The sequence below is a fragment of the Roseovarius sp. A46 genome, assembly GCF_004126395.1.
GTDB classification, from domain to species: Bacteria; Pseudomonadota; Alphaproteobacteria; order Rhodobacterales; family Rhodobacteraceae; genus Roseovarius; species Roseovarius nitratireducens.
This window is the reverse complement of the sequence record NZ_PVWS01000008.1, coordinates 54,994-110,765: the sequence shown is the minus strand read 5'-3', so window position 1 is coordinate 110,765 and position 55,772 is coordinate 54,994. Positions and strand designations below refer to the sequence as shown.

Below are 55,772 nucleotides of genomic sequence, written 5' to 3'. Positions count from 1 at the left end.
GCGCGATCCTCGCCGTCGGCGCGGGGCTGAAGAAGCCTGTGGTGGGCACGGACCTGCTCACGCAGATCGTCGAGAACCTCGAAAACCCGATGGTAATGCTCGCCTGAGGCGCGGCGCACAAAGAAGCGCGCCGCATTCATGCGCACGCACCCGCCTTTCGCCTGTTCGTCGATGTTGCATGCCCCCGGGACCCGACCCCTGCGGCAAACCTGTCGATTGCGCGGCGGTGCGTCAGGCGGTAAGGATACCTGACCAATTCCCGGAGTGCTGCCCATGCCCGTCATTACATGCATAGACGATTTCAAACCCCTCTACCGCCGCCGCGTACCGCGGATGTTCTACGATTACGCAGAATCGGGGAGCTGGACCGAGCAAACCTTTCGCGAAAACACCTCTGATTTCTCGCGTCTTCTGCTCAAACAGCGCGTCGCCATCGACATGACCGGGCGCAACCTCGCTTCGACCATGATCGGGCAGGACGTGTCGATGCCGGTGGCGCTCGCGCCGGTGGGGTTGACCGGGATGCAATGCGCCGATGGCGAGATCAAGGCGGCGCGCGCGGCGGAGAAATTCGGCGTGCCGTTCACGCTGTCGACCATGTCGATCTGTTCCATCGAGGATGTCGCCGCGCATACGACCAAACCCTTCTGGTTCCAAGTCTACACGCTCAAGGATGACGATTTCATGCAGCGCCTCTTTGACCGTGCGCGTGACGCGAAATGCTCGGCGGCGATGATCACGGTCGATCTGCAAATGCTTGGTCAGCGGCACAAGGATCTGAAAAACGGCCTGTCCGCACCACCCAAGCTGACGCCCGCGAGCGTGGCGAATATGATGACCAAGGTGCAGTGGGGCCTCGGCATGCTGGGGACCAAGCGGCGCAGCTTCGGCAACATCGTGGGCCATGCCAAGGGCGTGACCGATCCCTCGTCGCTCTCTGCATGGACGACAGAGGCGTTCGACCAGGCGCTCGACTGGGACCGCATCCGGCAATTCCGCAAAATGTGGGACGGCCCGCTCATCATCAAGGGGATCATGGATCCGCGCGACGCGGCGGAGGCGCTCAACGTGGGCGCGGACGCGATCATCGTGTCGAACCACGGTGGCCGGCAGCTTGACGGCGCGCTATCGTCCATCCGCGCCCTGCCCGCGATCATGGATGCCGTGGGCGACAAGATCGAGGTGCATCTCGACAGCGGCATCCGATCGGGCCAGGACGTGCTCAAGGCGCTCAGCCTGGGCGCGCGCGGCGCCTATATCGGGCGCGCCTTTACCTACGGGCTGGGGGCGATGGGTGAGGCGGGCGTGACCCGTGCGTTGGAGGTGATAGCCAAGGAGCTCGACACCTCGATGGGGCTGTGCGGGCGGCGTGACGTGCACGATCTGGACCGCGACGTGCTGATGATCCCGAAGGATTTTGCCGGGGACTGGGTGTGAGGCACGGCGAGGGTCACGACATGAGTGCTCGTGGAGTGGTGAAGCCCGGCACCGGGGCATTTTGCTCTTTTCAACGGGGCCGTGGTCGGCTATCAGCGCGGCTTCACGCGGGGTGACAGCCTTGGAGGCACCCCGCCTTTTGCCAAGGAGAGACAACATGGCTGGAGAAATTCCTGATCTTCACGCCCAGGAACGCACGGGGACAGGCAAGGGCGCCGCTCGTGCCGTGCGCCGCGCACACCTGGTTCCGGGGATCGTTTTCGGGGGCGACGTGGATCCATTGCCCATACAGATGCCCTATAACGAGCTGATCCGACGCCTCAAGAAGGGCCGGTTCAAGTCTACCCTGTTCAACCTCAAGGTCGATGGCCACGAGGACGTGCGCGTAATCTGCCGCGACGTGCAGCGCGACGTGGTCAAGGACCTGCCGACGCATGTCGATTTCATGCGCCTGCGCCGCACCACCAAGATCAACCTGTTCATCCATGTCGATTTCGAGGGCGAGGAAGAGTGCAAGGCGCTGCGCAAGGGCGGCGTGCTGACCATCGTGCGCCCGGAGATCGAGGTCGTGGTGACGGCGGGCGACATTCCCGAGAGAATCGTCGTGGACCTGACGAAGATGGAGAATATCGGCGATACGATGACCATCTCGATGGTCGATCTGCCCGCGGGCGCCAAGCCGACCATCGACCGCGATTTCGTGATCTGCAACATCTCCGCCCCCTCCGCGCTCAAGAGCCAGGAGGATGAAGAGGACGAGACCGAAGAAGTCGCAGCCGAAACCGAAGAAGAAGCCGAAGCCGAGGCCTGAGGCGCATCTCTGCAATTGCAGTGGAGAGACTAAACGGGCGGCACCTATGGTGCCGCCCGTTTTCGTGCGTGACCTGCTCGCGCCGGGCCAACATGATCTTGAGAATTATTCCAAAGCCGGACGGTGGCGGGGCGCGCGCGGCATGACTAGGTTGGGCGCGTCGCTCCACGTCGCTGTTAAGTCGAAATCCTGCACTGCCGCGCCCCCGGCGTGAATTAGACAGAGCCCACGGAAGGGGAATCGGTCATGGTTGATGTCACCATCGTTTACTGGCGCGACATTCCCGCGCAGGTCATCGTCGGCAAGGGTCGGCGCGGGTCCAAGGTGCAACTGCCCGAGCGTTTCGAGCAGGCCATCGACCGCGCGGCCATGAAGACGGGGGCGGCGGGGACGGACGACTATCTCGCCGAGTGGCGCAAGGGCGATGCCTACCCGGTGGAGGGCGATCCCGACGAGGTCGCGCAAAGCGAGGCCGCCCGGCTCGATGCCCTTTACGACACCGAGCGTCTCAGGGCGCTCATCGGCAATGATGGCTGGGCGTGAATGCGACCCGCATCGCTATGGGAGGCCGCGATGGCTCTTTTGAATTTCAGGAAGCGTGACACCGCGACCTCCGCAAAGCCGCCCGTGAACCGGCAGGTCGAGGCGTTTCTCGAGGGCTACTCGATCGAGGTGATGCCGCGCACCGCCGAGAAGGTCGAGAATTTCCGTGACCTTCTGCCAGAGGGCACGCGCGTCTACATCGCCCATATCGAGGGCACGCCCATCGAGGACATGGTCGCCACCGCACGCCGCGTGGCGCGCGAGGGTTATCCGGTGATGCCGCATTTCCCGGCGCGCATCATCAAAGACCAGGCAACGCTCGAGGACTGGATCGCCCGCTATCAGGGCGAGGCGGGCGTCGACCAGGCGCTGTTGCTCGCCGGTGGCGTGGAAAAACCACATGGCGATTTCCATTCCTCCATGCAGCTTCTGGAGGCGGGCGCGTTTGACCGCGCGGGTTTCAAGCGGCTGCATGTTGCGGGCCACCCCGAGGGCAACAAGGATATCGACCCCAATGGCAGCCGCAAGAACGTCGAGGAGGCGCTGCGCTGGAAGCAGAAATTCTCCGAGACCACCGATGCCGAAATGGCCATCGCGACGCAGTTCGCGTTCGACTCGAAGCCGATCATCGCCTGGGCCGATGCCCTGCGCGAAGCGGGCATCACCATGCCTATTCATATCGGCATCGCCGGACCCGCCAAACTTCAGACGCTGATCAAGTTCGCCATCGCCTGCGGCGTCGGTCCGTCCTTGAAAGTGCTTCAGAAACGCGCAATGGATGTCTCCAAGCTTCTGCTGCCCTACGAGCCGACAGAGGTTCTCGCCGCGCTGGCCGCCCACAAGGCCGCCGATCCCGATTGCCTGATCGAGCGCGTGCATTTCTTCCCGCTGGGCGGGATCAAGACCAACGCCCAATGGGTGATCGACAACGGCGGTGCCTCGGGCACCCCGGCTGCGCAACAAGGATAAGACATGACCCGCACCATCGTCGAGAGCAAGACCAGGACCGCCGTGATCGGCTTTGACGAGCCGTTCTGCGTCATTGGCGAACGCATCAACCCCACCGGCCGAAAGAAGCTCGCCGCCGAGCTGGAGGCGGGCGACTATTCCACCGTGGAATCCGACGCCGTGGCGCAGGCCGCAGCGGGCGCCACCGTGCTCGATATCAACGCGGGCGTGGTCTACAACTCCAACCCCAATCCCAACGAGACCGAGCCGCCGCTGATGACGGCCATCGTCGAGTTGGTGCAGGGGCTGGTCGATCTGCCGCTGTGCATCGACAGCTCTGTTCCCGCGGCGCTGGAAGCCGGGCTTCAGGCCGCGCACGGCCGCCCGCTCCTGAACTCGGTAACCGGCGAGGAAGAGCGGTTGGAATACGTGCTGCCGCTGGTCAAGAAATACAACGTTCCGGTTGTGGCCATTTCCAACGACGACACCGGCATTTCCGAGGATCCGGACGTGCGCTTTGCCGTCGCCAAGAAGATCGTCGAGCGCGCCGCTGATTTCGGCATCCCGGCTCATGACATCGTGGTCGATCCGCTGGTCATGCCGGTGGGCGCGATGGGCACCGCCGGGCGTCAGGTGTTCACGCTGGTGCGCCGCCTGCGCGAGGAACTGGGCGTAAACACCACCTGCGGCGCATCCAACATCTCTTTCGGGCTACCCAACCGGCACGGCATCAACAATGCCTTCCTGCCGATGGCGATCGAGGCGGGGATGACAAGCGCCATCATGAACCCGATCGCGCTGCCGGTGAAACAGGCCGAGATCGAGGCCAAGAAGGCCGAGGTCGCCGCGACCGGGCTCGTGATTCCCGAGGACATGGACGACGAGACCTTCTGCCAGCTCTTCGGTCTGGGATCGACCAAGGCGCGCGCAGGCAAGGAGATGGAGGCGATCCACGCCGCGAATTTCCTGATGGCCAACGACCCCCACGGCGGCAACTGGATCAAGTTCAACAAGGCCCCGCCGAAGCCCGGCGAAGAGGTGCGCTCGGGCGGCCGCGCAGGCAGCCGCAGCCGCCGCCGCAGGGCCTGAGCGCCACGCCACGCTGGCGCACGACTTCGCCAGCGTGGCGGCCCCGCAGCGCGTCCGCTCGGAATCGTCCGCGCTGGTGCAAACGGCGGACAGAGCTACGGGTGACTTGAAGACGCCCCCCACGCGCGGGGAGCGTTTGATACCACGGACCCTTGCGGATTGCTGGGATTCTTCGTGTAGGTTGAATAACCTAACGCAGAGCGGGACGGGCCAGGGTTTTACCCGCCCCCGGAAATTACTTGAGCCCCCATACGCGCGACCGGAGTCCTGACAGAAATCCGGTCGTCTTCCTCTTAGCAACACGCCTCCCGCCGCTTACTTCAGGATCGACGACCCGGCATAGCGCGCACTCTCGCCCAGCATCTCCTCGATACGAATGAGCTGGTTGTACTTCGCCAGCCGGTCCGACCGCGCGAGGCTGCCGGTCTTGATCTGCCCGCAATTGGTGGCCACGGCGAGGTCGGCGATGGTCGCGTCCTCGGTCTCGCCCGAGCGGTGCGACATCACGTTGGTCATGCACGCGCGATGCGCCATCTCGACCGCCTGCAGCGTCTCGGTCAGCGTGCCGATCTGGTTGACCTTGACCAGCATGGAATTGGCCGCGCCGCGTTCGATGCCCTCGGCCAGCCGCGCGGGGTTGGTCACGAACAGGTCATCGCCCACCAGTTGCACCTTGTCGCCGATGGCGTCGGTCAGCATTTTCCAGCCGTCCCAGTCGTCTTCGGCCATGCCGTCCTCGATCGAGATGATCGGATAGTCGGCGCAGAGCGACTGAAGATAGGCGACGTTCTCCTCGTTCGTGAGGCTCGCCCCCTCGCCCGCCATCTCGTACTTGCCGTCCTTGTAATACTCGGTCGCGGCGCAATCGAGGGCGAGGTGGATATCCTCGCCCGGGGTATAGCCCGCCTTCTCGATGGACCGCAGGATGAAATCCAGCGCATCGCGCGTGCCCGACAGCGCCGGGGCAAATCCGCCCTCGTCGCCCACCCCGGTGGCGAGCCCGGCAGCGTTCAGTTCCTTCTTGAGCGTGTGAAACACCTCTGCACCCATGCGCACCGCCTCGCGGATCGTGCCCGCGCTCACCGGCATGATCATGAATTCCTGGATGTCGATGGGGTTGTCGGCATGCTCGCCGCCATTGATGATGTTCATCATCGGCACGGGCAGCACCCGCGCCGAGGTGCCCCCCACGTAACGATAGAGGGGCTGTGCACTGTAGTCGGCGGCCGCCTTGGCACAGGCGAGCGAGACGCCGAGGATCGCGTTGGCGCCCAGCCGCCCCTTGTTGGCGGTGCCATCAAGCTCGATCATGGTTTCGTCCACGGCCACCTGCTCGGTCGCGTCCATGCCCAAGAGCGCCTCGGCGATCTCGCCATTGACGCTCGCGCAGGCCTCCAGCACACCCTTGCCGCCATAGCGCGCCGGATCCCCGTCGCGCTTCTCCACCGCCTCGTGCGCGCCGGTCGAGGCCCCCGAAGGCACCGCGGCGCGGCCCATGGTGCCGTCCTCCAGGATGACCTCGACCTCCACCGTCGGGTTGCCCCGGCTGTCGAGGATTTCGCGGGCGTGAATGTCGATGATGCTGCTCATGGCGTGTCTGTCCCGGAGTTGAATGAAACCTGCCCGCCCCATAGCAAGAAACCCCGCCAATGCAAACGCGGCGCGTGCAAGGCAGGGCTCCGGGGAGGGATAACTGGCATTGAGTGGACGTCGGGTGTGAAGCGACTAGCCGCGCGTGGAACCCCAGAGGGTCACGTTCTGTCCAGACCCCCGGCCATCCCCCGCTCAGGGGATGATACGGGTGTATTTCATGCCCTCGAGCGAAACGCCGGCCATCAGCCCCGCCTGTCCGAAGATCACCGCCACCACCGGCGCGGTGGAGGTCGTGGTCTCGGCACGCAGGTTCTCGCCCCGGTCGTTGAAGACATACTCGATATCGCCGCCCGCGGCCCAGCCTGACGACCGCCGGAACCTTTCCAGCGCCTCTTCGGTCATGAAAAACAGCACATGGGCGAATTGCTGCGCGCCGAATTGCAGCCCGACGCTGCCCTTGGTGGCCGAGTAGTAGTCCACCGTGACGTTGTCGATCCGGAGCGCCCCGCGGCCATAGCCGCCGCCCACGAATATCCCCCCCTCGGTCACCACCGGCATGACAAGAATGCCGGTCGCCTTGTCGGCCAGATCGCGCGTGCCGGGATAGTTGGAATACATGTGCGACAGCGTTGCGTTCACGCGCGCGTCAATCTTTGCGCCGCCAGAACTGCCCACCCCGTTGCCGCATGCGGCGAGAACCGGCATGCCTGCCAGCGCCCCAAGGGTGAATCCGCGTCTCGTGAGATTGCTCATGTGTTTGCCTGCCTCGATTGCGTCTGATTGCGCCCGGTCGTTTCGCCTAGCCGGACTCTTGCCACTCAATATAGTCGAGCCGGCCACCAATGTCACCAAGGATTGCGGTTCTGCGCAAGATACCGCGCAGATATCAGCAGGCCGCCATCAGCCGCGCGGCGGCGGGGGCAAAATAGCTCAGGATGCCGTCGCAACCCGCGCGCTTGAAACAGCCGAGGCTCTCCATCATCGCGCGCTCGCCGTCGATCCAGCCGTTGAGCGCGGCAGCGCGGATCATCGCGTACTCGCCCGACACCTGGTAGGCAAAAGTTGGTGCGCCAAAGCGCTCCTTCACCCGACGGCAGATGTCGAGATAGGGCAACCCCGGCTTGACCATCACCATGTCCGCCCCCTCGGCCAGGTCGCGCGCCACCATGCGCAGCGCCTCGTCACTGTTGGCCGGGTCCATCTGGTAGGTCTTCTTGTCGCCCTTGAGCGCGGCGGACGCCCCGACCGCATCGCGAAACGGGCCGTAGAAGGCCGAGGCGTACTTGGCGGCGTAGGACATGATCGCCACGTCCCAATGTCCCGCGGATTCCAGCGCCCCGCGCATCGCGCCCACGCGCCCATCCATCATGTCGGATGGCCCCAGGATGTCGGCCCCCGCCTCTGCCTGCGCCAGCGCCTGTTTCACCAGCGCCTCGACGGTAGCGTCGTTGACGATCCGTCCATCCACGACAAACCCGTCATGGCCGGTATCCGAATAGGGGTCGAGCGCCACGTCGGTCATCACCGCAATCTCCGGCACAGCGGCCTTGATGGCGCGGGTGGCGCGGTTGCTGAGGTTGTCGGGGTTCCACGCCTCGGCGCAATCGGCGGTGCGGTGCTCTGCCGATGTATAGGGAAACAGGCACATCGCCGGGATGCCGAGATCAGCCGCCTCGCGCGCGGCCTCCACCACCTTGTCGATCGAGCGGCGCATCACGCCGGGCATCGAGGCCACCGGCTCTTCCACCCCCTCGCCATCGCGCACGAAAACGGGCCAGATCAGGTCGGAAGGGCTGAGCGTGGTCTCGGCCACGAGGTCGCGCAGCGCGCCGCTCGCGCGCAGGCGCCGCGGGCGGTTTGCGGGATAGGGGGCCTGAACAGGGGTCATGGCGGGCTCTCCGCGGGCTTGGACATTCGGAACCCTGCCTCATTTGCACGGAAATTCCACCATCTCAAGGGTAGGAATTGCCGCGCACGAGCGCTAAGAGGGCGGGCAATACAGTGACAGAGGCGCGGCCTTGACCCTTCTTGACAATGTTTTCGAGTTGATCGACCTGCGCTCCTTCAGCAACCTCTGGTTCTGGATCGCGCTGGCGGTGACATGGTCGACCGTCAGCCATTGGGTCTTGGGCGTGCCCTGGGACATGGCGATCCGCGCACGGCGCGGTCAGGGCGAAACGGCGATGGAGGATTTCGAGGACATGGTGCGTATAAATACCGGGCGGCTGCTCTACGTGGCGAACCAGTCGGGCACGCTGCTCGCCGGGATCGCCGCCTTCGCGCTGTCCTCGCTGGCGATCCTCGGCTTCGTCTACGGCAACGAGTTCTCGCAGGCCGTCTTCATGCTGGCCTTCCCGCTCACCGGGGTGGGCTTGCTGTCGTTGCGCACCGCGCGCCGCATCCGCGACGAGGCACTGCGTGGCGAGGCCCTGATCGCACGTCTGTCGCGTCACCGCCTCTCGGTGCAGACGGTCGGCATGGTCTCGATCTTTGTCACCGCCATGTGGGGCATGTACCAGAACATGGCGATCGGCGCGCTCGGCTGACCGGCATGGGAGCGGCCAGCCATATCACCGTGGGCGGCGCGCCCGAGGGGTACGACGCGCGGCTCGTGCTGGGCGAGGTGTCGGCGCGCGAGGGTCCGGTGATCCATGTCGCACGCGACGACAAGCGGATGGCGGCGATGGCCGCGGCGCTCGCCTTCTTCGCCCCCGACATGCCGGTTATCCGCTTTCCCGGCTGGGATTGCCTGCCCTATGACCGTATCTCGCCCAATGCCGAGATTTCGGCGGCGCGGATGGCGACGCTGGCGGGGCTGGTACACGGAATGCCGCAGCGATTCGTGCTTCTGACCACGCTCAACGCCGCAACGCAGCGCCTCCCGGCGCGCGATGTCCTGCGCGAGAGCGCCTTCGCAGCGGAGGTGGGCGAGCGCATTGACGAAAAGGCGTTGCGCGACTTCCTCGTGCGCATGGGCTTCGTGCAGGCCCCCACCGTGACAGAGCCTGGCGATTACGCTCTGCGCGGCGGCATCATCGACATCTACCCGCCCGGCGAGGCGGGGCCGGTGCGGCTCGACCTCTTCGGCGACGTGCTCGACGGTGTGCGCCGTTTCGATCCCGCCTCGCAGCGCACCACCGAAAAGCTTGCCCGCGTCGAGCTTGCGCCCGTCTCCGAGGTGATCCTGGACGAGACCGCAATCCGCCGTTTCCGGCAGAATTACCGCATCGCCTTCGGCACAGGCGTGGCCGACGACCCACTCTATGAATCCGTCAGTGCAGGGCGCAAACCGGCCGGCGCCGAGCACTGGCTGCCGCTCTTCCACGAGCGGCTCGAGACGCTGTTCGACTACCTCCCCGATGCCGCCATCACCCTCGACGATCAGGCCGACGCCGCCCGCGCCGCGCGGTGGGAGGCGGTTCGGGACCAATACGAGGCGCGCTGCCACGCGGCCAGCCAAAAGGCGCGCGGCGAGGCGGTCTATCACCCGGTGCCACCCCAGGAGCTGTACCTCGACGACGACGCATGGCAAGACGCGACCGGCACACGGCGGGTGCTGCAGTTCTCGGCGCTGCCACGGCCCACGGGGCCGGGCGTAATCGACGCGGGCGGCCGCATCGGTCGCAACTTTGCCCCCGAACGGCAGCAGGAAAAAATAAACCTTTTCAGCGTCCTGAAAGACCATGTTGAGGCCAGGATGGAGGCCGGACCGGTGCTCGTCGCGTGCTGGTCCGAGGGCGCGCGCGAACGGATCGAGGGGCTTTTGGCCGACGAGGGCCTGATCGGCGCGACCGGTATCCGCGATGCGGGCGGGCTGGGGCGCCACGGGCTGCACCTCGCGGTCTGGCCGCTCGAACAGGGGTTTGAGGCGCCGTCGCTCACCGTGATCTCCGAACAGGACGTGCTGGGCGATCGGCTCATCCGCGGCGCTCGGCGCAAGCGGCGGGCCGAGAATTTCCTGACCGAGGCACAGGCGCTGTCGCAGGGCGACCTTGTCGTGCATGTGGATCACGGGATCGGCCGCTATCTGGGGCTTGAGGTGGTCACCGCAGCAGGCGCGGCACATGAATGCCTCGTGCTGGAATATGCCGAAGGATCAAGGCTCTACCTGCCTGTCGAGAATATCGAACTGCTGTCGCGCTACGGTCATGAAGAGGGGCTGCTCGACCGACTTGGCGGCGGCGCGTGGCAGGCCAAGAAGGCCAAACTCAAACAGCGCATCCGCGAGATGGCCGATCGGCTCATCCGCGTCGCCGCCGAACGTGAATTGCGCCGCGCCCCCGTCATCGCCGCCGAGCCCCACGCGTGGGAGGCCTTCGCGGCACGCTTCCCCTATCAGGAAACCGAGGACCAGCTTCGCGCCATCGAGGATGTGCTCTCCGATCTCGAGGCTGGGCGTCCGATGGACCGGCTCATCTGCGGCGACGTGGGCTTCGGCAAGACCGAGGTGGCGATGCGCGCGGCCTTTGCCGCCGCGATGGCGGGGCAGCAGGTCGCGGTGATCGCGCCCACCACCCTGCTCGCGCGCCAGCATTACAAGGAATTCGCCGAGCGGTTCCGCGGCTTTCCGCTGTCGGTCCACGCGTTGTCACGGTTCGTCTCGCAACGCGACGCCACCCGCACCCGCGAGGCGATGGCAAAGGGCACCGCCGATATCGTGGTGGGCACCCACGCTCTCCTCGCAAAAAGTGTGCGGTTCCAGAACCTCGGCCTGCTCATCATCGACGAGGAACAGCGCTTCGGCGTGGCGCACAAGGAACGGCTCAAGCAGATGCGCTCGGATGTGCATGTTCTGACGCTCACCGCCACCCCGATCCCGCGCACGCTGCAATTGTCGCTCTCGGGGGTTCGCGATCTGTCGATCATCGGCACGCCGCCGGTGGATCGCCTGTCGATCCGCACCTACGTGTCCGAGTTTGACACCGTCACCGTGCGCGAGGCGCTCTTGCGCGAGCATTACCGGGGCGGGCAGTCCTTCTTCGTGGTGCCCCGCATCAAGGATTTGCCCGAGATCGAGGATTTCCTCGCCAATCAGGTGCCCGAGGTTTCCTATGTCGTGGCCCACGGTCAGATGGCGGCTGGTGAACTGGACCAGCGGATGAACGCCTTTTACGACGGCAAGTACGACGTGCTGCTGGCCACCACCATCGTCGAATCCGGGCTGGACATCCCCACCGCCAACACCATGATCATCCACCGGGCCGACATGTTCGGGCTGGCGCAACTCTACCAGATCCGTGGCCGGGTGGGCCGTTCCAAGGCCCGCGCCTATGCCTACCTCACGACCAAGCCGCGCGTGCCGCTGACACCGGGGGCAGAGAAACGCCTGCGCGTGCTCAGCAGCCTCGACACGCTCGGCGCAGGCTTCACGCTGGCCTCGCAGGACCTCGACATCCGCGGCGCGGGCAATCTGTTGGGCGAGGAACAGTCGGGCCAGATGCGCGACGTCGGGTTCGAGCTTTATCAGTCCATGCTGGAAGAGGCGATCGCGCGCATCCGCTCGGGCGAGGCGACCGGCCTGCCCGACGACGACGGCCAATGGGCGCCGCAAATCAACCTTGGCGTGCCGGTCCTCATCCCCGAGGATTACGTGCCCGATCTCGACGTGCGTCTCGGCCTCTACCGCCGCCTCAGCGGGATGGAGAGCAAGGTCGATCTCGAAGGTTTCGCCGCCGAGATGATCGACCGCTTCGGCCCCCTGCCCCGCGAGGTCAACCTGCTCATGCTGGTCATGCGCATCAAGGCGATGTGCAAGCGCGCGGGCATCGCCAAGCTCGACGGCGGGCCCAAGGGTGCGACGATCCAGTTCCACAACGACAAGTTCGCCTCGCCGCAGGGGCTGGTGGAATTCATCCAGGACCAGAAGGGGCTGGCCAAGGTCCGCGACAACAAGATCGTCGTGCGCCGCGACTGGAAGGGCGAGGCCGACCGGGTCCGCGGCGCCTTCGCCATTGCCCGCGATCTCGCCGAAAAGGTGGTGGGCGAAAAGAAGAAGGCGAAACCGGACCGCCAGGCTGCGCGCGGCTAACCCGGTCGCGGCCATCTTCCCCCTAGCGCCCCCGCCCCCCATCGCCTAAGTTTGCCGCAGGGCGGCATGAGAGGATGCATGAGCGATACCGGGTTACAGAAACTGGCGTTCTTCCTGCTGGTGGCGCTCATCGCCTTCGTGGCGGTGGCGGGGGGCGTGTGATGGCGCAGCGCTACGGCGGCAGACACAGCCCCGACCAGAGCGACACCGCCCCGGCCCCGTCCCCACGCGGCGGCTATCGCGGCGCGCGGCGCACACGCGTCGGCGGTCGCGTCAACATGCTGTTCCTCGCGCCCCTGCCGCTGGCCTTTCGTGCCTTTTTCGGCGGTCCGGTCGAGATGGCGCTCAACCTCGTCGCCCTCGGGCTTCTGCTGCTGGCGGCCTGGCTCACCCGCGAGGGGCTGCGCGCCGAGGAAGCCTATGATGCGCGCCGCATCGCCCGTCGGCCCGCCATCCCGCGCAAGATTTTCGGCTCGGTGCTCACCGGCGCGGGGCTGGCCGTGGCCGCCCATGCCGCAAGCGGCAGCGTGGCCGAGCCCGCGATCTACGCTCTCGCAGGGATGGTGCTGCACCTGCTCGCCTTCGGCCCCGACCCACTGCGCGACAAGTCCGCCGAGGGCATCGACAGCTTTCAGAGCGACCGCGTGGCACGCGTGGTGGACCGGGCCGAGGACTACCTGCGCGCCATGACCCACGCCATCGCCGCAACCCGCGACCGCGACCTCGAGGCGCGGCTCGAACGGTTCCAGGTCACGGTGCGCGACATGCTGCGCACCGTCGAGGACGACCCGCGCGACCTTACGGCGGCACGCAAGTACCTCAGCGTCTACCTGATGGGCGCGCGCGACGCCTCGGCGAAATACGCCGATCTCGCCACCCGCGCCCCGAACGCAGAGGCACGCGAGAAATACCTCGTGCTGCTCTCTGACCTCGAACAGAATTTCACCGCCAAGACCCGCGCGCTCATGGCCGACAGCAGCACCGATCTCGATATCGAGATCGAGGTGCTACGCGACCGGCTCGAGCGCGAGGGCGTACATCTTGAGACCACAGAGACAGCTTAAGAGGATCCCCCATGTCAGACGCCACCCGCCGACAGGCCGAGGCCGTGCTCGCCGATATCGAGTCCGTGAGCCGCGCGGTGCTGCCCGAACCCACGGACGCCAATGCCATCGTTCCGCTGGAAAAGGCCGATGCAACCCAGAGCGCCGAGATCGCGCGCCGCATGGCCGAGATCGACATGGCCGACACGCAGTCCATCGTCTCCTTCGGCTCGGCGGCGCAGGCGGAATTGCAGGAAATCTCGCAATCCATGCTGCAGGGCGTGCGCAACAAGGACGTGGGCCCGGCGGGTGACTCCCTGCGCGGCATTGTCACCACGATCCGGGGTTTTTCCGTCTCCGAGCTGGACGTGCGCCGCGAGCGGTCCTGGTGGGAAAAATTGCTGGGCCGCGCCGCCCCGTTCGCCAAGTTCACCGCCCGCTACGAAGAGGTACAGGGCCAGATCGACCGCATCACCGAGAGCCTGCTTGGCCACGAGCATACCCTGCTGAAGGACATAAAGTCGCTCGACATGCTCTATGAGAAGACGCTCGCCTTCTACGACGAGCTGGCGCTCTACATTGCGGCGGGCGAGGCAAAGCTCAAGGAGCTGGACGACAAGGACATCCCGGCCAAGGAGGTCGAGATGGAGGCCGCGCCGGAAAACGACCAGGTGATGAAGGCACAGGAGCTGCGCGACCTGCGCGCCGCCCGCGACGACCTCGAACGCAGGGTGCACGACCTGAAACTCACGCGCCAGGTGACCATGCAATCGCTGCCCTCGATCCGGCTGGTGCAGGAAAACGACAAGTCGCTTGTCACCAAGATCAACTCCACCCTCGTCAACACCGTGCCGCTGTGGGAAACCCAACTGGCGCAAGCGGTCACCATACAACGCTCGGCCGAGGCCGCGGCGGCGGTGCGCGACGCCAACGACCTCACCAACGAGCTGCTGACCGCCAACGCCGCCAACCTGCGCGAGAGCAACAAGATGATCCGGCAGGAGATGGAGCGCGGCGTGTTCGACATCGAGGCGGTGAAACAGGCCAATGCCGATCTCATCGGCACCATCGAGGAAAGCCTCACCATCGCTGACGAGGGCAAGGCGAAACGCGCCCGTGCCGAGGAAGACCTCAAGAAAATGGAGGCCGAACTGCGCGACACGCTCGCCTCGGCCAAGTCACGGGGCGACGGGGTGGGCGACACCGCCGCAACCGCCGTGCCGAAGGGCTGAGGCGGCGATGACGGCGGGACAAGCGGTGCGCGTTCTCGCAGGGCTGGTGCTGGCGCTGGCGCTATCGGCCTGTGACATGCCGGTGCCTGATGCGCCCGCACCCTCCGCCCCGCGTCCGCCCGCCCAAGGCGACGACGGCCCGTCTGCCCGCAGCAAGGCGCTCGTCGCTCATTACGCGCGCATCGAGCGCGATCTCAAGGGTCGTGGCCTCCTGCGTGTCGATGGCGGCGGGCCCGACACGCCCTTTACCGACACCGATCTGATGCGCAATTTCGAGCGTATCGTATTCTTCGACGAATACGCGCCCGGTGCCGGATTTCGGTCGTCCTCGGGCCGCGCGGGGGGCCTGCGGAAATGGACGTCGCCGGTACGCATCGGGATGGAATTCGGCGCCTCGGTGCCCGAGGAACAGCGCGCGGCGGATCGCGCCACGCTCGACGACTATGCCGAACGGCTGGCAGACGCAGCGCGCCATCCGATCTCGATGGTGCGCCGCGGGGCCAACTTCCACGTTCTGGTCATGGGCGAGGACGACCACGCCGATGGTCTCGCCCGCGTCCGCCGCATCGCCCCCGATATCGACGCGGCAACCCTTGGCGTCTTTCGCGACATGCCGCGCAGCATCCATTGCCTCGTCGTGGCCTTCTCCGACCGCGGCAATCCCTATTCCTACGACCGCGCGATTGCATGGGTCCGCGCCGAGCACCCGCCACTCATGCGCGAATCGTGCTTCCACGAAGAGCTGGCGCAGGGGCTGGGCCTGGCTAATGACAGTCCCCGCGCGCGGCCCTCGATCTTCAACGACGATGACGAATTCGCGTGGCTGACCACCCATGACGAAATGCTGCTGCGCCTGCTGTACCATCCGGACCTATCCCCCGGCATGACCCCCGACGAAGCCCGCCCCATCCTCCGCCGCCTGCTGGACGAATGGCAGGCGGGGCCGGTGTGACCCGTTCGCAAAGGAGCCTTTCCATATGCCCATCTTCGATTTCCTCTCCGGCCAGTTCATCGACGTCATCCACTGGACCGACGACACGCGCGACACGATGGTCTGGCGGTTCGAGCGCGAGGGCCACGAGATCAAGTACGGCGCCAAGCTCACCGTGCGCGAGGGGCAGGCCGCCGTGTTCGTCCACGAGGGGCAGTTGGCAGATGTGTTCACCCCCGGTCTCTACTTGCTGGAAACCAACAACATGCCGGTGATGACCTCGCTCCAGCACTGGGATCATGGCTTTCGCTCGCCCTTCAAGTCGGAAATCTACTTCATCGCCACGACGCGCTTCACCAATCTGAAGTGGGGCACCAAGAACCCGATCATGCTGCGCGACCCGGAATTCGGCCCCACCCGCATCCGCGCCTATGGCACGTATACCGTGCGCGTGTCGGAACCGGCCAAGTTCCTCTCCGAAATCGTCGGCACCGACGGTGAGTTCACCATGGACGAGATCAGCTACCAGATCCGCAACATCATCGTGCAGGCGTTCAGCCGCATCATCGCAGGAAGCGGCATCCCGGTGCTCGACATGGCGGCCAACACGCGCGACCTGGGCAAACTGGTGGCCGGAGAGATCACCGGAATCGTGACAGAATACGGGCTGGAAATCCCGGAATTCTATATTGAAAACATATCATTGCCGCCCACTGTTGAAGCAGCGCTCGACAAGCGCACCTCGATGGGGATCGCGGGCGACCTGTCGCGCTTCACCCAGTATTCGACTGCCGAGGCGATGACCGCGGCGGCCAAGAACCCGAGCGGAGGCGGCGGCATTGGCGCGGGTCTTGGCATGGGAATGGGCATGGCGATGGCGCAGCAGATGGCCGATCAGGGGCCATGGGGCGCACGTCCCGCACAAGAACAGGCGCCGGCAGCCCCGCCGCCCCCGCCTGTAGAACATGTCTGGCACATCGCCGAGGGTGGCCAGACCCACGGCCCCTATTCCAAGGCACGGCTGGGGCGCATGGTGACCGAGGGCGGCCTGACGCGCGACACGCTCGTCTGGACCGCAGGGCAGGACGGCTGGAAGCGCGCCGAGGACGTCGCCGAACTGGCGCAGCTCTTCACCGTCATGCCGCCCCCGCCGCCGGGCGCCTGAGCAGATGCGCCGCCGCGCGACCATTACCCTGCACGAGTTCACTGCTGCGCGCCTGCTGTTGATGCGTCGTGATGGCGGGCTGACGACATGGCTGTGATTGCTCTACGCGGCCTCGGCGCGCGCCACAAGCGTCTGAACTTCGGATCGTATCACTTTGAAATTATTTCACAAATCATCTGAAAGCCTCATGTCAGATACCCCGCCACCTGCCCCTGTCGAGATCAAACACCGCTTCCCCTGCGCAAGCTGCGGGGCGGATTACCGCTATGATCCGGGCGGCGACCGGCTGATCTGCGATCACTGCGGCGACGTGGCCGGGATCGAGACCGGCGGCCCCTGGCAGGGCGGTATCAGGGAGCTGGATTTCGCCGCCGCCTTGCGCGACCAACTCCCCGCGCAGGAAATGGAGGAGACCCGCGTCACCACCTGCACAAGCTGCGGGGCGCAGGTGGAGCTGGGCACCGACACCCACGCCACCGAATGCCCGTTCTGCGCCTCGCCAGTGGTCACCGATACCGGCACGCACCGGCATATCAAGCCACGGGCATTGTTGCCTTTTTCGCTCGACGAGGAGCAGGCCCGCAAGGCGATGACCGACTGGCTGGGGCGACTGTGGTTCGCGCCGAACGGGTTGCAGAACTACGCCCGCAAGGGCCGGAAAATGCAAGGCATTTACGTGCCCTACTGGACCTTCGACGCCGACACCAAGTCACAGTACCGCGGCGAGCGTGGCACCGTCTATTACGAGACACGCACTGTCACGAGAAACGGAAAACGTCAGCAAATTCAAGTTGCTAAGGTTAGGTGGAGGGCGGTGTCGGGGCGGGTGGCGCGGTTCTTCGACGATGTGCTGGTGCTGGCGTCCACCGCCTTGCCGAAACGCTATACCGACGCGCTGGAGCCGTGGGACCTGTCGGCGCTGGTTCCTTACGCGCCGGAGTACCTCGCGGGGTTTCGCGCCGAGGGGTACAGCGTTGATCTAGAACAAGGATTCGCGCAGGCGCGCGACAAGATGGACGCGATCATCGCCCGGGACGTTCGGTTCGATATCGGCGGCGACCGGCAACGCATCCATGACATCGACACCGAGGTGCGGGACACCACCTTCAAGCATATCCTGCTGCCGGTCTGGCTCGCAGCCTACAGGTTCAGGGGACGAACCTACAGGTTCGTGGTCAACGCCCGCACCGGCCGCGTGCTGGGCGAGCGGCCGTGGTCGGCGTGGAAGATCGCGGTCGCCGTGGTGATCGGCGCGGCGGTGGCCGGCGGGATCGGCTACCTGGTGGCGCTCGAACAGGGCGGGTTCTGATGCACACATCCCTGGCGATCAAGATCACCCGCGCCCATGCCGACGGCGAGACGCGCGATGTCATCACCGGTCGGGCATGGATCACCGGGCAATCCATGCCTATGTTCGATCCCGAGAACCCGTGGCCCGGGGGCGGTCGCCTCTCGGACACCCGGCCGGGCACAGAGGATCCCGCATGACAGACCAATTCGACACGCTGCGCGGCCTGCTGGACGCGCGCCATTCCTGCCGGGCCTTCCTGCCTGGCCCGGTGGAGGACGAGGTGATCGCGCGCATCGTGCAGGCGGCGGGCCGCGCGCCCTCGTGGTGCAACGCGCAGCCCTGGCAGGTGACGGTGACGCGCGGGGGGGAGACCGAGCGGTTCCGCCGCGCGTTGCTTGACGCCGTGCGCAATGACACGCCAAGCCCCGACCTGCCGTGGCCCGAGCGCTATCCGGGCGCGCATGGCGCACGGCGCCGCGAATGCGGGCTGCAACTCTACGAGGCGGTGGGTATCGCCCGCGAGGATCGCGCCGCGCGGGCCGAGCAAAGCATGGAGAACTATCGCCTTTTCGGCGCGCCGCACGTGGCCATCGTGCATTCCGAGGCCGCGCTGGGCCCCTACGGCGCGATGGACACGGGCGGGTTCGTGACCGCCTTCATGCTGGCGGCGACGGCCCTGGGCGTGGGCAGCATCGCGCAGGCCTCGGTGGCAGCCTATGCGCCATTCGTCCGCGCGCATTTCGACCTGCCGGAAACGCGGCTGATCCTGTGCGCGATCTCGTTTGGACGACCCGATCCGGACCACCCCGCCAACCGCTTCCGCACCACGCGGGCGGCGCTCGACGAGGTGCTCGACCTCCGAGGATAGAGAGCGGCGTGCGCGCCGTCGCGTCAGGCTTGCATTCGCGCGCCGCGCTGGCTTTGCTGCGGGGAAACAGGAGGGACGGTATGCGCAGGATCTTGAAATGGACGGGACGAGTCCTTTTGGCCCTCGTCCTGGCGGCAACGGTTGTGGGGCTGTGGAAGCGCGAAGAAATCACGCGGCTCATCGCCGTCAACACGTTGTTTTCCGAAGAAAAGATCGTCACGAATTTCTCGGGAATGGAGCGCGCGTTTCTAACCGTGCCGGTGCCGCGTGGGGACGGGCCGGTATCGGACCTGCCGCGAGGCCCGGAGATGACCCTGCCCGCCGATGTGACCGATTGGGTCGAGACGCGCAACGTGACCTCGCTCCTTGTGCTGCATAACGGCCGCATCAGGCATGAGAGCTATCACCTCGGCACCACCGCGCAGGACCGGCGGATAAGCTGGTCCGTGGCAAAGAGTTTTCTTGCCGCGCTCATCGGGATTTCGCTTGAACGCGGCGAGATCGACTCGCTGGACGATCCGGTGACGCGCTACGCGCCACGTCTGGCGGACAGCGCCTATGACGGGGTGACGCTGCGGCAGCTTCTGCAGATGACGAGCGGGCTCGAGTTTGACGAGGATTATCTGGACTACGATTCCGACATCAACCGCATGGGCCGTGTGCTGGCGCTGGGCGGCTCCATGGACGGATTCGCCGCCGGGCTGAGCGCGCGCGCCGCGCCACCGGGGACGCGGTGGAAATACGTCTCCATCGACACGCACGCGCTGGCGATGGCGCTGCGGGGGGCTACCGGGCGCGCCTTGCCGGGCCTGCTGTCGGAGCGGATCATCGCGCCGTTGGGGTTCGAGTCCGAGCCCGATTACATCACCGATGGCGAGGGCGTGGCCTTTGCGCTGGGCGGACTCAACCTGACGACGCGCGACTATGCCCGCTTCGGGCTGATGGTGGCGAAGATGGGCCGCTACGGCGGGCAGCAGATCGTGCCCACAGGCTGGATCGCCGCCTCGACGGAGCCAAGCGCGCCGACGCCCGAGGGCGCGTTGCAATACGGGCTGCACTGGTGGATGCCCGCCGACGCGCGGGAGGGCGAGTTTTTTGCGCACGGCATCTATGGTCAGTATATCTATATCGACCGCGCCCGCGACGCGGTGATCGTGGTCACGTCCGCCGATCGCGGTTTTCGCGAACCGGGGGTCGGGGAGCGCAATATCGACGCGCTGCGCAGCATCGTAGCGGCGCTCTGAGTGCGGCTTGCCAGTGCGCGCCGGGGCGCTATGATCGCAGGGCGAGGCGGGAGCGCTCGCACGCGCGGCCCAAGCCAGCCTTTCACACCGATACAAGGAAGGGCACGACATGACATTCATCGCCATGAACCGGTTCCGCGTGAAGCCGGGCTTCGAGGACGGTTTCGAAAGGATGTGGGCCGAGCGCGAAAGCCACCTGGCCAGCGTCCCCGGCTTTCGCGAGTTTCGCCTGCTGAAGGGGCCCGAGGGCGACGGTCACCGGCTCTATTCCAGCCATGTCATCTGGGAGAGCCGCGCGGCGTTCGAGGCATGGACGAAATCCGACGCCTTTCGTGCTGCGCACAAGGACGCGGGCAACCGCGGCACGCAGGACGCGTTGTTGGGGCCGCCGGAATTCGAGGGATTCGAGACGGTGCTCGAGGAAAGCTGATCGGGCTATTGCGGCAGCCCGGCCCGTTCGAGCGCGGCCAGCCAAGCGCGGCGGTTTTCCGGGTGGTTGCGGCTCTTTTCGAATTGTGCGCGCATCGCCGAGAGCGACAGTGACGGATTGACCGCCAGCGCATCCGCGATGGCCGCCGCTGCGTCCTCCGCCCTGTCGATTTGCGCGAGGTTCGCGGCACGCAGCAGGTGGTGGAAAACCCGCCAGGTGTCGCTGCTTGCGACGCTGCCAAGCTGCCGCGCCGCCGCGAGCGCATCGTCGTGCCTGCCGAGGTGGAACAGGATGTGTCCCTTGTAGAAATACATGTTCTGGATCAGCGGGTCGCGCGGGCTGAGCCGGATGGCAAGCTCGATCTGCGGCAGCGCGCGCTCCTGTAGGCGGAACCAATCGAGCGTGTGGGCCAATTCCAGCCGGATGCGGGCGTCGTTGGGGTTGAGCGCGACGGCGCGCTCCAGATTGGCAATCGCGGGCTCCGCCTGCCCGGCAAAGCGCTGGATATACCCGAGCGCGGCATAGGCCTGCGGATCGCTGTCGTCGAGCGCGATTGCGCGCCTCGCGGCGGCCCGCGCCTCGGCCATGGTGTCACCGGGTTCTTCCGTCCAGCCAAAGAAGAACAGTGTCCCGAGCGCCCGTGCCATCAGCGAATGCGCCGCCGCGAAACCGGGATCCTTGGCCACCGCACGCCGGGCAAGACGCACCGCCTCCGATTGATCGGCGCGGCTGTAGCGGCCCTGCCGGAGGCGCGCCTCGAGGTAGAGTTCCCAGGCGCCCATGTCAGCGGTCGGCACCCTGGTGGCGCGCTGTCCGCCATCCTTCAGGATCTGCGGGACAAGGGTGCCCGCGATCGAGCGGCTGATATCGTCCTGCACGGCGAATATGTCCGTCAGCGCCCGGTCGTAGCGCTCGGCCCACAGGGTGTGACCTGTGGCGATCTCGATCAGCTCGCTGGTGACCCGTATGCGCCCGCCATCCCGTCGCACGCTGCCGCGCGCGACGTAAGAGACACCGAACTCGCGGGAGGCATCGAGCGGGCGAAGCGCCCCGTCGCCGTAGGCAAAGACCGTCCCGGCGGAAATGACGAACAGTTCCTTGTAGCGCGACAAGTGCGCGGTCAGGTCCTCGGTCAGGCCATCTGCGAAGGACCGGTCGCCAGCCCCTTCCCCGAGATTGTCGAACCGCAGCACCGCGACCGACGGCCTGCCGATCATGCCGCCGTCGACACCGGGAACCCGAAGCACGAACCACGCGCCAAATAACGCGAGTGCAAGAACCGCCGCAAGTGCGACCGCTCTGCGCCCTGGCAGGCGATCCGTGGAATTCGCCTCCCGAACGGCGGCCACGAACTGGAAGCCGCGCTTGGGATAGGTGCGGATATAGGCCGGCTGCGCCGCGTCATCCCCGAGCGCCCGCCGAACCGCCCGGATGCGCGTTGCCAGCGCTGCGTCGGTGATCGCCCGGCCCTGCCATATCTCCTCGATCAGGTCTTGCTTGGTCACGACCCGCGCGCGGTGCTCGATCAGGAATTCCAACAACCGGAGCGCCTGCGGCTCAAGCGCCACAGGAGCGTCCCCCGCCCGAAGACCGGCCGAGCGATCGAGCGTGAACTCGCCGAAACGATACGCCATGACGTCACGCCTTTCGGGCAGATATCATGGAAGTGTCAGGAATTGTCATCCGGAAATCAAGCTTTCCGACGTTGCCGGGGGCAAGCTGTGCTGGTCCGGCGTGCCTGAATGCCGGGCGGGATGGACAAGCAAGGAGTGGATCCATGACTTACTCGACACCTGTTGTCATCGCGGCGTGCTGCACGCTCATGGCCGCAACAAGCGCGAGCGCCGGCACGGCGCTCGAAGAGGCGCTCGCAAGCGGGGCCGAAAGGCTCAGCTCGGACGAGATCGCCGAGCTGCTCGTGGGCAAGCGCGTGGTTGCGCGTGCCGGCGACAAGGTCTTCAACTTCCACTATGCGCCGACGAATGTGCTGCAAGGCGAATTGCAGGGCGGTGGCTGGTCCGGGACGGGCCACTATGCGATCACCGATGGCAACGAGGTTTGCGTGTCGATGGCACAGGACGCGGGGCGTTATCGCTGCCTGACGGTCGTGCGCCACGGCGACAGTCTTCAGAAATTCAACGCGCGGGGTGACAAGACCTTTGACCTACTCGAGACGACGACGGCCTCGGGCCTCTGATACCTGATGGAGGGTTTGACGGCCTCGCGGTATGCGCTACGATCCTGCGGAGGAGATCGCGCGCATGACCACGATGGACACTTCCGAGAACGTGCTGGGCGGGGCGCTTTCGCCCTGCTCGTCCGATCCCGTGACCGGGTTCTTTCGCGACGGGCATTGCAACACCTGTGCCGAGGATCGCGGCAGCCACACGGTCTGTGCGCTGATGACGGCAGAGTTCCTCGCCTTCTCCAAGTATGTCGGCAACGACCTGAGCACGCCGCGCCCGGAATTCGGCTTTGCCGGGCTGAAACCGGGGGATCAGTGGTGCCTGTGCGCGGCGCGGTTCCTTCAGGCCCACGAGGAGGGCTGCGCGCCGCAGGTGCGGCTCGCGGCCACCCATGCTCGCGCGCTCGACATCGTGCCGCTGGAGGTGTTGGAGCAGCACGCCGCCGCCTGAGCGGGGCGAATAAGCGGTGGGGACTTGTGGCCTGAGCCTGCCATTTGGTTCTTGCCCCCGGGCGCGGAATCGAGGCCGAAGGCCGCCGCGCCATCGCCAGGCCGCCCCCCGGACTGGCGATTTGACTAAGCTCGTGCACCGATTACAGGTTTTTCGGATTCGGCAAGCATAAAGCGCCCTGAAAATCCGTCGGATCGCCAGCCCGCGGCCTGTCGATGGCGCGGCTCACGGCAACGATCGCTACAGGCCAACCCCCGACCCCGGACATCGACCGCTGATTCCGCACCACCATCGACCCATCCACCGGCGCGTCGATGAACAGGTTCAGCCGCCGCTCTCGATGTCGAAGCCGAGGTGCTTGGCGACGGTATAGATGTCCTTGTCGCCACGGCCGCACATGTTCATGACCAGCAGGTGATCGCGCGGCAGGTCGGGCGCGATCTTGGTGACATGGGCAAGCGCATGGGACGGCTCCAGCGCCGGGATGATACCTTCAGTCTCGCAACTGAGCTGGAACGCCGCCAGCGCCTCCTTGTCGGTGATCGAGACGTATTTCGCGCGCCCCGTCTCGTGCAGCCAGCTATGCTCGGGTCCGATGCCGGGATAGTCGAGCCCTGCCGAGATCGAATGCCCTTCGAGGATCTGCCCGTCATCGTCCTGCAACAGGTAGGTGCGATTGCCGTGCAGCACGCCGGGGCGTCCGCCGGTGAGGCTTGCGCAATGTTCCATCCGGTCATCGACGCCGTGGCCCCCGGCCTCGACACCGATGATCCCCACCTCCTTGTCATCGAGGAACGGGTAGAACAGCCCCATCGCGTTCGACCCGCCGCCAATGGCGGCGATCAGCGTATCGGGCAAGCGGCCCTCGGCCTCCATCATCTGCTCGCGGGTTTCCGTGCCGATGATCGACTGGAAATCGCGCACCATCGCCGGGTAGGGGTGCGGACCCGCCACCGTGCCGATGCAGTAGAACGTGTCGCGCACGTTGGTCACCCAATCGCGCAGCGCGTCGTTCATGGCGTCCTTGAGCGTGCCGCGCCCGGAGGTGACGGGCACCACCTCGGCCCCCAGGAGCCGCATGCGGAACACGTTGGGCGCCTGCCGCTCGACATCCGTGGCACCCATGTAGACCACGCATTTCAGCCCGAACTTGGCGCAGACGGTGGCGGTGGCGACACCGTGCTGGCCCGCCCCCGTCTCGGCAATGATCCGGCTCTTGCCCATCCGGCGGGCGAGGATGATCTGGCCCAGCACGTTGTTGATCTTGTGCGCGCCGGTGTGGTTGAGCTCGTCGCGCTTGAGATAGATCTTGGCGCCGCCCAGCCGCTCGGTCAGCCGCTCGGCATGGTAGAGTGGGCTGGGGCGGCCCACGTAATGCTTCCACAGGAAATGCATCTCGGCCCAGAAATCCGGGTCGGTCTTGGCGTACTCGTAGCGCTCTTCGAGTTCCAGGATGAGCGGCATCAGCGTCTCGGACACGAAACGCCCGCCGAAATCGCCGAACCGGCCCTTTTCGTCGGGGCCGGTCATGAAGGAGTTGAAAAGGTCGTTGGCCATGTCTCGCGCACCCCTTGTTGCCTGCGCCACGTCCTAGTGCGCCCCGCCCCGGAGGGCAAGGCGCAGGCGCGCGGGGGGTGTCAGTATTCCACCACCGCGCGGATCGATTCTCCCTTGTGCATCAGCTCGAACCCCTCGTTGATCTGCTCGAGGGTGAGTTTATGCGTGATCATCGGGTCGATCTCGATCATGCCCGACATGTACATGTCGACGATCTTGGGCACATCCGTGCGCCCGCGTGCGCCGCCGAAGGCGGTGCCGCGCCAGACCCGCCCGGTGACAAGCTGGAACGGCCGGGTGCTGATCTCGGCGCCCGCAGGGGCTACGCCGATGATGATGCTCTCGCCCCAGCCCTTGTGCGCGGCTTCGAGCGCGGTGCGCATGACGTTGACGTTGCCGGTCGCGTCGAAGGTGTAATCCGCACCGCCGCCGGTCAGCTCGACGAGATGGGCAACAATGTCGCCGTCAACATCGTTCGGGTTGACGAAATCGGTCATGCCGAACCGGCGCGCCATATCGGCCTTGCCGGGATTGAGATCGACGCCGACGATCTGGCGTGCGCCTGCCAGCCGCAGCCCCTGGATCACGTTCAATCCGATCCCGCCGAGGCCGAAGACGATGGCGGTGCTGCCAAGCTCGACCTTGGCGGTGTTCACGACCGCGCCGATGCCGGTGGTCACGCCGCAGCCGATATAGCAGATCATGTCGAAGGGGGCATCCTTGCGCACCTTGGCGAGCGCGATCTCAGGGACCACGGTGTGGTTGGCGAAGGTCGAGCAGCCCATGTAGTGATGGATGGGTGTACCGTCGAGCATCGAGAACCGCGTCGTGCCGTCAGGCAGGAGGCCCTGCCCTTGGGTCGCGCGCACCTTCTGGCACAGGTTTGTCTTGGGGTTGAGGCAGTATTCGCATTCGCGGCATTCAGGAGTGTAGAGCGGGATCACGTGATCGCCCACTTCGAGGCTTGTCACGCCCTCGCCCACCTCGATCACCACGCCCGCGCCCTCGTGGCCGAGAATGGCAGGGAAAATCCCCTCGGGGTCGTCGCCCGAGCGGGTGAATTCGTCGGTGTGGCACAGGCCCGTGGCCTTGATCTCGACCAGCACCTCGCCTGCCCTGGGCCCGTCGAGATTGACCTCCATGATCTCCAGAGGCTTGCCCGCCTCCATCGCTACCGCAGCTTTCGTGCGCATCGTCGCCTCCCTTCGTGTTGTCGCTTTTTCAGGCGTAGTCGGACATGACGTCAAAGGCAATCTCGGAGTGCGGCACGGGGGTGGGCCAAAGTGTTTTGACAGGCGCGGCCGGGCACTGTATCTGAACAGTTGTTCATTTATTGCAGGAGGCCCCTCATGCGCATGACAGACACAGCCGCGATCATTACCGGCGGGGCCTCGGGCCTTGGCGAGGCGACGGCCCGCCATTTTCGCGGCGCGGGTGCGCAGGTGACGCTGTTTGATCGCGATGCGGAGCGCGGACAAAGCGTCGCCGCCGAAATCGGCGCGCATTTCACTGAGACGGACGTGACCGACGAAGCGTCGGTCGCCGCCGCAATCGCACAGGCAAAGGCGTCGATGGGCCGGATCACCGCGGCGGTGAATTGCGCGGGCATTGCCACAGGGGCCAAGACGCTGGGCCGTGACGGACCGCACCCGTTGGACGCCTTTCGCCGCACCGTCGACATCAACCTCGTGGGCACGTTCAACGTCGCCCGTCTCGCCGCCGCCGAGATGGCCGGGAACGCCCCCGGCGACGATGGTGCGCGCGGCGTGATCGTCAACACCGCGTCCATCGCCGCCTTCGACGGGCAAAAGGGCCAGGCCGCCTATGCCGCCTCGAAAGGCGGCATCGTGGGGCTGACGCTGCCGATGGCGCGCGATCTGGCGCGCGAGGGCATCCGGGTGATGGCCATCGCGCCGGGCATCTTCGCCACGCCGATGATGCGCGGCCTGCCGCCAGAGGTGCAGGACGATCTCGCTGCCGAGGTGACATTGCCCAAGCGGCTGGGCGATCCGGACGAATATGCGCGGCTGGCGCGGTTCATCGTCGAGTGCGGTTATCTGAACGGCGAGGTGATCCGTCTCGACGGGGCGCTGCGCATGCAGTGACGCCCCTGTGGGGGCCAGCCCCCACGCCCCCGGAGTATTTGGGGAATGATGAAGATCAGCGGGGGCTGAGGCGATAGGCAGCGCCATTGCCGACGCTGAGAAACCAGATCGAGCCGTCCGGGGCCTCGCGGATGTCGCGCACGCGGGCCGTTTCGGGCGATTTCAGTCGCTCGACCTCGCGCAGGGGCGTGCCCGCGAGATGCGAGATCAGGTCGAACTTTAGCGAACCCACAAAGATGTGGCCGCGCCATTCGGGCCAGAGACGGCCCGAGTAGATCATCATCCCCGAGGGCGCGATGGAGGGATCCCAATAGAATGCGGGCTGCTCCATGCCCTCCTTGTGGGTGCCTTCGCCGATCTTCGCCCCAGAGTAGTGACGCCCGTAAGAGATCACCGGCCAGCCGTAATTGGCGCCACGGCGGATGCGGTTGATCTCGTCACCGCCCTTGGCCCCGTGCTCGACCACCCAGATTGTACCGTCCGGGCCGCGCGCCGCGCCCTGCGGGTTGCGGTGACCGTAGGACCAGATGGCGGGTTTTGCGCCTTGCGTACCGGTGAACGGGTTGTCCTCGGGGATCGTACCATCGCGGGCGATGCGGATCACCGAGCCGTTCTCGCGAGAGAGGTCCTGCGCCGAAGGACGGTCGCCACGCTCACCGATGGTGGCGTAGAGAGTGCCGTCCTCGCCCTCGACGAGGCGCGAGCCGAAATGCCGCCCGCCCAAGGATCCCGGGGTCAGCTCGAAAAGCACGCGCCAATCCTCCAGATGCTGGCCGTCCTGCGAGAGCCGGGCGCGCGCCACCGCCGTGCCGGCGCCGTTCCGCTGGGGCCTGGCATAGGTAAAGAACAGCGTGCGCGTGGTCGCGAAATCGCGCGGCACCAGCAGGTCTAGCAGCCCGCCCTGCCCGATCGCGGCCACCTTCGGCACACCGCCGACCGTGCGCGTCTCGCCTTCGCGGTGAAGGAGGAGCCGCCCGCCCCGCTCTGTCACGAGGACACCGCCGCCGGGCAGGAAGCCAAGTGCCCAGGGTTCGTCGAGCCCGGCGATCATGCGGGTGGCTGTGACCGGCCCGGCGCTGGTTTCGAGTGCATGGGCGGGCGCGCCGAGCGTGAGGGCGAGACAGAGGGCGAGGAGACGGATCATTGGCACGCTCCTTTCGTGTGACCGGGCCCGGACCGTCAGGCGCGCTTGTCCCGCACCTGTCCCAGGCCCATCACCTCCAGCACGCGCGCCTCGATATCGGGGGCGGAAAGCCGGGCGGTGGCATACATGTCGGCGGGGCTCGCCTGGTCTATGAAAATATCCGGGAGCACCATCGAGCGGAATTTGAACCCGTTGTCGAAGACGCCCGCCTCGGCCAGCAGGTGGCTGACATGGCTGCCGAATCCGCCAATGGCACCCTCCTCGATGGTGATCATGGCATCGTGCCTTGCCACAAGGTCGAGGATCATCTCCGTGTCGAGTGGCTTGGCAAAGCGGGCATCGGCCACGGTGGGGGTGATGCCGCGCGCGCGCAACGATTCGCAGGCGGTCATGACCTCGGAAAGCCGCGTGCCGAAGGACAGGATCGCCACATCGGCCCCCTCCTGCATGATGCGGCCGCGGCCGATCTCCAGCGGGGTGCCGCGCTCGGGCATTTCGATGCCGGTGCCCTCGCCGCGCGGATAGCGGAACGCGATGGGGCCGCTATCGTGGCGCGCCGCGGTGGCAACCATGTGCCTGAGTTCGGCCTCGTCGGCGGCGGCCATCACCACGAAGCCGGGCAAGGTCGCAAGAAAGGTGATGTCGAAGCTGCCCGCATGGGTCGCGCCATCGGCGCCAACGAGCCCGGCGCGGTCAATGGCGAATCGCACCGGCAGGCGCTGGATCGCCACGTCGTGCACGACCTGATCGTAGCCGCGTTGCAGAAAGGTGGAATAGAGCGCGCAGAACGGCCGCATTCCCCCCGCCGCGAGCCCGGCGGAGAAAGTTACCGCGTGCTGCTCGGCGATACCCACGTCGAAGAGCCGCGACGGGTAGCGTTCGGCAAAGAGGTCGAGCCCGGTGCCGTCCGGCATGGCGGCGGTAACGGCGCAGATGCGCGGATCGTCGGCGGCCTCGGCCAGTAGCGACTCGGCAAAGACGCGGGTGTAGCTGGGCGCGTTCGACGGCGTCTTCTTCTGCTTGCCGGTGACAAGGTCGAACTTCGCCGTGGCATGGCCACCGTCGCGCGCATTCTCGGCGGGGGCATAGCCCTTGCCCTTTTTCGTCAGCACATGGATCAGCATCGGACCGGTGGCCCGCGCCTTGACAGTGCGCAGCACGGGAAGGAGCTGATCGAGATCGTGGCCGTCGATGGGGCCGACGTAGCTGAAGCCCAGTTCCTCGAACAGCGTGCCGCCCACGGCGAGCCCCTTGAGCATATCCTTGGCGCGGCGCGCGCCCTCCTGGAAGGGCGGCGGCAGCATCGAGATCGCGCCCTTGGCGGCGGCCTTGAAATCCTGGAACGGTGCGCCCGCGTAGAGCCGCGAGAGATAGGACGACAACGCCCCCACCGGGGGGGCGATGGACATCTCGTTGTCGTTGAGAATGACGATGAGCCGCTTTTGCAGGTGGCCCGCGTTGTTCAATGCCTCGAAGGCCATGCCCGCCGACATCGCGCCGTCGCCGATCACCGCGATGGCATCGCCGTGACCGGTTTCGCAGGCGCCGCCGAGGTCGCGCGCCACGGCAAAGCCCAATGCGGCGCTGATCGAGGTGGAGGAATGCGCCGCACCGAACGGGTCATAAGGGCTTTCCGACCGCTTGGTGAAGCCCGACAGCCCCCCCTTCTGGCGCAGGGTGCGGATGCGGTCGCGGCGACCGGTGAGGATCTTGTGCGGATAGCTCTGGTGCGAGACGTCCCAGATGATCTTGTCGCGCGGCGCATCGAACACGTGGTGCAGCGCCACCGTCAATTCCACCACCCCGAGCCCCGCACCGAGATGGCCGCCGGTTTCCGACACTGCCGCGATGGTTTCGGCACGCAACTCGCGGGCAAGTTGCTGCAACTCCGCGTCGCTCAGCCGCTTGAGGTCGGACGGTATGTGTACCTGGTCGAGAAGTGGTGTGCTCGGAGTGTCGGACATCGGGCCCCTCCCCGGGGTTCATCAGTTCTGGCGCGAGATAACGAAGCGTGCGAGCGCCTGCAAGCTTTGCGCCTCCTCACCGAATACAGATAGGGCGTCACAGGCGGTGTCCACAAGGCTCGTGGCGCGGTACCGCGCCGCGTCGAGGCCGAGCAGCGACACGAAGGTGGCCTTGCCCGCGGCGGCGTCCTTGCCCACAGCCTTGCCGGTCATCACCGCGTCGCCCTCGACATCGAGAATGTCATCGGCGATCTGGAAGGCGAGGCCGAGGCACTCGCCATAGGTCTGGAGCGCGCGGACACGCGACGCCGGGGCCTGCGCCATCACCGCCCCCGCCGTCGCCGCCCAGCAGATGAGCGCGCCGGTCTTGCCCGCCTGAAGTCGGGTGATCTCGTCGAGCGTAAGCGGCGTGGCCGCGCTCTCGGCGGCGATATCCTGCGCCTGACCGCCGACCATGCCGCCGACACCGGCAGCGCGGGAGAGGCCCCGCACCAGCGCAAGCCGGGCGGCGTCGGGGCAGACCGCGTCGCATATCAGCTCGAACGCCAGCGCCTGCAACGCGTCGCCAGCCAGCACCGCCGTCGCCTCGTCCCACTTGCGGTGGACGGTTGGCTTGCCGCGCCGCATGTCGTCATCATCCATGCAGGGCAGGTCGTCATGAATGAGCGAGTAGGCATGGATCGCCTCGATCGCCGCCGCGGCGGGCGCGGACATGGCCCTCTCTATCCCGAAGAGGAGCGCGCCCTCCATCACCAGAACGGCACGAATGGCCTTGCCGCCCTGCACCGCGTAGCGCATCGCATCCGCCACCGGCCCGTCTTGCGCGGCAAGGGCGGTCTCGATCGGGGCCAGTGCAAGCTCGGCGTCGAGCGCGAGCGCCGCGCGGTGATCCGCGAGGCCGTCGGACATCACGGTCCCTCGACCGGCGCCGTGCCCGTCGGGTTGCCCTCGGCATCGAGCGTGATGGCGGCCACCTTCTCCTCGGCTTCCTTCAGCTTCGCCTCGCAGCGTTTCTTCAGGGCCGCGCCCCGCTCGTAGAGGGCGATCGACTCGTCGAGCGCAACATCGCCCCGTTCGAGGCGGCCGACCACATCCTCGAGCTCGGCCATCGCCTGCTCGAAGCTCAGCTCCGTGACCGGTGTCTCTGCCATGCCTTGCTCCCGCTGCCTGATTTCAGGGCTCGACCATAGCGGTGGGCGGGCGGCGGTGCAATTCGGTTGACGCCCCCGCGGTGGTGGGAAAAACTCCACCGTATGAGCGATCCCGTCTCCCTGCCCGCCCTGCCCGCCGAGAGCGATCTGCCAGACGGTGCCGAGATCGGCGCGCTCATCCGCCACATTCCGGGCAAGCGCCGCATCCATGCCGGAACCTGGCAAGGGCGCGACGCCATCTTTCGCCTCGCCACACCCGAGACCGCCGAGATGCAAGCGCGTGAATGGCGCGAGGCGTGCCGCATCTGGCCCTACATGCAGGGCGCGCGGTTCCGCACCGCCGAGCCGCTGGCCTTTCTGCCCGAGATACGCCTGATGGTGATGGAGCGTGCGCCCGGGACACCGCTGCTCGACCGTGTGGCGCGGCTGCGCGCGGACCGGCGCGCGGCGCGGCTCGCGCCCGCCGCCGCGTGGCTGCGGCGTTACACGGATGTGTCGGAGGGCTGGCGCGCGGCACGCTGCGCAGGCTGGCTCGCCCGCGCCGAACGGGCGACACAGGGCCAGCCCTTCCCGGTATTGCGCGGGATCGAGGGAGGAATCCTCTCTGGGATCGAGCGGATCGCCGGACGCATCGACGGGGCCGATTGGCGGGTGGCGATCTGCCACGGTGATTTTCACCCCAGCAATCTTTTGGTGAACGGCAGAACACTCACCGGCATCGACACCGGCGGCTCGGGGCGGATGCCCGTGCTCAAGGATATTGCGCGGTTTCTGATGCACATGGCGCGGCGCGGCGTCTGCCCCTCGGGGCGCATGTGGTGCGGCGTAGACGAGGGGATGCGCGATGCCTTCGTCGAGGCATTTGCCCTCACCGAGGCCGAGCGGCGGCTGGTGCTGCCGTTTTTCGTCGGGATCGAGGCGCTCATCCGGGTCGAGACGCCCGCGCTGCGGCCCCGGCGCATCCGCATCGCAGAGCGGGTCTATGCCGCACTGCGCGACGACCTGGCGACGCGCGACCTGACCTGAGCCCTCAGCGCCCGCGAAACAGCCCGCCGAGGATGCCGCGCACGATGCGCCGTCCGGTGGTGCCCCTCAGTTCCTTGACCACCGCCGAGGCGATAGCGCCGCCAAGGCTCTCGGTCGCGGCACCACGCCGGGTACGCCCGGCCCGCGCGCTGCCCGAGTACCGCCGTGCGGCCCGAAACTCGCGCGCCTCCTCCTCCGCTTCGGCTTCGGCGGTTTCCGCCTCCTCGGCCGCCTTCGCCGCGGCCTCGGCGCGGGCGGCGAGCATCTCGAAGGCCGAGCGCCGGTCGAGCGCGGCCTCGTATTTCCCCGCCACCGGCGAGGCGGCGACCACGTCGCGGCGCGTGGCCGTATCACAGGGGCCGAGCCGGGTGGCGGGCGGGCGGATGAGCGTACGCTCGACCACGCCCGGCACGCCCTTGTCCTGCAGGAGCGAGGTCACCGCCTCGCCGGTGCCCACGTCGCGGATCGCCTCGACAGTGTCGAAGCGCGGGTTGGGGCGGTAGGTCTCGGCGGCGCGCTTGAGCGCCTTCTGGTCGCGCGCGGTAAAGGCGCGCAGCGCGTGCTGGAAGCGGTTGCCGAGCTGGCCGAGGATGTCCTCGGGCACGTCATCGGGGTTCTGGGTGATGAAATACACCCCCACCCCCTTGGAGCGGATCAGCCGCGCCACCTGCTCTACCTTGTCAACGAGCGCCTTGGGCGCATCGTCAAACAAGAGATGCGCCTCGTCGAAGAAGAACACGAGCCGCGGCTTGTCGGGGTTGCCCACCTCGGGCAGTTGCTCGAACAGTTCCGACAACAGCCACAGCAGGAAGGTGGCGTAGAGCCGGGGCGAGTGCACCAGCTTGTCGGCGGCAAGGATGTTGACATGACCGCGCCCCTCGGGCGTGACCCGCATGAGATCGGCCAGGTCGAGCGCCGGTTCGCCGAAGAAATGCGCGCCGCCCTGGTTTTCGAGCACAAGAAGCGCGCGCTGGATCGCCCCCACGGACGCGGTGGCCACGTTGCCATAGCGCAACGACAGATCGTCGGCGCTCTCGCCCACGAAGGTCAGGAGCGCCTGCAAATCCTTGAGATCGAGCAACGGCAGCGCCTCTTCGTCGGCCACGCGGAAGGCGATGTTGAGCACGCCCTCCTGCGCATCAGAAAGCCCCATCAGCCGCGACAGCAGCAGCGGTCCCATCTCCGACACGGTGGTGCGCATCGGGTGGCCCTGCTCGCCGAAGATGTCCCAGAAGATCACCGGGAAGCTGTCATAGCGGTAGGCGTCGAAGCCGATCTTCTCGGCCCGCGACGTGAACGCCGCATGCAGCTTCTGGTCGGGGCTGCCCGGCACGGCCATGCCCGACACGTCGCCCTTGATGTCGGACAGGATCACCGGCACGCCCGCGTCCGAGAACCCCTCGGCCAGGATCTGCAGCGTCACCGTCTTGCCGGTGCCGGTGGCCCCGGCGATGAGCCCGTGCCGATTGCCGTATTTCAGCAGCATCTCCTGCGGCGTGGCATAGTCCGGCCCGCCGCCCCCGGTGAAAATCGTCTCACTCACGTGCCCTGCACTCCCCGTCCAGAAATCGTCACGCCGTGACCATACAAAATTAACCCTTTCGTGCCAGTCTGAAAGCATGTCCGGCGCCGAATGTCCTCTGGCGCCGGCACTTCCTCCCTGTCAGACTGGCCGCGCCCCGGGTGCGGCCTTTTTTCCGCAGGTTTTTCCAAGCCTCGGCAACTGGACTGTTGACGGAATGCCGGTTGTGCCCTAGCGTTTCGATCAATGACTAAGTCGGCCAGTCCGACGGGGAGAAAACCGGAAAGAGGCCTTGCGGCCTCTTTCTTGTTTTTTCAGGTCGCCCCTGCTTCGCAATCATACCTTCGAGATCACGGTGTCCCGGCGAGGTTTTCGGCAACGCGCCGCTGCCACCGCGCGCAATTTCGCCCTGACAGTCCCACATCGCCGTGCTAGAGGCGACATCGTGACTCTGTACAGACTCGAAGGGGAAGACATGACCAAGACCCTGCTCAACCTGTCCCTGACCGCGCTTCTGGCGCTCTCGACCGCCGCGGGCGCGCAAGAGACCACCACCGACGGCGAGGTCACAACGGACGGCCAAACCACCACCGACGGCGCGGCCGCAGCCGGTGACGCGGACGGGCCGTCGGCCCCCGTGGCCGGGCTCGACACCGGGCGCGAAATAGCCGAGGAGAGCCAAGCATATATCAAGGAAACCCATGACGACTGGTCGGTGCGCTGCTTCCCCACCGAGGGCGGCGAGGATATGTGTCAGATGTATCAGCTCCTGACCGAGTCCGAGGGCAACCCGGTGGCCGAATTCACGCTCTACCGCCTTGAGGGGGCCGGCAATATCGTGGCGGGGGCCACCATCGCCGTGCCGCTCGGCACGCTGCTCACCGAAGAGGTGAAGCTCTCGGTCGATGACGGCAAGGCCAAGAGCTACGCGTACTCGTTCTGCACGATGGGCGGCTGTTTCGCGCGGATCGGGCTCACGGGGCCCGAGGTCGAGGCGCTCAAGAAAGGCGCGCAAGCCCAGATCGAGATTGTTCCGGCGCAGGCACCCGACCAGAACGTCAGCATCGACGTCTCGCTCTCGGGGTTTACCGCGGCCTATAATGCCGCCTCGACGCTGGACAAGTGACCCGCCAGGCAATGGCGCTCAGGCAAACCGCCTGAGCGCCAGCACCGCGTTCAGCCCGCCAAAGGCAAAGGCGTTCGACAGCGCCACCTCGACGTGGGCCTCGCGCGCCTCGTTCGGCACCACGTCGAGCGCGCATTCGGGGTCCGGCTCCTCGTAGCCGATGGTCGGCGCGATCACCCCGTCGCGCAGCGCCATGATGCAAGCCAGAAGCTCGACCGCGCCAGTCGCGCCAATGAGATGCGCGTGCATCGACTTGGAGGACGAGATCATCAGCCGGTCGGAATGGGCACCGAACACGTCGGCCACCGCCGCGCACTCGGTCTTGTCGTTGGCGGCGGTGCCGGTGCCGTGGGCGTTGATGTAGCCCACCTCTTCGCGGTCCACCCGCGCATCGCGCAGCGCGCCCGCCATCGCCCGCGCCGCGCCCTGCTTCGACGGCATCACGATATCGGCGGCGTCAGAGGTCATGGCAAAGCCGATCACCTCGGCGAGGATTTCGGCGCCGCGCCGTTTCGCGTGCTCCAGTTCCTCGAAGACATAGACCGCCGCGCCCTCGCCCTGCACCATGCCGTTGCGGTTGGCCGAGAACGGGCGGCAGGCGTCGCGGCTCATGACGCGCAGCCCCTCCCACGCCTTGACCCCGCCGAAACACAACATGGATTCCGAGCCACCCGTCACCATCACCGGGGTGATCCCGCCATGCACCATCTGGAACGCCTGCGCCATCGCGTGGTTGGACGACGCGCAGGCGGTGGAAACAGTGAAGGTCGGCCCCTTGAGATTGAACTCCATCGACAGGTGCGAAGCGGCGGCGTTGTTCATCAACTTCGGGACAACAAAGGGATGGACGCGGTTCTTGCCCTCCTCGTAGACCGAGCGGTAATTGTCGTCGAGCGTGGTCATGCCGCCGCCCGAGTTGCCCAGGATCACGCCCGCCCGCGCCGCAAGCTCGCCCTTGAACTCGAGCCCCGCCTGCGCGATCGCCTGCCGGGCGGCGACGAGCGTGAACTGCGTGAACCGGTCGTAGAGCGCGAGTTGCTGGCGGTTGAACACCGTTTCGGGATCGTAGCCGCGCACCTGCCCGCCGATGCGGATGGACAACCGCTCGACATCGCGGAACTCCAGCTCGCCGATACCGCAGCGCCCCTCTCGCATGGCCTCCAGCGTGGCGGGCACATCGGCACCGAGGGGGTTGATCGTGCCCGCCCCGGTGATGACGACGCGCGTCACGTTTGCTCCGCGATCAACCGCTCGATACCCGCGACGATGGCGCGGACCGAGGAGATGTCGAAATCGCTCTTGTCCGGCTCGTTGGCGTTGAACGGCACCGAGATGTCGAACGCCTCCTCGATGGCGAAGATGCTCTCGACCAATCCGAGGCTGTCGATGCCCAGATCCTCCAGCGTGCTGTCGAGGGTGACGTCGGCGGGCTCCAGCACCGCCTGTTCGGCGATGATCTCTATCACACGATCCTGAATGGTGCTCATGGCATGGTCTTTCCGTTTGCGCCCCAAGGGGGCTGTCTCAGCTCTTCTGCGACAGGTCTGTAACGGTTTTTTTAAGACCAGAGACATCCTCGAACAATCTTTTCAGGCGGCGAAAGCCCTTGAACACCTCTACCGTGGTTTCCATCTTCATCGCCGGATAGCCAAGCATCATTCGTCCGGCGGGGATATTGGACAGAACAATCGTGCCACCGCCGGTGATGACGTTGTCACCGATGAAGATGTTGTCGCTCACGCCGGTCTTGCCCGCGAGCACAACGTTGTTGCCGATCCGCGTCGATCCGGCGATCCCCACCAGCCCGCATAGCAGGCAATCGCGCCCGACAATGACATTGTGGCCGATCATCACCAGGTTGTCGATCTTGGTGCCGTCGCCCACGGCGGTGTCGCGGATGGTGCCGCGGTCGATGGTGCAGTTGGCGCCAAGCTCGACGTCGTCGCCGATGGTGACGCCACCCAGCGAATGGATGCGGGTCCAGCTCTGCGCCTGCGCCCCGTCGATGTCGCCCAGCGTGGCGCGCCCCTGCTCCACCGCCGAGGTTTCGGGGGTGACATAGGAAAACCCGTCACCGCCCACCACACAGCCCGGCTGCGCGATGAACCGCGCGCCGATGCGCACCCGGGCGCCGATGCGCACGCCCTCGCGCAGGAACGCGCCCTCGCCCAACACCGCGTCAGTGCCGACAAAGGCTTGGGGGCCGATCACCGATCCCGCGCCGATGCGCGCGCCGCCGCAGATCACGGCGAGCGGCCCCACCGCCACGTCGGGGGCTAGCTCTGCCTCCGGGTCGATCACCGCCGAGGGGTGGATGCCGCCGCCCCAGCCCTGCCCGGGATCGAGCAGTTTCGTCAGCCCGGACATCACGTAGCGCGGGCGCGGCGCAACCAGCGCCGCCTCAAGCCCCATCGCCTGCCAGTCGGCCCCGTCCCAAACCACCGCAGCGCGCGCACGACCCTTCGCCAGTCCCTCGGCATAGTCGGGCTTCATCGCCAGGGCGAGATCAGCAGGGCCGGCATCGGCAGGCTCGGCCACGCCGTCCACCGCGATCTCCGTCGCCCCGAAGGCGCGCGCGCCGAGCGCCCGGGCCACCTCGTCTATACTGTAGGACATGCGCCACCTCTTCTGTCGGAGAGGTATTTAGCCCCGATGCGCGCGCAGTGAAACCCCTGCCCGTTCCAGCGCCTGCCAGATCCGCGCGTCGCGTCCGTAGACATCGTCGCGATACTGCGTGCGTCCACCTGCACGCGTGATCGCGGTACGGTAGATCAGGTGCACCGGCACATGCTGTTCGAGGTTAATCTGCGTCTCGCGCCCGGTGTTGAGCACCGCATGAAACCGACCCTTGGGATCGGCTTCCTGCGGGGCGAGCAGCATGTAGGCAAAATCGAAGGGCTGTTGGAGCCGGATGCAGCCGTGGCTGAAATCGCGCTTCTCGCGGTCGAACAGGTGCTTTTGCGGCGTGTCGTGCAGGTAGATGTTGTACTTGTTGGGAAACATGAACTTCACCAGCCCCAACGCGTTGCGCGTCGACGGCGGCTGCTTGAGCCGGAAGGGAAAGCTGCGCGCCGAATAGGCGTTGAAATTCACCGCGCTGCGGGGCACCACGCGGCCCCGGCTGTCATAGAGCCGCAAGTGCCCGGCAGCGTTGCGGTTGGCCTGCATCTGCGGCAGGTATTCCTTGACCGTGATCGAGCGGGGCACGTGCCAGGTCGGGTTGACGATCATGTGCTCCATCTCGTCGGAAAACTCCGGGCTGCGCCGTCCGCCCGCGTTCTTGCCAACCACCGCCCGCGTCTCGATGGTGACACTGTCGTCATCGAGGATGCGGGCGCTGAAATCAGCGAGGTTGACAAGGATATGGCGCGCACCGCGCTCGGCGGGCAGCCAGCGCTCGCGCTCCATCGCCACGAGCACCGAGGCAAGCCGTTCCTCGGCCGAGACGTTGAGCGCGGCGATCGTCGAGGGCCCGGCGATCCCGTCGGTCTCCAGCCCGTGATCGGCCTGGAACGCCTGCACGGCAGCCTGTATCCGTCCGTCGAAACGCGCGGTCGCGCTTCGCGCCAGATAGCCCTTCGCGACCAGCCGATCGCGCAGCGCAATCACCGCCGCGCCGGCGTCGCCCGGCTCGAGCTTGCCTCCGGGCACAACCGGGCCCCAGCCGCCCCGTGCGATCACCCCTTCCAGCCGGAGCCGTTCCTTCATCAGGCGGCGATACGCGTTGGTCTGTGGCGGCAGCCCGCGCAACACCGCGCGCGGGTCGCCCTGCATCATGTCGGCCAGCAGCGCGCCCGCCGCCCGACGGGGCACGCTACGCTTGATGTCGCTGTCCACGCGGCCCGGCACCAGCACGCCCGACTGCACGTCGCGCGCATAGGCGAGGTAGGCGCGGCTCAGCGCCACCTCGACTTCGCCCATCTCGCGCGTCGAGCGGATATCGGCCATGCGCGCCAGCAACGCAGCGCGACCGTACCGCCCCTCGGGCAACCCGTGCAGCGCCGCATCGTCCAGCGCGCGCAAGAGCGCCGCACGCCGCGCGCGGTGGGTGGCGTCATCGCCTGTCCAGACCGGGCGATAGTCGGTCGCGCTGTAGAATTCCGCGAGGTCGCGGTCGGTGCCCGCCGCCTCGGCCACAGCCTGACGGAAGGCCGAGTCGCGTGCGGCGTCGAGCGCCTTGGCCATAGCCCCTGCCATCACCGCCGGGATCACCGTCGGCAAGGCAGTCTGCGCGCCCTCGGCCCGCGCCACCGGCGCGCCAGCGGCTCCCGCCAGCCACAGGCCGAGCCCGATCCCGAGCCACGTGCGAGACAAACCCTCTGGCATCTCAATCCCCTTCAAACAAACCGACCATCTTCATGTTAGCCAACGAAATTATAGCCAAGAATATGGAAATATCTCAATTCTTCCCTAACACTTTCGCGTCACAGGGAAGAAAATCGGCGTGAAGCGGGGATGATCGGGCGGCGGGGTCGCATTTTGGCCACGCATTTCGCAAAGATGCGCGAAATCCCGCCGAAACCCTTGCGCGTGACACAATATGTCGAATCGGGGGTTGGTTGATGATTCTCGATATGCCATAAAATCCGTACATCTGGGGACAGCACGGGTCGCGCTAAAGCGGCTCAAGGCAGGCGACGGGACAGGCGCACTTATCAATGGCAGACTTCAGCTCGACGGGAATTTCACGGCGCGGCTTGCTTGCGGCTTTCGCCGCGACGGCGATTACCGCAGCCCCGACCTTCACCAATGCGGCCGGTTTTCTACGGGGTGCCGGCGATATCCGGCGGCTTCGGATGGTGTCGCCACGCACGGGCGAACGGCTCGACACGATATACTGGGTCGAGGGCGACTACATCCCCGAGGCGCTCAATGAAATCACGCTTTTCATGCGCGACTGGCGCACCGATCAGACCCGCGTGATCGATCGCCGCGCCGTCGACATCATGGCCGCCAGCCACAACCTGCTCGATGTGAACGAATCCTACACCCTGCTCAGTGGGTATCGCAGCCCGCAGACCAACGCCATGCTGCGCCGCCGCTCCAGCGGGGTGGCCAAGAATTCGCGCCACATCATCGGTCAAGCGGCCGATCTGCGCCTCGGCAGCCGCTCGGTCGAACAGGTGTACCGTGCCGCGCTGGCCTGTCAGGGCGGCGGTGTGGGCCGGTATTCGCGGTCGAATTTCGTGCATATGGATTGCGGCCCGGTGCGTTCCTGGGGCCGGTAGGCGATCATATGTCTGGCATGACGGCAAGGCGGCGCACAGGTGCCGCCTTTTTCGTTTGAGCGGAGCGCGATCACCCGGCCTCAGGTAGCCGAAGGCGGTAGGCCCCAAAGGATTGGTGCGGGTGGTCGGACTCGAACCGACACTCCTTGCGGAAAGGGTGTTTGAGACCCTCGCGTCTACCATTCCGCCACACCCGCGTCCGACCTGTCTCTAGCCGAGCCCGCGGCCCGCGTCCAGAGGCTGCATGCGCCTGTGAAAGGGCTTGACCGGACCGGGCGGCCATGCTGTTTCGGCGCAACCCGATCCCGAGGACAGCCGATGCTGCGCGCGCTCTACGACTGGACGATCCGCATGGCAGACCACCCGCGCGCGCTGTGGGTGCTCGCCGTCATCTCCTTCGCCGAAAGCTCGGTGTTCCCGATCCCGCCTGATGTGCTGATGATTCCGATGATCCTCGCACGGCCCTCGCGGGCGTGGCTCATCGCCGCCGTTGCGCTGGTCTCGTCTGTGTTGGGGGGGATGCTGGGCTATGCCATCGGCGCCTTCGCCTACGACAGCATCGGACAGCCGATCCTCGCCGCCCTCGGCAAGGGCGAGGCGATGGACGCTTTCAACACGCGGTTCAACGATTTCGGCTTCTGGGCGGTGCTGACGGCGGGCGTCACGCCCTTCCCCTACAAGGTCATTACCATCATGTCGGGCTGGACGGGGATGCCGCTCGGCACCTTTGTCGCCACCTCTATCCTCGCCCGCGCGGTGCGTTTTTTCCTCGTGGCGGGGCTGTTGTGGAAGTTCGGCGCTCCGATCCGCGATTTCATCGAGCGCCGCCTCGGGCTTTTGACCATCGTCTTTGTCGTGCTGCTGTTTGGCGGCTTTCTCCTTACGCGCTATCTGTGATGCCATGACCAGACAAAAAACCCTCATCCTCCTCGCCGCCAGTGGCTCCGCCGCGCTCTTGCTGGGCGCGCTGGCGTTCCAGCATCTGGGCGGCATGGCGCCATGCAAGCTATGCATCTGGCAGCGCTGGCCGCACGGCGCGGCCATTGTCCTCGGACTTGTGGCGCTGGTGGCGTGGCCCGCGTTGATGGCGGCGCTCGGCGCGCTGGCGGCGCTCGCCACCGCCGGAATCGGCGGATACCACACGGGTGTTGAGCGCGGCTGGTGGCTGGGGCCCTCGGATTGCACGGGCGGCCCGGTGGGCGGCATGAGCAGCGAGGACCTGTTCGACCAGATCATGGCCGCGCCACTGGTGCGCTGCGACGAGGTGCCGTGGGAGATGTGGGGCCTGTCGATGGCGAGCTGGAACATGGTGGTGTCGCTGGGCCTCGCCGCGATCTGGGTGATGGCGCTGCGCGCGCGCTGAATGTCGGGATAAGGAGGGCGGCTGGTTTGATGCAGCGTCGGGCAGGACGCGCATTGGGATCAGGCTGCAAGCGTCCGCTCGAAGCCATCCGGCACCCCCTACCCCCCCGATTTCCACGTATTGAGCAGCAGGCTGGTCTCGGAACTCGCGATGCCGTCGAAGCGGCGGATCTGCGCCAGCACCCGGTCGAGCGCCTCCAGCGTGTCGGTGCCGATCTCCACGATCAGGTCCCAGCGCCCGTTGGTGGTGTGGATTGCACGCACCGCCGCAAGCCCGCCCAATTGGCGGATGATCCGATCGGTGCCGCGCCCCTCGATCCCCAGCATCATCAGCCCGCGCACCGGGTCGCGTAGCGTGTCGCCGCGGAGCACCACGGTAAAGCCGACGATCTCGCCCTTCGCCTGAAGCCGCTCGATCCGCGCCCGCACGGTAGTTCGTGACACGCCAAGGCCGAGCGCAAGATCGGAGAGCGAAGCACGCGCATCGTGGCGCAGCGCCGATAGCAGGCGTCGGTCCGTATCGTCCATATCGAAGCCTTTTGCATTCGTTTCGCAGGAACTACGCCCGATAAGTGCAAAATACCCGCTTCAAATCAACCCGATTCGGAGCCAAACCCTTCTCAAAGACACGAAGGAGACGCTTATGCCCCCCAAGGATATCTTGCTTGTCGGCGCGCCGGTCGACAGTGGCAAGGCCCGGCGCGGCTGCCTGATGGGCCCCGATGCCTACCGCACCGCAGGGCTCGCCGAACAGCTTGCCGAGCTTGGCCTCACCGTGCGCGATCTGGGCAACGTGGAGCCCGCCGACGCCACCGCCCCGCCGCAGATGCCCCCCCATGTGCACGCCCCCGCCGAGACCGCGGGCTGGACCGCGGCACTCGCACAGGCCGGAGAAAGCGCCGCCGCGCAGGGGCTGCCCATCTTTCTGGGCGGCGATCACAGCCTGTCGCTCGGCTCCATCGCCGGCGTGGCCAACAACGCCGCCGCGGAAGGACGCCCGCAATTCATCCTCTGGCTCGACGCGCACAGCGACATCCACACACCGCAAACCACCGGCTCTGGCAACCTGCATGGCACGCCCATCGGCTATGTCACCGGGCGCGAGGGATTTCACGGCTTCCCGTCCGTGGCCAACCCGGTGCCGCAGGAGAATATCTGCATGATCGGGCTGCGCTCGGTCGATGGCGCGGAACGCGAGACCCTCGCCGGGACCGCGATCCGCACCCACGACATGCGCGAGATCGACGAACGCGGGATCGCCCGCCCGCTGACCGAGTTCCTCGAGGATGTCGAGAAGGCGCAGGGCGCGCTTCATGTCTCGCTCGACGTGGATTTCCTCGATCCCTCCTTCGCGCCCGCCGTGGGCACCACCGTGCCCGGCGGTGCCACCATCCGCGAGGCGCACCTGGTGATGGAGATGGTCAGCGACAGCGGCCTTCTCACCTCGCTCGACCTGGTAGAGCTCAACCCGTTTCTCGACGACCGCGGCCGCACCGCACAGGTGATGGTCGATCTCGCCGCCTCGGCGCTCGGCCGCCGCGTCTTCGACCGCGTGACCCGCGCCTATAGCTGAGGAGAGACCCATGACAATTGCCCCCTCCGAGAAGGCCTACGTGCCCTTCGTCTCGGTCGATCACATGATGAAGCTTGTCCACCATATCGGCATGGAGCCAATGCTGCGCGGCCTGGCCGAGTACATCGAGGCCGATTTCCGCCGCTGGAACCTGTTCGACAAGACCCCCCGCATCGCCTCGCATTCCGAGGAGGGGGTGATCGAGCTGATGCCGACCTCCGACGGCGAGGTCTACGGGTTCAAGTACGTGAACGGTCACCCCAAGAACACCAAGGCCGGATTGCAGACCGTCACCGCCTTCGGGCTGCTGGCGAATGTCGGCAACGGCTACCCGGTGCTGCTGTCGGAGATGACCGTGCTCACCGCGCTCAGAACGGCGGCCACCTCGGCGATGGTGGCCCGCCACCTGGCGCCCAAAGGCTCCGACACGATGGCGATGATCGGCGCGGGCGCGCAGTCCGAATTCCAGAGTCTCGCGATGAAGGCGCTGGTGGGGCTGAAATCCGTGCGGCTCTACGACATCGACGCCGCCGCCACCAAAAAAGCCGCGCGCAACCTCTCGGGCATGGGGCTCGAGGTGGTGACATGCCGCAGCGCCGAGGCCGCGATGGAAGGCGCACAGATCATCACCACCTGCACCGCCGACAAGCAATACGCCACCATCCTCAGCGACAACATGGTCGGATCGGGCGTGCATATCAACGCCATCGGCGGCGACTGCCCGGGCAAGACCGAGCTGGCCCCGGCGATCCTGCACCGCTCGTCGATCTTCGTGGAATACCCCGAGCAGACCCGCATCGAGGGCGAGATCCAGCAGCTCGACGCCGACCACCCGGTGACCGAGTTCTGGCGCGTGCTGGCGGGCGAGGTTCCGGGGCGCACGAGCGCGGAACAGATCACGCTCTTTGACAGCGTCGGCTTCGCCATCGAGGATTTCAGCGCCCTGCGCTATATCCGCGACCATATTGGCGGCACCGATTATTACCGCGATCTCGACCTGCTGGCCGACCCCGACGACCCGCGCGACCTCTTTGGCATGCTGATGCGCGCGCAAGAGTGAGAGACAGCGCCGCCTTGCCGGAAACGGCCTAGTCTGCCATAGGCAGAGCAAGTCCCGTTTCCTTTCGCCCGGCGGCCGTCATGAGCACCCCCATCGTCACGTCCATTCCGCCAGTCTTCTCACGCAAGGACAGGGACGGGCATGAAATCGGCAACGATTACCTCGCGCGCTGCGTCCAGTCCTGGCGCGACTGCGGCTTCGATCCCGTCACCGTCAATTCCGAGGCCGAGGAGCTGCACCCGCTCATCGCCGAACTCGGGGTGGAGGTGGTGCGCGTGCCGCGCGACGCAGCCGCGATCACGGGCCGCCCGCACGTGTTCCTCTCCGATCTTCTGGATGCCGCGCGCCGCGTCTCGACCGAGCGCGTGTTCATCGTCAACGCCGATATCGAGCTCGAGATGACCAACGCAACGCGCGACCGGCTCGCCGCGCTCGGCCCGATGCAGGCCGTGGGCGTGCGGCGGCGCGATCACGACGGGGACAAGCGTCCCTCGGCCGCGCGCTACGATGGTGGAATCGACCTGCTGGGGGCGGGCCGCGACGCGCTCGACGGTCTGGACACGGGCGCGCTGATCTTCGGCATGCCGTGGTGGGATCACTACCTGCCGCTGGCGCTGCTCTGGCGCGGGGCGCAGCCCTTCTCTGGCACGGGCGTGACCGTCTGGCACCTCGACCACGAGGGCCGCTGGGACAAGCGACACCACATCCGCGCGGGGCGGGAATTCCTGAGGCTGCTCCGTGAGACACCGGCAGAAATGCGCAAAGACCCGTGGGTCAGCGATCACGTCGCCGCGCTCTCGCGCATCGGGCGCGGACGGTACGGCGACACGTTACAGCGCCGGATCATGGCGCGCCTTCTCGCGCAGCTTTTGCCGGGTTCACGCACCCATATGCGCCGCGTGCTGCGTGCAGCGTCGCAAAGCAACACGGCCTTGCTAGACCGCATCGCCGGCACCGGATGAACGGAGGCGCCGGGATGCATTTTTTCATCGTGATTCCCGTTTTCAACGGCGGTGACAAGATCACCCGCACCATCGAGAGCCTGCGCGCACAGAGCGCACTGGCCGAGGGCACGGCGCGGCTGTCGGTGCTGGTCATGGACGGGGCCTCGACCGACGATACCTGTGCACGGGTCGCGGCCCTCGACGATCCGCGCATCGAGATCGTCTCCGCACCCGATGGCGGCATGTATGACGCGCTGGCGCGGGGGCTGGCGCGCGCGGGCGGGGACGTGACCGGCTATCTACCTGCAGGCGAGGCGCTCGATCCGCACGCCTTTGCCGTGTCGGCGGAGGTGCTCACGCGCTATCCCGATATCGCGTGGATCACCGGGCAGGAGGTGACGCGCAACGCCGCCGGGCAGATCATCAACTGCCGCCTGCCCCACCCGTTCCTGCGGCGTTTCTTCGACTGCGGCATGTATGGCACGCGGCTCACCGTGCTTCAGCAGGAAAGCACGCTATGGCGCAGCGCGCTCAACGCCGAGGTTGATCGCGATCGCCTCGCCGCCTGCCGTCTGGCGGGCGATTACCTTCTGTGGCGCAGCTTCGCGGGAAACCACGAGCTCTACGTGATCGACACCCATATCGGCTCCTTCACCGTCGAGCCGGGACAATTGTCCAAGCAGGAGCCCGGCGCCTACCGGCGCGAATTGCGCGCCCTGCGCCGCCGCCCTGCCCTGTGGGAGCGGCTCGCCGCGCTGCTCTATCGCCAATACGTCAAGCGCACCCGTCCCGGACGGCGCGCGCGCCGCCTCGTCAGGTTCGACCACGGCACGGGTGAATGGCGGCTGACGGGGCGCTGAGCGGGGCTGGGTCACGTCTGGCCCGTTCCCGCCTTCCGCTCATTGGCCCTGACGCGGAATCGGGGCGCAAGCCGCCGCGCCTGCTCACGCCCTACCTTGTCGACCACGCGCGCGGTGCCCTATCATCGCTTGCATGTCCATCCTGTCCTCCTCCCGCACGCATCTTCTGCTCGTCGATTTCCAGGCGCGGCTCATGCCCGCCATCCATGAGGGTGAGAAGGTAACCGCGCAGGCGGTCAAGTTGCTTCGCGGGGCGCGGCTTATGGATGTTCCGCGCAGCTATACCGAGCAGATCCCCGAAAAGCTCGGCCACACCGTGCCGGACCTCGCTCCGCAGCCGGGCGAAGAGGTGCTGGCGAAATCCCGCTTCGACGCGTGCCCGGAGACCGGGCTCGCCACGCGGATCGCGCCCGACAGGCGCATCGTCGTGGCGGGATGCGAGGCACATGTCTGCGTGCTCCAGACCGTGCTGGGGCTGATCGCGGCGGGGCGCGAGGTGGCGGTGGTCGCGGACGCCACCGGGTCGCGCGCGCCCGTCGATCGGGACGCGGCGCTGGCGCGCATGACGCAGCAGGGTGCCGCGCTCGTGACCACCGAGATGGTGATATTCGAATGGTTGGGCGGGGCCGACCACCCACGCTTTCGCGAGGTGATCGCCCTGATCAAGTAGCGCTCAGGCGGCGCGGCGCGTCCGTCTGCGGCGCTGGCCGCCTGGCTTGGCACCTTCGCCCGCATGGGCACCGGGCTTGGAGCCGCCACCCCGGCGCGGACCGCCGCGGCCCGAAGGCTTGGCCTTGGGGTCGGGCAACACCTCCCAGGCACGGCCAGAGGCCACCGGGATGGTGGTGCCGAGGGCCTTCTGGATATCCTTCAACTCGCCCATCTCGTCGGGGGCGCAGAACGCGATCGCCGTGCCCTCGCGTCCGGCGCGCGCGGTGCGCCCGATGCGGTGGACGTAGTTCTCCGCCACGTTGGGCAGCTCGTAGTTGTAGACATGGGTGACCGCCGGGATGTCGAGCCCGCGTGCCGCCACGTCCGTCGCCACCAGCACCCGCACGCGCCCGTCGCGGAACGCGGCAAGCGCGCGCTCGCGCTGGCCTTGGCTCTTGTTGCCGTGGATCGCCGCCACCGCGAAGCCGGCCTGTTCAAGCCTGCGGGCAAGCTTGTCAGAGCCGTGCTTGGTGCGGCCGAAGACCAGCGCCAATTCGTCACGATGCTTGTCGAGGCACTCGATCAGCAGGTCGGGTTTCGCGGCCTTGGCGACGAAATGCACCGCCTGCGAGACCTTGTCGGCCGCCTTGCCCGGCGGGCTCACCTGCACGCGGCGGGGATTGCGCAGGTAGCTGGACGCGATCTCTTCCATCTGCTTGGGCATGGTGGCTGAAAACAGCATGGTTTGGCGCTCGGCGGGCAACAGCCCGGCGATGCGCCGCAACGCGTGGATGAAGCCCAGGTCAAGCATCTGGTCGGCCTCGTCGAGCACCAGGAACTCCGCCGCATCAAGGCGCAGCGCGCGCCGGTCGATGAGGTCAAGCAGCCGCCCGGGCGTCGCCACCAGGATATCGGTGCCGCGCGCCAGCCGGTTGATCTGCGGATTGATCGAGGCGCCACCAACCACCAGACCGATCTTGATCGGGCTGTCCTTGACCAGCGTCATCAGCGCGTCGCGGATCTGGCCGGCCAGCTCTCGGGTCGGCGCGAGGATCAGGCTGCGCACGGATTTGGGCTCGGGCCGGCCCGGCGCCTCCATCAACCGCGTGACCAGCGGCAGGCCAAAGGCCATGGTCTTGCCGGTGCCAGTCTGCGCCAGCCCCATCACGTCATGGCCGTTAAGCGCATGGGGGATGGCGTGGGTCTGGATTGGCGTCGGCTCGGTGATGTTCTGCGCCGCCAGCTTGGCGGTCAGCGACTTGGGCAGGCCCATTTCGTCGAAGAGGTTCAATTCGTGTCCTTTCGGGGGCCGGGGCATATGCCCAAAGCCCGGTGCAGGCGGTGCGAACACCGCCCGGTCATCGTGGTTGCACCTGCCGAGCAAAGACAACGGGCCGATTGCCCCCCGACTTCCGACAGGTGTTTGGCCCCACGCGTGATTTTGGGAACATATCCGCGACATTTCATGAAGAACGCCCCCTCGGGGCCGTGCTGCTCACGCGGCAGGAAATGTCGGTTGCGTTGCATATGGCGGCGGGGCGAGGGGAAGTCAAGCGCCGCGTTTCCGTCTGTAGGGAGGAAAGGAAGCGAATGGCCTGGAGGGGACCTTGAACCATCCGGTGATGAGCCGCGCGAGCACCAGCCCGCGGGATGGCGATGCACCGGTTGGCCTGCCGCACTTTATGTCCGAGTTCCCAAGAGATATCAGAGCTTTGCACCAGCGTTACCCAATCGCCAGCCCGGGGGGCGGGCTGGCGCTCGCGCGGCGGCGTGCAAGCACGCCTTGTTCCGCGCGGGGCGGGAGGCGAATGGCAGGAATAGACCAATACCCGCGCGCCCTGCGCCTTACCGCACCATCCACTTGCCATCGGGCCAGAACGCATGAAAGGCAAAGGCGAACATCACGTCATGGGGCACGTCGCGCCCCTGCCCGTCGCTCACCCGCACGGTGCCCACCTCGCGACCCTCCGAGATGACGCCACGATCCAGCGCCGAGGCCTGTCCTTCTTCCCAGCTGATGGTCACACCTGCCTCGCGCACGCCGCCTTCGTCGCGGATGCGCGTCAGCGGCCAGGCCCGGTTGCCCACCCGCACCACGCGCTCCAGCGGCGGGATACCGTGCGGTGGGTTTTCGCCGTTGTAGAGGAAGGGCCGCGTGGACCTGTCATACCCGCGGTAGGGATTGCGCCCGTAGGAGCGGTTATAGGCGGGCTCGGCCATCACCAGCCCTTGCGGATTGCGCGCGCGGTACTGGTCCCAGCTTTCCATCCACGTGGGCAGATGGCGCAGTTCGACCCCGGTCATCTCGCCGACGATCCCCCGGCCCACGGCCTGCTGCCACCAGCTCTGGGTCTGGCGGTCATACATCACCATGTCGGAATGGCGCAGCTTGCCCGAGACGCCGAAGCTCAGCACCCGGCCCTGCACCCGCCGGTCAAAGGTCATGCCGGAATTGCACAGCGGGCAATAGGTGACGGCCACCGGCACGCCTCCCACGGTGTCGTTGACGATCTCGTGCCACATCAAGTAGCGGATCGGGTAGGCGCGCGGCTCGGCCCCCTCGATCTCGACCGTGATGACCGGCTCGCGCCCCCTCAAGCCGCCTGCATCATCCGCACGCAGGAATTGCGGATCGTCGATGGCGGGGATGCCGTCCTTGGGCGGCCCGCCCGACATGATCTCGGACCAGTCGTCGATGCTGGTTCGCGAGAAATCGGTTTGCGGCCACTCGGCCTGCCATTGCGACGGGTTGGCATGGGCGAGCGGTGCACCGAGCAACAAGACCGCAAGAAGGGTAAAAAGGCGGGGCATCGGGGCGCTCCTCCACGCAAGGACGTTAACACAAGGATGCGCACTTCGCAGGATTCGAACCAGCCCCGCCCACGCGAATGTGACTACCCGTCAGCGTCGCCTCGCCTCGGTCAGCGCCCGGTCCCAGAGCCGGTCACGCATGATCCGGCGCATGGCGCGCCTTAATTCGCCTGCCGCGTCGGTCTCGTAACAGCGTCCATGCGTGAGGATCAGCCGCTCCGGCCCCCAGTCGAGCACCTTGTCGACCAGATCGCCTACCGCTCCACGCCCGCCCAAGCGCCCCGTCAGACCGGGTGGTGGCTTGCCATCGCTGTCGTCGATTCCCGCGAGCCAGACCAGAACCCGCGCCCAGGGTGGCAGCGGCGCGGTCTCGACCGCCATCACCAGCCGCGACAGGATCACCGACCGGCTCTCGCGGTGCAGGAACACGGTCTCGCAATCGGTGCCCGAGGCGCTGAGCGGCCGGATCTCGCGTCGCCACGGGGCCTCGGACATCTCTGCCCCGCGCCACACCCGCGCCGCCGGATACGCGGCCTGCCAGTCGTCCAGCCACGGCAGGTCCGGCGCGGCGGGCACCACGAGATGCGCCACGCGACCCTCGTCTTCCAGCCATGCCGCAAGGTCGGGCAAAAGCGGTCCCGGCGCATGAATCCACAGCGCCCCGCCCGATAGCCGCGCCACCACCGTGCGCAACGGCACCGGCACGCCCATCCGCCACTCCACATGCGCGCCCTCCAGCGCCCAGAGCCCAGGCGCAAGCGCGCGCGGCGCGGAGATGGGCACCGGCAGGCTCACTCGGTGACGGTGACTTTGGTCATCGCGTCGGGCCGCCCGATCACCGCGCCGTTCTGGCCGCGTCCGCGCTTGATGGCATCGACCACGTCCATCCCGTCGATCACGCGCCCGACGACGGTGTATTGACCGTTCAGGTGCGGGGCCGGGGCGAACATGATGAAGAACTGCGAATTGGCGCTGTCGGGATCGCGCGAGCGCGCCATGCCGATCACGCCACGCTCGAACGGCTCGTCGGAGAATTCGGCCTTCAGATCGGGCCGGTCGCTGCCGCCCGTACCCGCCATCGCCATGTCGCCACCCTCGAGGCGGCCAAACTCGACGTCGCCGGTCTGCGCCATGAAGCCGTCGATCACGCGGTGAAACACCACGCCGTCATAGGCCCCCTCTTCGGCCAGCGCGGTGATCTGCGCCACGTGGTTGGGGGCCACGTCCTCAAAGAGATCAACGGTAACGGTGCCGTTGGCCTCTCCGGCCACCTCGATCTTGAGGCCGGTCGCGCCTGTCGGCGCGCCAGAAAAGACCATCAGCGCCGGGCTGGTCAACAGGGTGAAGGCAAGGACGAGTTTACGCATCGGCGGCCACCTTGACGCTGATCATCCGGTCGGGGTTGGCGGGCGGCTCGCCCTTGGTGATCGCATCGACATGCTCCATGCCGGAAATCACCCTTCCATAGACCGTGTATTGCCCGTTGAGGAAATGGTTGTCCTTGAAATTGATGAAGAACTGGCTGTTGGCGGAATTCGGGTTCTGGCTGCGCGCCGCCCCCAGCGTGCCGCGATCATGCGGGATCTTGGAGAACTCGGCCTTGAGGTCGGGCAACTCGCTGCCGCCGGTCCCGGCGCGGCGCGGGTTGTAGTCATTCTCCATGTTGGCGTGCTGCACGTCGCCGGTCTGCGCCATGAACCCGTCGATCACGCGGTGAAAGGCGACGTTGTCGTACTTTCCCGCGCGCGCCAGCTCCTTCATCCGTTCGCAATGCCCCGGTGCAATCGCCGGCATGAGCTCGATAGTGACCGTGCCGTCCTTCAGCTCCATCAGGATGGTGTTCTCGGGGTCCTTGATCTCGGCCATCGGGCGCTCCTTTTTGTAAACTTCCCCGTTACCTAAGACGAACGCGTGCCGATGCCAAGCGCGCAGGTTGACGCCGCCGCCCCCCCGCGCCAATAGGGGCACGACATACCGATCATCAGGGAGGCGCCCGCGCCATGAGCTGGAAAACCCTCGACGAAATGGAGATCGCGGGCAAGCGCGTACTGGTGCGCGTGGATATCAACGTGCCGGTCGAAAACGGCACGGTGACCGACGCCACGCGAATCGAGCGCATCAAGCCGACGATCCGCGACATTCTCGACCGCGGCGGCAAGCCCATGCTGATCGCCCATTTCGACCGGCCCAAGGGCAAGGTCGTGCCGGGCATGTCGCTGCGCGTCACGGTGCCCGCGCTCGAGGCGACCCTGGGCCGCACCGTGCGCCTGATCGAGACACTGGAGGGGGCCGAGAACCTCACCGAGGAGGCCCGTGCCGCCGACGTGCTGCTGCTGGAAAACATCCGCTTTCACCCCGGCGAAGAGGCCAATGACCCCGATTTCGCCACCCGTCTCGCCGCGCTCGGCGACGTCTATTGCAACGATGCCTTCTCGGCGGCGCACCGCGCGCACGCCTCGACCACCGCGCTCGCGCACCTGCTTCCCGCCTGCGCGGGCCGCCTGATGCAGGCGGAGTTGCAGGCGCTCGAGGCGGCGCTCGGCAATCCCGCCCGCCCGGTGGTGGCGGTGGTGGGCGGCGCCAAGGTCTCGACCAAGCTCGATCTGCTGGGCAACCTCGTGGAAAAGGTCGATACCCTCGTGATCGGCGGTGGTATGGCCAACACCTTCCTCGCCGCGATGGGGCTCGACGTGGGCCGCTCACTCTGCGAGCGCGACATGGGTGCCACGGCGCGCGACATCATGCGCAAGGCCGGGGCGGCGGGCTGCGAGATCCTGCTGCCCGCCGATGTGGTCGTGGCACGCGAATTCGCCGAAGGGGCAGCACATGAGGTAACAGGGGCCCATGCCTGCCCGCCGGATGCGATGATCCTCGACGCGGGTCCACAGGCGGTGGCGCGCATCACCGCGGCACTCGATGCCGCCAAAACGCTGATCTGGAATGGCCCGCTCGGCGCGTTCGAGATCGCGCCTTTTAATGCCGCGACCAACGCCGCCGCGCGCCACGCGGCCAGGCTCAGCCGCGAAGGGCGGCTTGTCTCTGTGGCGGGTGGCGGCGACACAGTCTCGGCGCTCAACCGCGCCGGGGCGGCGGAGGATTTCACCTACATCTCCACCGCCGGTGGCGCGTTCCTCGAATGGATGGAGGGCAAGGACCTGCCCGGCGTTGCGGCGCTTCACGTCTGAGGCGGGCCGGCGGCGATGGATGCGCTCTGGTCCTTCCTGATCGCGGCCTTCGCGCTGACCGGCAGCCCCGGGCCCAACACGCTGAGCCTTGCCGGGGTCGGGGCCTCGTTCGGGCGGCGGCGCGGGGTGGCATATCTGATGGGGCTGACCATCGGCATGGTGCTGGTGATCGCGATTGTGGGAACCGGCATATCCGGGGCCATCATGACGCTGCCGGGAATTTCTCCGGTCGTGACCGGATTGGCCGCGGCCTATTTCCTCTACCTCGCCTGGCGCATCGCCACGGCGCCGCCCCTGCCGGAGATTGGCAGGCTGGCGCCTGAGGCCGGGCCTCGTTGGTACGAGGGAATCATCCTGTCGCTGGCCAACCCCAAAGCCTATGCTGCGATGGCCGCGTTATTTTCCGGTCACGTACTGGTAGCCGGGAACGCCATACGTGACGGGCTCTGGAAAGCCGGGCTCGCATTGGCGGTCATCTGCACGGTCAACATATTTTGGCTGTTGCTCGGCGCCGGGATGGCCGGGCTCATGCGCAGTCCCCGCACTGCGCGCGCCGTGAACATCGCCTTCGCTGTGCTGTTGCTGGCCTCGGTTCTGATCGTGGCGGTGGGATAGCGCGGGTTTTCGCGTGCCAGTGCCAAACCCGGCGCGATGTTAGCGCCACCAGAATTGCAACGCTCCGCGCCCTCGCCTAGAAGCGGCACCAGCGCGGCACGGGGCCGCGCCCGGGACAGAACGAGGGCGGAGCATTTTCATGTCGAAAGCAGATCAAGCAGCCAGGATTCGCGCGGGCGAGGGGTTCATCGCCGCGCTCGACCAGTCCGGCGGCTCTACCCCCAAGGCGCTACGCCTCTACGGCATTCCCGATGACCGCTATTCCACCGAGGCCGAGATGTTCGACCTCGTGCACGCCATGCGTGCGCGCATCGCGCAGGCCCCGGCCTTTACCGGCGACAAGGTGCTGGGCGCGATCCTGTTCGAGATGACGATGGATCGCGAGATCGGCGGCAAACCGTCGGCGCGCTACCTGTGGGAAGAGCGGGGCGTCGTGCCGTTCCTCAAGGTGGACAAGGGGCTTGCAGAACCCGAGAACGGCGTGCGCCTGATGAAGCCGATGCCCGATCTCGACGCGCTCCTGGAACGCGGCGCGGCGGCGGGTATCTTCGGCACCAAGATGCGCTCGGTCATCGACGCTGCCGATGCCACCGGGATCGCCGCCAACGTGAACCAGCAATTCGAGGTGGCGCACCAGATCCTTGGCCACGGCCTCGTGCCGATCATCGAGCCGGAAGTGACCATCTCCATCGCCGACAAGGCCGAGGCCGAAGAGGTGCTGCGCAGCGCGATCCTGGCACAGCTGGATGCGTTGCCGCAGGATCAGGAGGTGATGCTCAAGCTGACCCTGCCGGAGGCACCCAATCTCTACGAGGCGCTGGTCAATCACCCGCGCGTGCTGCGCGTGGTGGCGCTCTCGGGCGGTTACAGCCGCAACGAGGCCAACGAGCGCCTTGCGCAGAACCGTGGCGTGATCGCCAGCTTCAGCCGCGCACTGACCGAGGGGTTGTCGGCGGATCAGTCCGACGACGCGTTCAACGCCACGCTCGCGGCCTCCATCGACAGCATCCGCGCGGCCTCGGTGGCGGGTTAAGGGGCGCGATCCGCATCCAAGTGTGCGAGCGGAATTTTGAAAAAATTCCGGATAAGAAAATTTTAAATTTTCTTGGCCGTTGGCCCATGCGGAAAGATGCGCGCGCCGCTCACCCCCCCTTGAGCCGCTTGAGCAGCACCACCTCGCTATCCTCGGCGATGGGCTGAAACCAGCTGTCATTGTAGATGCGTCCGTCGATGGAGACCGACACGCCGCGCTCCAGTTCCGGGCGCAGGCCGGGGAATTTCTCCCCCAGCCCGTCGAGCAACTCGCGCAAGGTGGCCGCTTTGATCTCCACCTTGCGCGCGCCCTCGGCCTGATCGGCGAGCGAGCCCCAGAGCACAACTTCGACCATCAGCCGTCCGCTTGCGCCTGCAACGCCGCCAGCACGCGCGGCGGCGACATCGGCAGTTGCGTCATCCGCACGCCCGCCGCCGCCGACACCGCGTTGGCGATGGCCGCGAGTGGCGGCACGATGGAGGTCTCCCCCACCCCGCGCACGCCGTAGGGATGCCCCGGATTGGGGATCTCAAGGATCACGGTGTCGATCATCGGCAGGTCCGAGGCCACCGGGATGCGATAATCGAGGAACCCGGCATTCTGCAGGATGCCATCCTTGCCATAGATATATTCCTCGTTCAGCGCCCAGCCGATGCCCTGCACAGCCCCGCCCTGGAACTGGCCTTCGACGTAGGAGGGATGCACCGCCTTGCCGGCGTCCTGAAACACCGTGTAGCGCAGGATTTTCGTCGAGCCGGTGTCGGGGTCGAGCTCCACATCCACCATATGCGTGGCAAAGCTCACCCCCGCGCCTTCGGCATTCACCTCGTGATGCCCGGCAATCGGCCCGCCGGTGTTGGAGGCGATGGCGGCGATCTCCTTGAGGGTCATGGGCGGGAATTTCCCCGCATTGGGCCCGGCAGGCCGTGCCGCGCCGTCTTCCCATTCCACGGCCTCTTCGTCAATGCCCCAGATCATCGCCGCGCGGCGGCACATTTCCGCCTTTGCGGCCTGTGCGGCCTTGATGGTCGCCAGCCCCACGGCAAAGGTCACGCGGCTTCCGTCCGTCACCTCGTTCTGCCCGAGCGATCCTGTATCGGCGATGATCGTCCGCACCTGATCGTAGGGGATGCCAAGCTCCTCGGCGGCCATCATCGTCATCGACGCGCGCGAGCCGCCGATATCGGGGTTGCCCTCCGACACGGTCACGGTGCCGTCCGGCGTGATGTTGAGGCTCACGCAGGTATCGCCGCCGAAATTGAACCAGAAGCCGCAGGCCACGCCCCGGCCCTGATTTTCGCTCAGCGGCGCGGACCAGTGCGGATGCGATTTCGCCGCCTCCAGCGTCGCCTTGAGGCCGATGGCAGGATAGGTCGGGCCGTAGGACGCCTTGGTGCCCTCGTCCGCCCCGTTCATCAGCCGCACTTCCAGCGGGTCGAGGCCAAAGCCCTTGGCTGCCTCATCGATCGCGCTCTCGATGGCGAACGCCGCCATCGGCGCGCCCGGCGCGCGGTAAGCCGCGGCCTTGGGCCGGTTGGTGACCACGTCCCACCCGACAGTCTTGAC

At 66.7% G+C, this 55,772-nt stretch carries 55 protein-coding genes, 1 tRNA gene and 1 pseudogene (2 of these 57 only partly in view); 33 read left to right on the top strand and 24 right to left on the bottom strand.

What is annotated here, in order from left to right; all coding sequences use genetic code 11:
• From C6W92_RS06570 to C6W92_RS06545, 6 genes and pseudogenes are all read left to right on the top strand, one after another.
• A pseudogene (locus tag C6W92_RS06570) lies at positions 1-107 on the top strand (2-oxo acid dehydrogenase subunit E2) (its annotated part extends 97 nt beyond the left edge of the window); the annotation flags it as partial.
• A gap of 166 nt (positions 108-273) precedes the next feature.
• Entirely contained in the window at positions 274-1,437 is a 1,164-nt protein-coding gene (locus C6W92_RS06565) for an alpha-hydroxy acid oxidase (RefSeq protein ID WP_129432209.1), read from the top strand.
• Positions 1,438-1,594: 157 nt separating this feature from the next.
• Complete coding sequence (locus C6W92_RS06560) at positions 1,595-2,248, top strand: 50S ribosomal protein L25/general stress protein Ctc (protein ID WP_129432208.1); 654 nt, start codon at positions 1,595-1,597, stop codon at positions 2,246-2,248.
• A gap of 246 nt (positions 2,249-2,494) precedes the next feature.
• Complete coding sequence (locus C6W92_RS06555; RefSeq protein WP_129432207.1) at positions 2,495-2,791, top strand: virulence factor; 297 nt, start codon at positions 2,495-2,497, stop codon at positions 2,789-2,791.
• 30 nt (positions 2,792-2,821) lie between these two features.
• Positions 2,822-3,760, top strand: a complete 939-nt coding sequence (locus C6W92_RS06550; RefSeq protein ID WP_129432206.1) for a methylenetetrahydrofolate reductase — start codon at positions 2,822-2,824, stop codon at positions 3,758-3,760.
• Positions 3,761-3,763: 3 nt separating this feature from the next.
• Complete coding sequence (locus C6W92_RS06545) at positions 3,764-4,828, top strand: dihydropteroate synthase (protein WP_129432205.1); 1,065 nt, start codon at positions 3,764-3,766, stop codon at positions 4,826-4,828.
• A 315-nt stretch (positions 4,829-5,143) separates the two neighbouring features.
• Here C6W92_RS06545 and eno read toward each other — a convergent pair whose 3' ends face one another.
• From eno to hemB, 3 genes are all read right to left on the bottom strand, one after another.
• Complete coding sequence (eno, locus tag C6W92_RS06540; protein ID WP_129432204.1) at positions 5,144-6,418, bottom strand: phosphopyruvate hydratase; 1,275 nt, start codon at positions 6,416-6,418, stop codon at positions 5,144-5,146.
• Positions 6,419-6,613: 195 nt separating this feature from the next.
• Positions 6,614-7,174, bottom strand: coding sequence for a YSC84-related protein (locus C6W92_RS06535; protein WP_129432203.1), 561 nt, complete (start codon positions 7,172-7,174; stop codon positions 6,614-6,616).
• Positions 7,175-7,307: 133 nt separating this feature from the next.
• Entirely contained in the window at positions 7,308-8,309 is a 1,002-nt protein-coding gene (gene hemB, locus C6W92_RS06530; protein ID WP_129432202.1) for a porphobilinogen synthase, read from the bottom strand.
• 130 nt (positions 8,310-8,439) lie between these two features.
• Here hemB and C6W92_RS06525 point away from each other — a divergent pair, with 130 nt between their 5' ends.
• From C6W92_RS06525 to C6W92_RS06475, 11 genes are all read left to right on the top strand, one after another.
• Positions 8,440-8,967, top strand: coding sequence for a component of SufBCD complex (locus C6W92_RS06525; RefSeq protein ID WP_129432201.1), 528 nt, complete (start codon positions 8,440-8,442; stop codon positions 8,965-8,967).
• 5 nt (positions 8,968-8,972) lie between these two features.
• On the top strand, positions 8,973-12,449 hold the full coding sequence (gene mfd / locus C6W92_RS06520; RefSeq protein ID WP_129432200.1) for a transcription-repair coupling factor: 3,477 nt from the start codon (positions 8,973-8,975) through the stop codon (positions 12,447-12,449).
• Positions 12,450-12,610: 161 nt separating this feature from the next.
• A complete protein-coding gene (locus tag C6W92_RS06515; RefSeq protein WP_129432199.1) occupies positions 12,611-13,513 on the top strand; it encodes a 5-bromo-4-chloroindolyl phosphate hydrolysis family protein in 903 nt (300 codons plus the stop codon).
• Positions 13,514-13,524: 11 nt separating this feature from the next.
• The gene (locus C6W92_RS06510; protein ID WP_129432198.1) at positions 13,525-14,724 is read left to right on the top strand and encodes a toxic anion resistance protein; all 1,200 of its coding nucleotides are present in this window, start codon (positions 13,525-13,527) and stop codon (positions 14,722-14,724) included.
• 7 nt (positions 14,725-14,731) lie between these two features.
• A complete protein-coding gene (locus C6W92_RS06505) occupies positions 14,732-15,676 on the top strand; it encodes a DUF2927 domain-containing protein (protein WP_129432197.1) in 945 nt (314 codons plus the stop codon).
• Between the two features lie 25 nt (positions 15,677-15,701).
• Positions 15,702-16,820, top strand: coding sequence for an SPFH domain-containing protein (locus C6W92_RS06500; RefSeq protein ID WP_129432196.1), 1,119 nt, complete (start codon positions 15,702-15,704; stop codon positions 16,818-16,820).
• 187 nt (positions 16,821-17,007) lie between these two features.
• Positions 17,008-18,129: a primosomal protein N' (replication factor Y) - superfamily II helicase gene (locus C6W92_RS06495; protein ID WP_129432195.1), complete on the top strand. Its 1,122-nt coding sequence runs from the start codon at positions 17,008-17,010 to the stop codon at positions 18,127-18,129.
• Positions 18,129-18,308 carry a hypothetical protein gene (locus C6W92_RS06490; RefSeq protein ID WP_129432194.1) on the top strand — a complete coding sequence of 60 codons (180 nt, stop codon included), beginning with the start codon at positions 18,129-18,131 and terminating at the stop codon, positions 18,306-18,308. Before C6W92_RS06495 ends, C6W92_RS06490 begins: the two co-directional genes overlap by 1 nt.
• Positions 18,305-18,979, top strand: coding sequence for a nitroreductase (locus tag C6W92_RS06485; protein ID WP_129432193.1), 675 nt, complete (start codon positions 18,305-18,307; stop codon positions 18,977-18,979). Before C6W92_RS06490 ends, C6W92_RS06485 begins: the two co-directional genes overlap by 4 nt.
• 80 nt (positions 18,980-19,059) lie before the next feature.
• Positions 19,060-20,223 (top strand): serine hydrolase, encoded by a 1,164-nt coding sequence (locus C6W92_RS06480; protein ID WP_129432192.1) that lies wholly within the window; start codon positions 19,060-19,062, stop codon positions 20,221-20,223.
• A gap of 109 nt (positions 20,224-20,332) precedes the next feature.
• Positions 20,333-20,653, top strand: coding sequence for an antibiotic biosynthesis monooxygenase (locus C6W92_RS06475; protein WP_129432191.1), 321 nt, complete (start codon positions 20,333-20,335; stop codon positions 20,651-20,653).
• A 5-nt stretch (positions 20,654-20,658) separates the two neighbouring features.
• On the opposite strand, the gene C6W92_RS06470 is transcribed toward C6W92_RS06475, so the two are convergent.
• A complete protein-coding gene (locus tag C6W92_RS06470; protein ID WP_129432190.1) occupies positions 20,659-22,287 on the bottom strand; it encodes a winged helix-turn-helix domain-containing protein in 1,629 nt (542 codons plus the stop codon).
• A gap of 143 nt (positions 22,288-22,430) precedes the next feature.
• On the opposite strand from C6W92_RS06470, the gene C6W92_RS06465 reads away from it, so the two are divergent.
• Entirely contained in the window at positions 22,431-22,850 is a 420-nt protein-coding gene (locus tag C6W92_RS06465; protein WP_129432189.1) for a hypothetical protein, read from the top strand.
• A gap of 64 nt (positions 22,851-22,914) precedes the next feature.
• Positions 22,915-23,289 carry a DUF2237 domain-containing protein gene (locus tag C6W92_RS06460; protein WP_129432220.1) on the top strand — a complete coding sequence of 125 codons (375 nt, stop codon included), beginning with the start codon at positions 22,915-22,917 and terminating at the stop codon, positions 23,287-23,289.
• A 324-nt stretch (positions 23,290-23,613) separates the two neighbouring features.
• Here the strand turns inward: C6W92_RS06460 and trpB are convergent, their stop codons facing one another.
• Both trpB and C6W92_RS06450 read right to left on the bottom strand, forming a co-directional pair.
• Positions 23,614-24,846, bottom strand: a complete 1,233-nt coding sequence (trpB, locus tag C6W92_RS06455) for a tryptophan synthase subunit beta (RefSeq protein ID WP_129432188.1) — start codon at positions 24,844-24,846, stop codon at positions 23,614-23,616.
• Between the two features lie 80 nt (positions 24,847-24,926).
• The gene (locus C6W92_RS06450; protein WP_129432187.1) at positions 24,927-26,039 is read right to left on the bottom strand and encodes an S-(hydroxymethyl)glutathione dehydrogenase/class III alcohol dehydrogenase; all 1,113 of its coding nucleotides are present in this window, start codon (positions 26,037-26,039) and stop codon (positions 24,927-24,929) included.
• Between the two features lie 156 nt (positions 26,040-26,195).
• On the opposite strand from C6W92_RS06450, the gene C6W92_RS06445 reads away from it, so the two are divergent.
• Positions 26,196-26,951 carry an SDR family NAD(P)-dependent oxidoreductase gene (locus C6W92_RS06445; RefSeq protein WP_129432186.1) on the top strand — a complete coding sequence of 252 codons (756 nt, stop codon included), beginning with the start codon at positions 26,196-26,198 and terminating at the stop codon, positions 26,949-26,951.
• Positions 26,952-27,006: 55 nt separating this feature from the next.
• Here C6W92_RS06445 and C6W92_RS06440 read toward each other — a convergent pair whose 3' ends face one another.
• From C6W92_RS06440 to C6W92_RS06425, 4 genes are read right to left on the bottom strand one after another with little or no spacing between them, the layout of a single operon-like run.
• The gene (locus tag C6W92_RS06440) at positions 27,007-28,095 is read right to left on the bottom strand and encodes a PQQ-dependent sugar dehydrogenase (RefSeq protein WP_129432185.1); all 1,089 of its coding nucleotides are present in this window, start codon (positions 28,093-28,095) and stop codon (positions 27,007-27,009) included.
• Positions 28,096-28,130: 35 nt separating this feature from the next.
• Entirely contained in the window at positions 28,131-30,059 is a 1,929-nt protein-coding gene (gene dxs / locus C6W92_RS06435) for a 1-deoxy-D-xylulose-5-phosphate synthase (RefSeq protein ID WP_129432184.1), read from the bottom strand.
• Positions 30,060-30,080: 21 nt separating this feature from the next.
• Positions 30,081-30,968, bottom strand: coding sequence for a polyprenyl synthetase family protein (locus C6W92_RS06430; RefSeq protein WP_129432183.1), 888 nt, complete (start codon positions 30,966-30,968; stop codon positions 30,081-30,083).
• The gene (locus C6W92_RS06425; protein ID WP_104017327.1) at positions 30,968-31,210 is read right to left on the bottom strand and encodes an exodeoxyribonuclease VII small subunit; all 243 of its coding nucleotides are present in this window, start codon (positions 31,208-31,210) and stop codon (positions 30,968-30,970) included. Before C6W92_RS06425 ends, C6W92_RS06430 begins: the two co-directional genes overlap by 1 nt.
• 102 nt (positions 31,211-31,312) lie before the next feature.
• On the opposite strand from C6W92_RS06425, the gene C6W92_RS06420 reads away from it, so the two are divergent.
• Positions 31,313-32,236 carry a phosphotransferase gene (locus tag C6W92_RS06420; RefSeq protein WP_129432182.1) on the top strand — a complete coding sequence of 308 codons (924 nt, stop codon included), beginning with the start codon at positions 31,313-31,315 and terminating at the stop codon, positions 32,234-32,236.
• Positions 32,237-32,240: 4 nt separating this feature from the next.
• Here the strand turns inward: C6W92_RS06420 and C6W92_RS06415 are convergent, their stop codons facing one another.
• Positions 32,241-33,779 (bottom strand): helicase HerA-like domain-containing protein, encoded by a 1,539-nt coding sequence (locus C6W92_RS06415; RefSeq protein ID WP_129432181.1) that lies wholly within the window; start codon positions 33,777-33,779, stop codon positions 32,241-32,243.
• Between the two features lie 454 nt (positions 33,780-34,233).
• On the opposite strand from C6W92_RS06415, the gene C6W92_RS06410 reads away from it, so the two are divergent.
• Positions 34,234-34,884 carry an invasion associated locus B family protein gene (locus tag C6W92_RS06410; protein WP_129432180.1) on the top strand — a complete coding sequence of 217 codons (651 nt, stop codon included), beginning with the start codon at positions 34,234-34,236 and terminating at the stop codon, positions 34,882-34,884.
• 18 nt (positions 34,885-34,902) lie between these two features.
• Here the strand turns inward: C6W92_RS06410 and C6W92_RS06405 are convergent, their stop codons facing one another.
• The 4 genes from C6W92_RS06405 to C6W92_RS06390 are packed head-to-tail and all read right to left on the bottom strand — an operon-like array spanning position 34,903 to position 39,210.
• Positions 34,903-36,114 (bottom strand): beta-ketoacyl-[acyl-carrier-protein] synthase family protein, encoded by a 1,212-nt coding sequence (locus C6W92_RS06405; protein WP_129432179.1) that lies wholly within the window; start codon positions 36,112-36,114, stop codon positions 34,903-34,905.
• The gene (locus C6W92_RS06400) at positions 36,111-36,371 is read right to left on the bottom strand and encodes an acyl carrier protein (protein WP_129432178.1); all 261 of its coding nucleotides are present in this window, start codon (positions 36,369-36,371) and stop codon (positions 36,111-36,113) included. The genes C6W92_RS06405 and C6W92_RS06400 overlap by 4 nt, the downstream gene beginning before the upstream one ends.
• A gap of 37 nt (positions 36,372-36,408) precedes the next feature.
• On the bottom strand, positions 36,409-37,500 hold the full coding sequence (lpxD, locus tag C6W92_RS06395) for a UDP-3-O-(3-hydroxymyristoyl)glucosamine N-acyltransferase (protein ID WP_129432177.1): 1,092 nt from the start codon (positions 37,498-37,500) through the stop codon (positions 36,409-36,411).
• A gap of 27 nt (positions 37,501-37,527) precedes the next feature.
• Positions 37,528-39,210 (bottom strand): L,D-transpeptidase family protein, encoded by a 1,683-nt coding sequence (locus C6W92_RS06390; protein WP_241691087.1) that lies wholly within the window; start codon positions 39,208-39,210, stop codon positions 37,528-37,530.
• A 332-nt stretch (positions 39,211-39,542) separates the two neighbouring features.
• Between C6W92_RS06390 and C6W92_RS06385 the strand changes: the two genes are divergently transcribed.
• Complete coding sequence (locus C6W92_RS06385; protein WP_129432176.1) at positions 39,543-40,112, top strand: DUF882 domain-containing protein; 570 nt, start codon at positions 39,543-39,545, stop codon at positions 40,110-40,112.
• 113 nt (positions 40,113-40,225) lie between these two features.
• Here C6W92_RS06385 and C6W92_RS06380 read toward each other — a convergent pair.
• Positions 40,226-40,309: transfer RNA gene (locus C6W92_RS06380), tRNA-Leu, on the bottom strand.
• Between the two features lie 121 nt (positions 40,310-40,430).
• Between C6W92_RS06380 and C6W92_RS06375 the strand changes: the two genes are divergently transcribed.
• Positions 40,431-41,009, top strand: a complete 579-nt coding sequence (locus tag C6W92_RS06375) for a YqaA family protein (protein WP_129432175.1) — start codon at positions 40,431-40,433, stop codon at positions 41,007-41,009.
• A gap of 4 nt (positions 41,010-41,013) precedes the next feature.
• On the top strand, positions 41,014-41,475 hold the full coding sequence (locus tag C6W92_RS06370) for a disulfide bond formation protein B (protein ID WP_129432174.1): 462 nt from the start codon (positions 41,014-41,016) through the stop codon (positions 41,473-41,475).
• A gap of 98 nt (positions 41,476-41,573) precedes the next feature.
• On the opposite strand, the gene C6W92_RS06365 is transcribed toward C6W92_RS06370, so the two are convergent.
• The gene (locus C6W92_RS06365) at positions 41,574-42,002 is read right to left on the bottom strand and encodes an Lrp/AsnC family transcriptional regulator (RefSeq protein WP_129432173.1); all 429 of its coding nucleotides are present in this window, start codon (positions 42,000-42,002) and stop codon (positions 41,574-41,576) included.
• A gap of 115 nt (positions 42,003-42,117) precedes the next feature.
• On the opposite strand from C6W92_RS06365, the gene rocF reads away from it, so the two are divergent.
• The 5 genes from rocF (at position 42,118) to C6W92_RS06340 (ending at position 46,581) form a co-directional block, all read left to right on the top strand.
• Positions 42,118-43,047 (top strand): arginase, encoded by a 930-nt coding sequence (rocF, locus tag C6W92_RS06360; protein WP_129432172.1) that lies wholly within the window; start codon positions 42,118-42,120, stop codon positions 43,045-43,047.
• Between the two features lie 10 nt (positions 43,048-43,057).
• Positions 43,058-44,107, top strand: a complete 1,050-nt coding sequence (locus tag C6W92_RS06355; RefSeq protein WP_129432171.1) for an ornithine cyclodeaminase — start codon at positions 43,058-43,060, stop codon at positions 44,105-44,107.
• 80 nt (positions 44,108-44,187) lie between these two features.
• Entirely contained in the window at positions 44,188-45,069 is an 882-nt protein-coding gene (locus C6W92_RS06350) for a hypothetical protein (protein WP_129432170.1), read from the top strand.
• Between the two features lie 14 nt (positions 45,070-45,083).
• The gene (locus C6W92_RS06345) at positions 45,084-45,911 is read left to right on the top strand and encodes a glycosyltransferase (protein ID WP_164989182.1); all 828 of its coding nucleotides are present in this window, start codon (positions 45,084-45,086) and stop codon (positions 45,909-45,911) included.
• Between the two features lie 133 nt (positions 45,912-46,044).
• Positions 46,045-46,581 (top strand): isochorismatase family protein, encoded by a 537-nt coding sequence (locus C6W92_RS06340; protein ID WP_129432168.1) that lies wholly within the window; start codon positions 46,045-46,047, stop codon positions 46,579-46,581.
• A gap of 3 nt (positions 46,582-46,584) precedes the next feature.
• Here the strand turns inward: C6W92_RS06340 and C6W92_RS06335 are convergent, their stop codons facing one another.
• The 5 genes from C6W92_RS06335 to C6W92_RS06315 form a co-directional block, all read right to left on the bottom strand.
• Positions 46,585-47,835 carry a DEAD/DEAH box helicase gene (locus C6W92_RS06335; protein ID WP_129432218.1) on the bottom strand — a complete coding sequence of 417 codons (1,251 nt, stop codon included), beginning with the start codon at positions 47,833-47,835 and terminating at the stop codon, positions 46,585-46,587.
• 572 nt (positions 47,836-48,407) lie between these two features.
• Positions 48,408-49,373, bottom strand: coding sequence for a DUF3179 domain-containing protein (locus C6W92_RS06330; RefSeq protein ID WP_129432167.1), 966 nt, complete (start codon positions 49,371-49,373; stop codon positions 48,408-48,410).
• A gap of 90 nt (positions 49,374-49,463) precedes the next feature.
• A complete protein-coding gene (locus tag C6W92_RS06325; RefSeq protein ID WP_241691086.1) occupies positions 49,464-50,156 on the bottom strand; it encodes a DUF4336 domain-containing protein in 693 nt (230 codons plus the stop codon).
• 8 nt (positions 50,157-50,164) lie between these two features.
• Positions 50,165-50,740: a peptidylprolyl isomerase gene (locus C6W92_RS06320; protein ID WP_129432166.1), complete on the bottom strand. Its 576-nt coding sequence runs from the start codon at positions 50,738-50,740 to the stop codon at positions 50,165-50,167.
• A complete protein-coding gene (locus tag C6W92_RS06315) occupies positions 50,733-51,239 on the bottom strand; it encodes a peptidylprolyl isomerase (RefSeq protein WP_129432165.1) in 507 nt (168 codons plus the stop codon). Before C6W92_RS06315 ends, C6W92_RS06320 begins: the two co-directional genes overlap by 8 nt.
• A gap of 134 nt (positions 51,240-51,373) precedes the next feature.
• Here C6W92_RS06315 and C6W92_RS06310 point away from each other — a divergent pair, with 134 nt between their 5' ends.
• The 3 genes from C6W92_RS06310 (at position 51,374) to C6W92_RS06300 (ending at position 54,206) form a co-directional block, all read left to right on the top strand.
• A complete protein-coding gene (locus C6W92_RS06310; protein WP_129432164.1) occupies positions 51,374-52,558 on the top strand; it encodes a phosphoglycerate kinase in 1,185 nt (394 codons plus the stop codon).
• 15 nt (positions 52,559-52,573) lie between these two features.
• Positions 52,574-53,173, top strand: a complete 600-nt coding sequence (locus tag C6W92_RS06305) for a LysE family translocator (RefSeq protein ID WP_129432163.1) — start codon at positions 52,574-52,576, stop codon at positions 53,171-53,173.
• A 139-nt stretch (positions 53,174-53,312) separates the two neighbouring features.
• Complete coding sequence (locus C6W92_RS06300) at positions 53,313-54,206, top strand: fructose bisphosphate aldolase (RefSeq protein WP_129432162.1); 894 nt, start codon at positions 53,313-53,315, stop codon at positions 54,204-54,206.
• A gap of 109 nt (positions 54,207-54,315) precedes the next feature.
• On the opposite strand, the gene C6W92_RS06295 is transcribed toward C6W92_RS06300, so the two are convergent.
• Both C6W92_RS06295 and C6W92_RS06290 read right to left on the bottom strand, forming a co-directional pair.
• Positions 54,316-54,561, bottom strand: a complete 246-nt coding sequence (locus tag C6W92_RS06295) for a MoaD/ThiS family protein (protein ID WP_129432161.1) — start codon at positions 54,559-54,561, stop codon at positions 54,316-54,318.
• On the bottom strand, positions 54,561-55,772 hold the 3' portion of the coding sequence (locus C6W92_RS06290) for a xanthine dehydrogenase family protein molybdopterin-binding subunit (RefSeq protein ID WP_129432160.1). Its footprint extends 1,038 nt past the window's final position; the window shows 1,212 of its 2,250 coding nt (coding positions 1,039-2,250); its start codon lies off the right edge, out of view; its stop codon occupies positions 54,561-54,563. Before C6W92_RS06290 ends, C6W92_RS06295 begins: the two co-directional genes overlap by 1 nt.

Bases quoted from the DNA above. Each gene is read 5' to 3' on its own strand.
- C6W92_RS06335 (WP_129432218.1), bottom strand. From the start codon at position 47,835: ATGGGCCTGCCCAAGTCGCTGACCGCCAAGCTGGCGGCGCAGAACATC.
- C6W92_RS06340 (WP_129432168.1), top strand. From the start codon at position 46,045: ATGTCCATCCTGTCCTCCTCCCGCACGCATCTTCTGCTCGTCGATTTC.
- C6W92_RS06505 (WP_129432197.1), top strand. From the start codon at position 14,732: ATGACGGCGGGACAAGCGGTGCGCGTTCTCGCAGGGCTGGTGCTGGCG.
- C6W92_RS06450 (WP_129432187.1), bottom strand. From the start codon at position 26,039: ATGCGCACGAAAGCTGCGGTAGCGATGGAGGCGGGCAAGCCTCTGGAG.
- C6W92_RS06545 (WP_129432205.1), top strand. From the start codon at position 3,764: ATGACCCGCACCATCGTCGAGAGCAAGACCAGGACCGCCGTGATCGGC.
- C6W92_RS06315 (WP_129432165.1), bottom strand. From the start codon at position 51,239: ATGGCCGAGATCAAGGACCCCGAGAACACCATCCTGATGGAGCTGAAG.
- C6W92_RS06445 (WP_129432186.1), top strand. From the start codon at position 26,196: ATGCGCATGACAGACACAGCCGCGATCATTACCGGCGGGGCCTCGGGC.
- C6W92_RS06485 (WP_129432193.1), top strand. From the start codon at position 18,305: ATGACAGACCAATTCGACACGCTGCGCGGCCTGCTGGACGCGCGCCAT.
- C6W92_RS06535 (WP_129432203.1), bottom strand. From the start codon at position 7,174: ATGAGCAATCTCACGAGACGCGGATTCACCCTTGGGGCGCTGGCAGGC.
- C6W92_RS06550 (WP_129432206.1), top strand. From the start codon at position 2,822: ATGGCTCTTTTGAATTTCAGGAAGCGTGACACCGCGACCTCCGCAAAG.
- mfd (WP_129432200.1), top strand. From the start codon at position 8,973: ATGGGAGCGGCCAGCCATATCACCGTGGGCGGCGCGCCCGAGGGGTAC.
- C6W92_RS06565 (WP_129432209.1), top strand. From the start codon at position 274: ATGCCCGTCATTACATGCATAGACGATTTCAAACCCCTCTACCGCCGC.
- C6W92_RS06295 (WP_129432161.1), bottom strand. From the start codon at position 54,561: ATGGTCGAAGTTGTGCTCTGGGGCTCGCTCGCCGATCAGGCCGAGGGC.
- C6W92_RS06330 (WP_129432167.1), bottom strand. From the start codon at position 49,373: ATGCCCCGCCTTTTTACCCTTCTTGCGGTCTTGTTGCTCGGTGCACCG.
- C6W92_RS06555 (WP_129432207.1), top strand. From the start codon at position 2,495: ATGGTTGATGTCACCATCGTTTACTGGCGCGACATTCCCGCGCAGGTC.
- C6W92_RS06310 (WP_129432164.1), top strand. From the start codon at position 51,374: ATGAGCTGGAAAACCCTCGACGAAATGGAGATCGCGGGCAAGCGCGTA.
- C6W92_RS06390 (WP_241691087.1), bottom strand. From the start codon at position 39,210: ATGCCAGAGGGTTTGTCTCGCACGTGGCTCGGGATCGGGCTCGGCCTG.
- C6W92_RS06515 (WP_129432199.1), top strand. From the start codon at position 12,611: ATGGCGCAGCGCTACGGCGGCAGACACAGCCCCGACCAGAGCGACACC.
- C6W92_RS06475 (WP_129432191.1), top strand. From the start codon at position 20,333: ATGACATTCATCGCCATGAACCGGTTCCGCGTGAAGCCGGGCTTCGAG.
- C6W92_RS06375 (WP_129432175.1), top strand. From the start codon at position 40,431: ATGCTGCGCGCGCTCTACGACTGGACGATCCGCATGGCAGACCACCCG.
- lpxD (WP_129432177.1), bottom strand. From the start codon at position 37,500: ATGTCCTACAGTATAGACGAGGTGGCCCGGGCGCTCGGCGCGCGCGCC.
- C6W92_RS06400 (WP_129432178.1), bottom strand. From the start codon at position 36,371: ATGAGCACCATTCAGGATCGTGTGATAGAGATCATCGCCGAACAGGCG.
- C6W92_RS06430 (WP_129432183.1), bottom strand. From the start codon at position 30,968: ATGTCCGACGGCCTCGCGGATCACCGCGCGGCGCTCGCGCTCGACGCC.
- C6W92_RS06305 (WP_129432163.1), top strand. From the start codon at position 52,574: ATGGATGCGCTCTGGTCCTTCCTGATCGCGGCCTTCGCGCTGACCGGC.
- rocF (WP_129432172.1), top strand. From the start codon at position 42,118: ATGCCCCCCAAGGATATCTTGCTTGTCGGCGCGCCGGTCGACAGTGGC.
- C6W92_RS06355 (WP_129432171.1), top strand. From the start codon at position 43,058: ATGACAATTGCCCCCTCCGAGAAGGCCTACGTGCCCTTCGTCTCGGTC.
- C6W92_RS06510 (WP_129432198.1), top strand. From the start codon at position 13,525: ATGTCAGACGCCACCCGCCGACAGGCCGAGGCCGTGCTCGCCGATATC.
- C6W92_RS06470 (WP_129432190.1), bottom strand. From the start codon at position 22,287: ATGGCGTATCGTTTCGGCGAGTTCACGCTCGATCGCTCGGCCGGTCTT.
- C6W92_RS06480 (WP_129432192.1), top strand. From the start codon at position 19,060: ATGCGCAGGATCTTGAAATGGACGGGACGAGTCCTTTTGGCCCTCGTC.
- C6W92_RS06440 (WP_129432185.1), bottom strand. From the start codon at position 28,095: ATGATCCGTCTCCTCGCCCTCTGTCTCGCCCTCACGCTCGGCGCGCCC.
- C6W92_RS06495 (WP_129432195.1), top strand. From the start codon at position 17,008: ATGTCAGATACCCCGCCACCTGCCCCTGTCGAGATCAAACACCGCTTC.
- C6W92_RS06460 (WP_129432220.1), top strand. From the start codon at position 22,915: ATGACCACGATGGACACTTCCGAGAACGTGCTGGGCGGGGCGCTTTCG.
- C6W92_RS06500 (WP_129432196.1), top strand. From the start codon at position 15,702: ATGCCCATCTTCGATTTCCTCTCCGGCCAGTTCATCGACGTCATCCAC.
- hemB (WP_129432202.1), bottom strand. From the start codon at position 8,309: ATGACCCCTGTTCAGGCCCCCTATCCCGCAAACCGCCCGCGGCGCCTG.
- dxs (WP_129432184.1), bottom strand. From the start codon at position 30,059: ATGTCCGACACTCCGAGCACACCACTTCTCGACCAGGTACACATACCG.
- trpB (WP_129432188.1), bottom strand. From the start codon at position 24,846: ATGGCCAACGACCTTTTCAACTCCTTCATGACCGGCCCCGACGAAAAG.
- C6W92_RS06370 (WP_129432174.1), top strand. From the start codon at position 41,014: ATGACCAGACAAAAAACCCTCATCCTCCTCGCCGCCAGTGGCTCCGCC.
- C6W92_RS06300 (WP_129432162.1), top strand. From the start codon at position 53,313: ATGTCGAAAGCAGATCAAGCAGCCAGGATTCGCGCGGGCGAGGGGTTC.
- C6W92_RS06350 (WP_129432170.1), top strand. From the start codon at position 44,188: ATGAGCACCCCCATCGTCACGTCCATTCCGCCAGTCTTCTCACGCAAG.
- C6W92_RS06420 (WP_129432182.1), top strand. From the start codon at position 31,313: ATGAGCGATCCCGTCTCCCTGCCCGCCCTGCCCGCCGAGAGCGATCTG.
- C6W92_RS06465 (WP_129432189.1), top strand. From the start codon at position 22,431: ATGACTTACTCGACACCTGTTGTCATCGCGGCGTGCTGCACGCTCATG.
- C6W92_RS06320 (WP_129432166.1), bottom strand. From the start codon at position 50,740: ATGCGTAAACTCGTCCTTGCCTTCACCCTGTTGACCAGCCCGGCGCTG.
- C6W92_RS06365 (WP_129432173.1), bottom strand. From the start codon at position 42,002: ATGGACGATACGGACCGACGCCTGCTATCGGCGCTGCGCCACGATGCG.
- C6W92_RS06345 (WP_164989182.1), top strand. From the start codon at position 45,084: ATGCATTTTTTCATCGTGATTCCCGTTTTCAACGGCGGTGACAAGATC.
- C6W92_RS06425 (WP_104017327.1), bottom strand. From the start codon at position 31,210: ATGGCAGAGACACCGGTCACGGAGCTGAGCTTCGAGCAGGCGATGGCC.
- C6W92_RS06490 (WP_129432194.1), top strand. From the start codon at position 18,129: ATGCACACATCCCTGGCGATCAAGATCACCCGCGCCCATGCCGACGGC.
- C6W92_RS06385 (WP_129432176.1), top strand. From the start codon at position 39,543: ATGGCAGACTTCAGCTCGACGGGAATTTCACGGCGCGGCTTGCTTGCG.
- eno (WP_129432204.1), bottom strand. From the start codon at position 6,418: ATGAGCAGCATCATCGACATTCACGCCCGCGAAATCCTCGACAGCCGG.
- C6W92_RS06560 (WP_129432208.1), top strand. From the start codon at position 1,595: ATGGCTGGAGAAATTCCTGATCTTCACGCCCAGGAACGCACGGGGACA.
- C6W92_RS06410 (WP_129432180.1), top strand. From the start codon at position 34,234: ATGACCAAGACCCTGCTCAACCTGTCCCTGACCGCGCTTCTGGCGCTC.